Here is a 57,671-nt window from a genome sequence, read left to right as displayed (position 1 = left end):
ACTGCGGTTATCGATTACCCCGTCAACACCTTCGATATTTCCTATCATATCGTTGTTCAGAATTCCAATGATCTCCCAGTTATGCTCTTTTGCATATTCTGCCATTCCTTTTCCTCCGAATAATCCCTGTTCTTCCCCTGAAAGACCCAGATAAACTATGCTGTTCTCGAATTTATAGTTTGAAAGGACCCGTGCTGCTTCAATGGTTCCGGCCATTCCGCTGGCATTATCATTTGCACCCGGAGCATCTGAAGTATAATCTGTAGCGTCACTGGCCCGGGAATCAATATCACCGCTCATAATAATATACCTATTGGGATATTTTGTTCCTTTCTGAATCGCGACCACGTTCACCACCAGCGCTTTTTTTGGAACCCGATCTCCATCCTCTGGAGTCACAAGATTTTTTTGATAAAATACATCAAGGCAGTCATCACAGCCATCCGAAATCTCATCAAATTGTGATTTGATCAAGCGCCTCGCAGCACCTATTCCCCTGGTTTCTGAAATGGTATCGCTAAAGGTGTTCCTTGTTCCAAAGCCGGCAAGTTTTCTCACATCATGTTCAATACGGTCCGCCGAAATTTTTTCGATGATATCATACATTGTTGGATCAGTACATTGGGCAGGGGCCGATTTTGAAATAAAGAGGCTGAAAGCTATTAAAAGGTAAAGGTATTGTAAGTTAATCTTGATCATTAGACAGTTTATTTTAAAAGCTCTAAAGTACTTAAGATTCCTAAAAAAAGAAAAAGAAAAACCCCGGAGATTAACCCGGGGTTTAAAATAATAGAAGGGTAGCCTTTAACTAGCCTTCATCTCGTGTATTTCGGCTTTTGCCTCATTTACTTTTTCTTTTGATTTTGAATTAGTAAAATTAGCTTTTGTTTTTGCTTTCAGAGCTTCCATTTTATGATTTAGCGAATCGCTTAGATCATGAATACTTTTATTGGCACTATTGAAGTAATCGTCTCCTTTTTTCGTAATCGCTTTACGAGTATCTTTTCCCTTTTTTGGTGCATATAAAAGACCCAGAACTGCTCCTGCAACTGCTCCTGAAGCTAATCCTAATAATAATTTTCCTGATTTCATAGTATAATGTTTTATGGTTCGAATTATGTTCCGGTAAAATTAGTCAGAAAACCATCCTAAACCATACATAATCAGTTAATGTATGTTTAAACTTTAGCCGATAAATCCCAATAATTTTAACAGGTTTTATTTACAGGCTCTCCTTGAAGGAATTTAGTAAATCCCTTACTTTCGAAGTGCTTTCGACATAATAGCGCGCGCTGGTTTTTTTTATGCCAACTTTTACCGTATATGAGGTTTCAGGTAGTTCCCTGAACATGTATTCATCTGTCCAATCATCCCCAATGGCGAAAATGAAATCGTAATCCTCACCGACCAGTTTTTTATTACAGGCTTTTCCTTTATTTACACCGCTGCTTTTAATTTCAAGCACTTTGTTGCCTTCCAGTACGCTAAGGCCCCTATTGGAGATGAGTTCCTTTAGTGTATTACTCAGTTCATTTGCCCTGATCTCACCAAGTTCAGGATCGGCTTTTCGGTAATGCCAGGCGAGGGAATAGTTCTTTTCTTCAATAAAGGTACCCGGAGTTCGATCTACAAAATTTTCAATGACCGGTCTTACCGCGTCCATCCATTCACTTTTTACATTTTCTGAAAGTTCCCATTCTCCATCGATCTGTCTTGTCCAGACCCCATGTTCTGAAATTAGTTCAATCGGGATATCCTGCCACCAGCTGCCAAGGGTATTTTTATCTCTTCCGCTAATAAGAACCACATCGGTATTTTCCTGGGAATTGAGGTCCCTTATAAGTTCTTTTAATTCATCATCGGGTTTCGCATTTTCTGGTTTATCGGTGAAATTAACCAGCGTTCCGTCATAATCGATAAACAATATTCGTTTTTTAGATCGTTTAAACTGCTCCATGATCTCTTCAGAGATCTTTTGAGTGATGCGAATTGATTTGAATGCATCCCTGTTTTCCCGGGTAGCATGTAAAGCTTTCATAAAATCATTCGCCCACTTTTCAACACTATAGCGGCGTAATCTTTTTTGAAGCATTTTATTACGTTGTATCTGTTCTTCCTCAGGCATACCAAAGGCCGTACATAAGGCCTGGGCCACCTGTTCAAAATTATTAGGATTGATGATAAGAGCTTCATTCATTTCATGTGCAGCGCCGGCCATTTCACTCAAAATAAGTACCCCTGTATGATTGGTACGTGTTGCAATATATTCCTTGGCGACCAAATTCATCCCATCGCGGATAGGAGTAAGAAGGGCAATTCCGCAGGAGGTATAAAGATCAATTAGATTTTCAAAAGGCATGGAACGGTAGAAATACCAGATAGGCGTCCAGCTTACGGTTGAAAATTTTCCGTTAATCCTTCCCACCAATTCATCTACTTCTCTTTTGAGACGCCGATATTGTGGAACGTTTGACCTGGATGGAACTGCGAGCATCACCAGTCTTACTTTTTCAATAAATTCTGGATATTTATCCAGGAAATATTCAAAAGCGCGAATTCGCAAAGCTATTCCCTTAGTGTAATCAAGCCGATCTATACTCAGAATCAGTTTTGCGTCAGGGGTGGATTCAAGATGATGGTTCAGGCGGCGTTGCAGTTCAGATTGTTGATCTTCGGTATTTTTAAAATGATCGAGGGCAGCCTGTTCAAATTTTTTATAATCTATTCCCATAGGAAAAGAATCTACCTTCACAATCCTGTCAGGCAGGGTAATTTCATTAAAATCCACCTGGTATCGAAGGATACGGCTTACCGAACTTAAAAAATGACGTTCATAGTCATAGGTGTGAAAACCAATAAGATCTGCGCCAAGTACTCCTTCTAGAACTTCGTCCCTCCAGGGAAGCGTTCTAAAAACCTCGTATGATGGAAAAGGAATATGATTAAAGAAACCAATCACGGCTTCAGGAGCTTTTTCCCGCACCATATTTGGCACCAGTAAAAGCTGATAATCATGAACCCATATTACATCACCCTCTTCATAATATTTCAGGATTTCATCGGCATATTTCTGGTTCACCTGTTTATAGAATTTCCAGTAGGTATCATCGGCTTCAGTATATTCCATAAAATAGTGAAAAAGAGGCCAGACGGTACGATTACTAAAACCATAGTAAAAACCATCAATTTCATCAGAAGAAAGATTTACCGCTACACAATTCTCATCTTTTGCTTTTTTCTGTACTTCTCCTTTCAGTTTTTCGGGAATTTCTTCTTCGGTTAAACCAGGCCAGCCTATCCAGACACTGTCGCCATCTTTGTGAAAGGATTTCAGCCCAGTAGCCAATCCTCCAACACTTGGAGTAACCTCCAAATGGTCATTTTCAATAGAAATTTGTAGTGGTAATCGGTTGGAAATAATAATAGTTTTGCTCATAATTGTAGTAAATGCTGTTGTGGCGAACTCTTTTTTATTAAATTTCCGAAATTCATTTCACATAGCCATTCATTTAAAAGACTTTTAAGATATATGACTAATTTGGATTATGGTATCATCAGTAATTGTAGAAGCGCCGCCCTCGTTTCAAAATACGGATCTATTGACTGGTGCTGTATGCCTCAATATGATTCTTCGGCCATCTTTGCCAAACTTCTTGATGACGAAATTGGGGGCAGTTTTGAAATTAAGATCAGCGAAGACTATGATATAAAACAGGAATATCTGTGGGAAACGAATATTTTAAGTACGGTTTTTGACAATGGGACTGATTCCTTTCAGCTAATCGATTTTATGCCGCGCTATCCCAGAGAAGATGGTTCTTATTATGCCCCGCCCGATATCATAAGGTTTTTCAGATTAATTAAGGGAAAACCAAAATTCACCATTATCTACGACCCTAAACTGGAATATGCCAGGGAAAAAACCTATAATGAATATAAAGGGGACTACATTAAAAGTTTCACGCGCGAAGGGAAGTATGACTCGCTGTTTTTTTATTCCAGTTTTCATCTGAAGGATATTATTGACAGAAAAGAAGTTGAACTTACCGGAAATGCTTATTGTCTCGTTGGTTATCACGAAAAACTGGTAGAACAGAGCCTTGACAGATGTTATCTGAAATATCAGCGAACCAAGGTCTACTGGATGAACTGGAGCGATAAAACTACCCGCTACACCCATTATGGCAATGAGATCATGCGCAGTGCCCTTGTTTTAAAAGCCTTAAGTTATAAAAAAACAGGTGCGGTTCTTGCAGCGGCTACTACTTCATTGCCTGAAACATTAGGGGAGGAGCGCAACTGGGATTACCGTTTTTGCTGGATCAGGGATGCTTCTATGGTGATCAAAGTGATGGCGGGACTTGGCCATACCAAATCGGCAAAAGATTTTCTGCGCTTCATTATAGATATTATTCCCGATAAGGATGAAAAGATCCAGATCATGTACGGAATAAATAAGGAAAAGGAACTTACGGAACATATTCTTAGCCACTTAAAAGGATACCAAAATTCCAGGCCTGTCCGAACAGGTAATGCAGCTTATATCCAGAAGCAAAATGATATTTACGGAATTTTGATGGAAGTTATTTATCAACAATTCCTCATGTTCGAGACTTCTTTGGAAAATTCGGAACATCTATGGACTATTGTTCGCGGGATAGTTATGATTGTGGAAGAAAACTGGCAAAAACCAGATAAAGGTATCTGGGAGCTCCGTACTGATGAACGACATTTTGTGTTTTCTAAACTTTTATGCTGGGTCGCTATGGATCGAGCCATTAAAATAGGGGAGGTGTTGCGTATGGGAATCAATGACACTAAATGGAAAGCCGTACGTGAAGCGATTTACCGGGATATCTATGATAATGGCTGGAATGAGGAAAAACAGGCCTACACGCAGTATTATGGATCAAACGATCTCGATGCTTCTACCTTGCTGATGCAAACCTACGGATTTATTGAAGCAGATGATCCCAGGTTTGTTAGTACAGTGAAAGCAACTGAAAGGGAACTTTGCGAAGACGGCCTGATGTATCGTTATAAAAATCATGACGATTTTGGAAGACCTACTTCCTCTTTTACAATTTGCACTTTTTGGCTGATAGACAGCTTATATAAAATAGGAGAAAGAGAAAGAGCCAAAGAAATGTTTGAGAGACTGCTCTCCTATAGTAACCATTTGGGGCTTTTTAGTGAAGACATCGATTTTAAAACAAAAAGACTGCTGGGGAATTTCCCCCAAGCTTACTCTCATCTTGCCTTAATAGAAACGGCTGCTAATTTTAGTAAAGGAATCGCTACAGACACCATGCTGATGCAGGATTGATGATTTTATTCTTTTTTCTCCAGTGAAACCCTGGTTTTGGGTAAGGATTCCGGAAAATTCTCCTGGATAAAAACCAGAAGTTTCTCTCTTAAATATACACGCAGATCCCAGGCTGTGGGTGAATCCTTCGCGCTAACCAAAACACGTATTTCTACTGTTTTTTCGGTGGTATTGGTTACCTGCATCACATTCACGGCACCGTCCCAAAGATCGGTTGCTTCCAATAACCTGGTTTGTTCTTTTCTTATCTCATCAAAAGGAATCCGATAATCAACATAGATATAAACAGTTCCGAGAATATCGGCTGAAGTGCGCGTCCAGTTCTGGAAAGTCTTTTCGATAAAATAGGTGGTAGGAACTACCAGGCGGCGTTTATCCCATATTCGCACCACAACATAAGTGAGATTGATCTCCTCAATCCAACCCCATTCTCCTTCCACGATCACCACATCATCAAGCCGGATGGGTTGCGTAATAGCAATCTGGATCCCGGCCAGAAGGGTGGCAATAGCTTTCTGTGCGGCAAGTCCGATAATGATCCCTGCGATTCCGGCAGAAGTAAGCACACTCACACCAATAGACCTGATATTGTCAAAACTCATCAGGGAGATGCCCAAAGCAAGTACCACAATGATAAAAATGATGATATTTTCCAGGATGGTGTACTGCGTATACACTTTCCGGGCTTTTAAATTATTTGCTGTATCAACATCATATTTCCGGAGCATCTGATTTTTAAAAACCTTAAACGAAAAGATGAGAAACCAGGAGATACTAACCACAATACCAATTACGCTCAGATGTCCAACAACTTCTTTCGTGGTTTTAAAAATAAAAATATCGCCTATCACTGCTACCTGCGCAATTAGCGAAGCCAGGAAAATTAGAAGTGGAATTTTGATCCGATGGGCGAAATTCACCGGCAAAATATTTCGTGGATCTTTTCCTACTCGTTTTAAAATATAGAAAACAATAAAAAAAGTTACGACCAGAACGCCGGCTCCTATTAAAATATAATTTGTTACATTTTTCTCCAGTTGCAGATCCAAAATAAGCTACTTTTCCTTAAAGCTACTAAAATTGAGGCTTTTCAGACCTAAATCAACCGATATTTAAGGAATTTTAACCGAAAAGGATTTCGCGAAGGGAACTTTTATTGCAGAAATGGTTTAAATTTCGACTAAAATTAGGCTTGGTATTATGAGAAAATATATTTTGATTGAAGTTTTTCTTCTTTGGATCACTGTATCCTGTAATTCTCATAAGAAAATAATAAAAGAAGGTGCCATGCCGGTATTGATTTCTGAAGAATTTGATTTTACGGAAGGGCCGGCATCTGATGCAAAAGGGAATGTCTATTTTACCGATCAGCCGAATAATCAGATTTTAAAATGGTCTGCAGAAACCGGAAATATTTCTGTTTATATGGAAAATGCCGGTCGCGCCAATGGTTTGTATATTGATAGGAACGGAAATCTTCTTGCCGCCGCTGATGAGAAATCAGAATTATGGCAAATCGATCCTGATAAAAACGTGAAAGTCCTTGTTGATAATTTTCAGAATAAAAGACTTAACGGTCCAAACGACCTTTGGGTTGATTCCAGGGGAGGAATTTATTTTACCGATCCTTATTATCAGCGGGAATACTGGAAAAGGCAGAAGCCGGATATCGATCAGCAACGGGTTTACTATCTAACTCCGGATAAGAAGGAGGTAAAGATTGTTGCTGATGACCTGGTTAAGCCCAACGGGATTATTGGCTCCTGGCAGTATGGTGTCTTATATATTTCAGATATAGGAGCCGGGAAGACCTATTCTTATAAGATATCTGAAGATGGAAATCTTATCGACAAAAAACTATTTGCCCAAATGGGTTCTGACGGAATGACCATGGATCGTAAAGGCAATGTTTACCTTACCGGTGACGGCGTTACAGTTTTCAATAAAGAAGGAAAAAAGATAACATATATTCCTATAGATCGCGATTGGACCGCCAATGTGACTTTTGGAGGAAAAGATCACGACAAATTATTCATTACTGCTTCTGAAGTGGTTTATATTCTTGATATGAATGTAAAGGGTAATCGGTGGAATTAAAAAGCCCGAGAATCTTTGCTGGTCAGGCTGAATTTGAATTCAGGATGACGCAGGAGAAATTCTCAGGCTCTTTCTCAGTAAAACAGGATGTTCCTTAGAAACAATATTTATTTTCTGAAGTCAGTTTTTCTGCAATGGAATTACGAAGTTCCACCACATTAGGCTGATTCTGATATTTTGTAAAACGCTTCAGTCCCATAAGCATCATGCGCTGTTCGTCGCCTTCCGCAAAGGAAACAATCCCTTCTTTGGCTTTTATGGTAACAGTATCAACGGCATTGTAAAGATATAATTGAGCCATCTTTATTTGATATTTTTGATTTTCAATACCATATCTATTCGCGTTCTTTTCAGCTCTGAGAATAGCCGATTCGGCCATATAGGTTTCGATCAGAATATCGGCAGCGGCAAGCAATAATTGCTGATGTTCTTCAAGATCTGGCCCGAATTTCTGAACCGCGCTTCCGGCAACCATCAGAAAAACTTTTTTGAGTTTGGCGATCATCGCTTTTTCTTCTGAAAGCACATCTGCAAAATCGGGTTTTTCCATGGAAGGAATTCCGGTTAGTTCATCGGCGACTTTCATAGCGGGGCCAAGCAGATCAACATGACCTTTCATGGCTTTTTTCACGAGCATTCCTACCGAAAGCATACGGTTGATCTCGTTGGTTCCCTCATAGATCCGGGCGATACGCGCATCTCTCCAGGCAGATTCCATGGGAGTATCGGCAGAGAATCCCATCCCGCCGTAAATCTGGATACCCTGGTCGCTGCAATTCTGAATGTCTTCAGAACAGGCAACTTTCAAAATAGAACATTCAATGGCATATTCCTCAAAGCTTTTCAATTCAGCTTCTGAATAGGAACTTCCTTCCGAAAGCCTGATATCGATCCTGTCCTGGATATTTTTAGCCGCCCGGTAATTAGCCGATTCGCCAACCCAGGCTGAGGTTGCCATTTCAGCAAGTTTAGACTTAATAGCACCAAATTTCGCGATAGGAGTCTTAAACTGAACACGATCATTGGAATATTTCACGGCAAGATCGGTCACTCTTCTCTGCGCGTCGAGTGAAGCCACAGCCAGTTTGATCCGACCCACATTAAGCGCGTTCATTGCGATTTTGAAACCGTTTCCTCTTTCCGAAAGCATATTCTCAACCGGTACTTTGGTGTCATTAAAAAATACCTGACGGGTAGAGGAGGCGTGGATTCCCAGTTTTTTCTCTTCTTCGCCAAAAGTGATTCCGTTTTCTGGATCGTTTTCTACAATAAAACCGGTGATATATTTGTCATCTTCGATCCTCGCGAAAACGATGAACATATTGGCAAATCCGGCATTGGAGATCCACATTTTCTGTCCGCTGATGCTGTAATATTTACCATCTTTAGAAAGAACAGCCTTTGTTTTTCCTGAATTGGCGTCACTTCCCGCATCGGGCTCGGTAAGGCAATAAGCGCCGAACCATTCTCCGGTAGCCAGCTTCGGAATGTATTTCTTTTTTTGCTCCTCGGTTCCGTAAAGCAGGATCGGCATGGTACCAATTCCCGTATGCGCCCCAAAAGCGGTGGCAATCGAACCCGTGGCTCCAGAAATGTAATCACATACCAGCATGGTAGAGATAAAATCCATTCCCAGGCCATCATATTCTTCGGGAACGGTCACGCCAAGGAAGCCTAGTTCCCCGGCTTTTTTCATGATCTCTTCGGTAAGCTTGTAATTTTTCTTTTCAAACTCTTCTTTATTCGGCCAGATTTCGCGGTCAACAAACTCCTTCACGGAATCTTTCATCATTTTCTGTTCCTCAGAAAAGTCTTCCGGGGTAAATACATCATTGCAGTCGGTTTCTTTAACTAGAAATTGACCGCCGCGGAGAATATCTATCTTTGTTGATTGTTCAGTATTCATAATTTTTTGTATTTGTTTGGTTTAAGAAAAAAGAGAAGAGAGAAAAGACTAAAGCTTATTCTGAAAACCCATAGTCATTTTTTGAAATTCTGCGATCTTCTCTTCTAATCGGTTTAATTCTTCCTGATTGATATAATTTCGATGTTTTGCTACTAATATTTGTGTTCCCAATTCAAACGAAGAGCCCAGAGAAATATCCAGGAAATGCCTGAAGGATTTTTCAGTTCTTGAAGAACCTTCAGCGATATTACTTGGCATAGAAACAGAACATCTGCTAATTTGGCTACTTAGGTCATATTTTTCATGCGGTGGAAATTTCTGTAGAAGATCAGAAACTTCATTTGCTATTTCCAAACCTAATTTCCATATTTTCAGATTTTTGTAATTATGCCTTGCGCGTGCTGTCATTGTCTCTTTTCTTTACTCTTTTCTCTTTTTCCTTAGGAAAGAAACTCGTACACTCCTGCGGCTCCCTGCCCGGTTCCAACACACATGGTTACCATGGCGTATTTGTTTTTTAAGTTGCGTTTTCTCATTTCATCAAAGATCTGAACCGAGAGTTTTGCGCCGGTACAACCAAGCGGGTGGCCCATGGAAATTGCTCCTCCGTTCACATTTAGCCTGTCTTTGTCTAAACCTAATTCGCGGATCACGGCGAGTGATTGTGATGCGAAGGCCTCATTGAGCTCAATGAGTTCAAGATCATCCTGTTTGATTCCTGCCATTTTCACGGCTTCCGGAATCGCATAAACAGGACCGATTCCCATAATCCTTGGCTCAACGCCCACAGCTTTATAAGAAACCAGTCTTGCGATTGGCTCAACATTCAGCTCTTTTACCATTTCCTCGCTCATCACCATTACAAAAGCCGCTCCGTCGCTCATTTGCGAGGAATTACCGGCAGTCACGCTTCCGCCTTCTGCGAAAACCGGACGTAGTTTATGGAGAACCTCGAGAGAAGTGTCTTTACGCGGACCTTCATCTTTTGTTACCGTATAACTTCTAGTTTTCTTTTTTCCGTCATCAAAGTAGTTTTCATCGATTTTTATAGGCACGATCTGATCCTGAAAACGATCTTCAGCCTGGGCTTTTAATGCTTTTTGGTGAGAGCTGTAGGCAAATTCGTCCTGGTCTTCCCTGGAAACATTGTACTTCTTGGCCACAGCTTCTGCGGTGAGTCCCATGCCCCAATAATAATCTTCATGACCTTCTTTAGCCACTTCGTAATTCGGAACCGGTTTATAGCCTCCCATTGGGATATAGCTCATACTTTCTGCACCGCCGGCAATAATACAATCGGCCATTCCGGTTTGAATTTTAGCCGAAGCGATCGCGATGGTTTCGAGTCCTGATGCGCAATACCGGTTCACTGTCATCCCCGGAACTCTTACCGTATCCAATCCCATAAGGGAAATGAGGCGACCCACGTTAAGGCCCTGTTCGGCCTCGGGCATGGCGTTACCCACGATCACATCGTCGATCCTGTTTTTATCAAATTCGGGGAGTTTTCCCATCATATATTCAATGGTTTCCGCTGCGAGCTCGTCGGGACGTTTAAAGCGAAAAACACCTCTTGGAGCTTTTCCAACTGCGGTTCTGTATGCTTTGACTATATAGGCTGTTTTCATTTTGCAGTATTTAGTATTTAGTAATGAGTATTGAGATTAACATTACTTTAAAGTTTTTATTAAAGAGTAATTCATTTTCTGAATTTCTATGACTTCATCGAGAATAGGCTGAATCAATTCTCTTGAAGCAAGTTTCAATCGATGGGCTAATGTTAATTGAGTAAAAAGTTCATAAGATGAGCCAGCAGCCATGCTGAGGAAATTTCGAAATTCCCCTTTAGTATCACGACCGGCACCTTCAGCTATATTTGAAGCTATGGAAACAGCACTTCTTCTAATTTGATTTGTTAAGCCAAATTTTTCTTCAGAAGGAAAGTTAGCGCTTAGACTATAAATATCTTCGGCAACTTTCATTGCTTTACTCCAAACCTTTAAATCTTCTAATTTGTGCACGTTTGACTTATTACTCAATACTAACTACTAATTTCTAAGGGGTTTCCCTTTCTTCAGCATATGCTGAAGTCTTTCCAGCGTCTTTCTTTCTCCTGTAAGTGATAGGAAAGCTTCTCTTTCCAGGTCAAGTAGATATCGCTCGCTCACCATCTGGTTAGCCGAAAGATCTCCACCGGCCATTACATAAGCAAGTTTATTAGCGATCTTCTGGTCATGTTCTGAAATATAATTTCCAGCTTTCATCTGGTCGGTTCCTACCAGGAATGCTCCTAGAGCCTGTTTTCCAAGAACCTTAATATCGGTTCTTTCAATGGGTTTGGTATAACCGTTTTCTGCCATCAAAAGGGCCGTTTTCTTAGCAATAGCTAATTGACGATCGGGATTTACCACCACGATGTCTTTTCCTTTTTGAAGAATATTCAAATCGAAAGCTTCATAAGCTGAAGTTGAAACTTTAGCCATTCCGATGGCAAGGAAATGTTCACGTAACCTGTTCAGTTCAACATCGTCTTTCTGATAAGTATCCGAAGCTCTCACGGTCATCTCTTTGGTTCCACCACCGCCAGGAATAACTCCAACTCCAAATTCAACTAATCCTATATAGGTTTCAGCGGCAGCAACCACGCGGTCGGCATGCAGCGAAAGCTCACACCCGCCACCCAGGGTCATCGCATGAGGAGCAGCAACCGTTGGAATTGCGGAGTAGCGCATGCGCATCATGGTATCCTGAAAATATTTGATCGCCATATTGAGCTCATCATATTCCTGCTCAACCGCCATCATAAAGATCATTCCGATATTTGCGCCTACAGAGAAGTTTTTGCCATTGTTGGCAACCACCAGTCCCTGGTAGTCTTTTTCAGCCAAATCTATGGCTTTGTTCAGGCCGTCAAGAACATCTCCACCAATGGTGTTCATTTTGCTGCGGAATTCCACGTTTAATATTCCGTCTCCAAGATCTTCAACGACCACGCCACTATTCTTAAATACTTCTTTTGATTCCCGAATATTGTCGAGAATTATGAAGGCATCCTGCCCTGGAACTTTAACCTGTTTCTTCTGATCAATATCATAATAGAAGGTATTTCCTTCCTTAACTGTATAAAAACTTTCGTTTCCACTCTCAAGCATTTCATTAACCCAGGCGGCAGGCTCATAACTCTCTTTTTTCATCATTTCGACGCCCTTTTTAACGCCAATGGCGTCCCAGATCTGAAACGGGCCGTGTTCCCAACCAAAACCTGCTCTCATGGCATCATCGATCTTATAAAGTTCATCGGTAATTTCTGGGATTCGATTTGAAACGTAGGCGAATAAAGCAGAGAAACTTTTTCTATAGAAATCGCCTGCTTTGTCTTTTCCGTTTATCAGAACTTCAAAACGATCAGCCACATTGTCTATGGATTTTGTTTGTTCCAGAGTAGCGAAAGAAGCTTTTTTCTGATCGCGGTATTCCATAGAATCAAGGTCAAGGCTTTTGATCTCGCTGGAACCGTCGTCTTTTTTAATTTTCTTATAAAAGCCCTGGCCGGTTTTACTTCCATACCACTTATTTTCCACCATGGTATTGATGAAATCGGGTAGAGCGAAGAGGTCGTGAGCTTCATCTTTTGGAACGTTTTCATGAAGACCGTTAGCCACATGAACTAGTGTATCAAGTCCCACCACATCAACGGTTCGGAAGGTAGCCGATTTCTGCCGGCCTATTACCGGTCCTGTAAGTTTATCGACTTCTTCAATGGTCATTCCCATCTCTTTCACCTGGTGGAAAAGGCTCATAATGCTGAAAATCCCTATTCGGTTACCGATAAAAGCCGGAGTATCTTTGGCAATAACTGGTGTTTTTCCAAGGAATTTTTCACCATACATAAACAGAAAATCCAGTATTTCCTGGGAAGTTTCAGGGCCCGGTATGATCTCAAACAGCCTTAAATATCGTGGCGGATTGAAAAAATGGGTTCCGCAGAAATGTTTTTGGAAATCCTCACTTCGGCCTTCACTCATGAATTTTATGGGGATACCGGAAGTGTTAGAAGTTATTATTGTTCCTTTTTTGCGATATTTTTCAAGATTTTCAAAAACCTGTTTTTTAATGTCGAGACGTTCTACCACCACTTCTATGATCCAGTCTGCTTCTGAAACCTTTGAAATATCATCCTGTAGGTTGCCGGTTTTTATCCTGCTTGCGAAATCTTTGTGATAGATAGGCGAGGGCTTTGATTTTAAGGCATTCTGAAGCGAGTCGTTTACAATTCTGTTTCGAACAACTTCATCATCCAGACTCAGCCCCTTTTGTTTTTCCTTTTCGTTGAGTTCACGCGGAACAATATCCAGCAGAAGAACCTCCACCCCAATATTGGCGAAATGGCAGGCAATCCCGCTTCCCATAATTCCGGAACCGATTACTGCAACTTTGTTGATACGTCTTTTCATTATTAGGTTATACTATTTAATTCCTGTTATTTTTCCTTTATCTGAATTTCCTCGGTATAAATTTTCTTTTCATTTATAAGGCTCATAATAGAATTAGCGACCTTTATAAATGTTTCCATTTCTTTTTCTGAAACTGCTTCTTTAACTGCTTCGTCAAATCTTAAAACCACACGCCGCGAATAATCCCGCATTTCCCGGCCAAAATCGGTTAAGCAAATAAGTACACTACGTCCATCTTTAGGATTTTTCCTTCTGGTTATTAATCCCTTTTCTTCCATAGATTTTAATATTCTTGACAGACTTGTGGCTTCCATTCCCATTTTGGGACCCAGGGAGGTGGAAGGTGTGCCTTTTTCAGGATCTATACTTAAAAGCGCGAAACCAGTAGCCATAGTGCTACCCGCTTTACCTGCTTCCTCATTATACATTTTCGAGACTGCCATCCAGGTTGCCCGAAGTACATAATCAATCGTTTTTTCTTTCATCTCACTCATAGAAGTGAACCAAAGTTAGTAAAAAATATTATGCATGCATAATAAAATATGCTAAATAAATAGGGATTTTTTCCGGTAGAGAAGTGAGTATTAAAAATAAAAAACTCCCCTTAAAAAGAGGAGCTTATTTTCTATTATATTTTATTGTAATTAGTTACGGCCGTAGAGTTGTTCATAGAGTAGATGGTAACGATCTTTTATGTTTCGGCGTTTGAGTTTCATTGTAGGTGTTAAATGGTCGTCTTCGATGCTCCATACTTCAGGAGTTAGTTCGAAGGTTTTTACTCTTTCCCACTTTCCAAATTTCTCGTTGTAAAAATCAAGTTCTTCCTGGATTCTTTGTCGAACCAGTTTATTGGTCGCGATGGCTTTCATGCTGCCATCACCAAGATCGATATTCTTTCTCCTGGCCCAATCTTTAATAAATTCAAAGTTAGGCTGAATAAGGGCAGCCGGCATTTTTTCACCATCCCCAACCACCATGATCTGCTCGATAAAGCGGGATTGTTTCATGGTATTTTCAAGGATCTGCGGTGCCACATATTTTCCGCCGGAAGTCTTGAACATTTCCTTTTTACGGTCGGTGATCCTGAGAAATCCCTGGTTATCCAATTCACCTATATCTCCGGTATGAAAGTAACCCTGTTCATCTATAACCTGCCGGGTTTTCTCTTCATCCTTGTAATAACCTTTCATTAAATTCGGACCTTTTGTCAATATTTCCCCGTCTTCAGCTATTTTCACTTCAACATTTTCAAGTACTTTTCCTACTGTTCCAATTTTAAAACCGTGATTTCTTTCATCATTCACGGCTATGACTGGAGAGGTTTCGGTTAAACCATAGCCTTCCATTACCGGAATATTAGCAGCGGCAAATATTCTTGCCAGCCTTGGTTGTAAAGCTGCGCTTCCAGAGACAATAAGCTCGATATTCCCACCCAGGCCCTGCTGCCATTTTGAAAAAATGAGTTTTCTGGCAATTTTCAGGCGGAATTCATACCACCAGCCATTCGCCTCGTAGGGCTCGTAAATTTCTCCCAGGGAAAGAGCCCAGAAAAAAAGTTTTTTCTTTATTCCGGAAAGAGCAGAACCTTTCGCCACAATTTTTTCATACACTTTTTCCAGTAACCTTGGAACTGCGGTGATCACATTAGGCTTCACCTCATTAAGATTATCGCTTATCTTTTCAATCGATTCCGCGAAATAAACCGAAACCGAATAATACTGATACAGGTAAAGTATCATTCTCTCAAAGATGTGGCATACCGGCAAAAAGCTCAGGGCTACATAAGATCCTGTTTCAAAAGGAACACGGGAAGCGCTTCCCAGCACATTGCTCACAATGTTCTCATGAGAAAGCATAACTCCTTTAGGTTTCCCGGTTGTTCCCGAAGTATAAATAAGGGTAGCGAGATCTTCGCTCCTAACGCTTTTCTTTAATTTTTCAACCTCGTCCTGATTGCTTTTATCTTCACCACTTGTCAGGATCTCCTTCCAGTTTTTACAATTTTTGATCTCATTGAAGCTGAAAATTTCCTTCAACTGGGTATTTTCCTTGATTTTATTGACCTTTTCAAGCACTTCTTTATCTGAAACAAAACAATAGATCGCACCGCTGTGATTTAATACATATTCATATTCGTCTTCCGCGATGGTTGGATAAACGGGAACATTTTGAGCGCCAATTTGCAGAATGCCAATATCCATAATATTCCATTCCGTTCGGTTGGTAGAGGAGATCACAGCTATTTTATCATTAGGTTTTACTCCCAGCCTAAGAAGACCGCGACTCACAGCATTTGCCTGGTCGATATATTGTTGAGTGGAAATAGATTTCCATTCATTTCCGTATTTCGTGACAAGAGCTTTTTCCAAAGGAAAATTTTCAAGCTGATAATATGGAAAATCGAATAGTCTTTTTATTTCAGTCATGAATAATTCCGGATTTTACCGATATGCATTGCAAAATAGCAATTTAAGAATTCAATTAAATCCATTTTAATAAAAAAAGTTGGATTTAGTATTAATTCTTCAAAGAAGAATTCCTTGTTTTTCAGTTGCTTTAAAATTTAATTAAAAATTTATAAATAGGGTTAAATTGATTTTAAAGCCTTCAAAACATTGATAAATAGGTTTTTAGATTTTTAAATTTATATGGAATCAAAAAAACGTAATGCTATGAAGACTTTGAAAATTACTTTAATAATAATGATTGTGATTACATTTTTTGGATGTGGGCCCAGAGTTACAACTAAAAATCCTGCTAACACAAATCTTGAAAATTATGAAACCTTTGCTTTTTTACCCAATACGAATGCTAAGGTTGAAAATAAGGCATATAGCAAGGAAGATGTAAATTCGATGGTTATAAATGCTATTAGTGAAAATTTAAAAGAGGAAGGATATCGCCTTGATCGTAGTAAACCGGATCTTTTGGTACTGGTAAGCACCAAAACTGATGCTGAACTGGCTACCGATACCGATGCTATTTATGCCACTTATCCTTACACTACAGGCATTTCTACCGTAGCTCCATATTATGATCCTTATTATTATTATGGATATGCCGATTATTCTAATATAATTGGTTATAACTATGATGTTTATAATTATAAGCAGGGAACCCTCGTAATTAGGCTTGTTGACCGACAGACTAAAGAAACAGTCTGGAAAGGTGTTGCAAAAGATGCTATTTATAATGAAACCACCAAACGTGGAATCACTAAAATGGTGGATGATATTTTTGAAGAATTCCCTAAAAAATAATCCTAAAGAAATCATAAAAAAATGCGGGTTTTTAGCCCGCATTTTTTATTTATTGAAGTTAATTATTTGTTTTCCAGCCATTTCCGAGCGTTTTCAAAGGCTTCCAGCCATGGAGAAACTTCATCATTCCTGTTCTTTGGGTAATAAGCCCAGTTCCAGGGGAATGTTGAGCGCTCAAGGTGAGGCATCATAACAAGATGTCTTCCTGTATCATCTGTTAAAATAGCTGTATTGAAATGGGAACCATTGGGATTGGCAGGATATCCTTCATAGCCATATTTACCCACGATCTTATATTTTTCCTCTTCATAAGGAAAACTGAATTTACCTTCACCATGGGCCGCCCAGATTCCCAGTTTTGAACCTTCCAGCGAAGAAAGCATCACCGAGTTGTTTTTTTGAATTTCAACCGAAGTAAAGTTACATTCAAATTTATGCGATTCGTTATGCAGCATTTTCGGTTTTTGTTCATGATCGGGATTGATAAGTCCGAGTTCAATAAAGAGCTGACAACCGTTACAAACACCCAGCGATAAAGTATCTTTTCTGGCAAAGAAATCATCCAGGGCTTTTTTGGCTTTTTCATTATATAAAAATGCTCCGGCCCATCCTTTAGCGCTACCAAGCACATCTGAATTCGAGAATCCGCCTACTGCAGCAATAAACCGGATGTCTTCCAGAGTTTCGCGGCCTGAAATCAGGTCGGTCATATGTACGTCTTTTACATCGAAACCGGCGAGATGCATGGCTCTGGCCATTTCTCGTTCGCTATTCGATCCTTTTTCCCTAATAATTGCAGCTTTTATGCGGGTTTTGGAGGAGTCGATTTTTGGAAGTTTTCCTGTGAAATTTTCAGGAAATTTGAATTCCAGCGGTTGTTCCTTATAATTATGAAAACGCTCGGTAGCCTTATCTTTTCCGCTTTGTTTCTGATCAAGGAGAAAAGAGGTTTTATACCAGGTATCTCGAAGTTCGGGAATATTGAATTCATGAACTTCTGAATTGTTTTTAATTTTCAGGATTTTTCCTTCGGTAACTTTTCCTATTTTAAAATATTCGACCTGTTGTTCTTTCAGGAATTTTTCAGCTGAATCATTTTTAGCCTGGAAAACTATACCACAGTTCTCATTGAACAATAGCTTAACAGAGTCTTTTTCATCTAATTTGGAAAGATCATATTCCGCAGAAAGATTCGTATCGGCAAAGCACATTTCTAATAACGTAGTGATGAGACCGCCTGAAGCCACATCATGCCCGGCCAGGATCATATCTTTCCTGATCATTTCCTGAACAGTATTGAACGCATTGACAAATTTTTTGTCATCTTGAATCGTAGGAACTTCTTTTCCAATTTTATTCAAAACCTGCGCAAAAGAAGAGCCTCCCAATTTAAATTTATCCTGGGATAAATTGATGTAAAAAATATCGCCGCCATTTTTTTGCAAAACTGGTTCAACTGTTTTACTGATGTCATCGCAATGTCCGGCCGCTGAAATTATCACGGTCCCGGGAGAGATCACTTCACCGTCTTTATAACGTTGTTTCATGGAAAGGGAATCTTTCCCTGTAGGCACATTTATACCCAGGGAAATAGCAAATTCTGAAACAGCTTCCACGGCTTCATATAAACGCGCATCTTCGCCTTCATTATTACAGGGCCACATCCAGTTTGCAGAAAGGGAAGCAGATTTCAGTCCTTTTTCCAGGGGCGCCCAAACGATATTCGAAAGCGCTTCGGCAATGGAATTTCTGGAACCTGCCACCGGATCTACTAAAGCCGAAACAGGGGAGTGGCCAATTGAAGTTGCAACTCCAGAATTGCCTTTATAATCGAGAGCCATTACCCCCACATTGTTTAAAGGCAGCTGCAAAGGTCCGGCAGCCTGCTGTTTGGCAACACGACCTGAAACACAGCGGTCAACCTTATTGGTAAGCCAGTCTTTGCAGGCCACAGCTTCCAGCTGAAGCAATTGTTGAAGATACTCCTGAATCTTATCTGAAGAATAGCTTAAATCTTCATAATTTCTCTGAACAGTTCTGTCATTCATCACCGTTTTTGGAGAACTGCCAAACATATCTCCAAGTTCCAGATCCATTGGTTTTTTATGCGATTTGCTGCCTTCGAAGGTGAATCGGTGATCGCCGGTTACATCACCAACTTCATACATTGGGGATCTTTCGCGTTCTGCCACGCGTTTTAGTTTTGCTATCTCGGCTTCTCCTATCACAAGGCCCATGCGTTCCTGAGATTCGTTACCAATGATCTCTTTGGCAGAAAGTGTAGGATCACCCACAGGTAAGGCGTCAAGGTCTATTTTCCCGCCGGTTTCCTCTACTAGTTCACTGAGGCAGTTCAAATGTCCGCCTGCGCCGTGATCGTGAATGGAAACTACTGGATTTTCCTCACTCTCTACCATCCCTCGGATAGCGTTGGCGGCCCTTTTCTGCATTTCCGGATTGGACCGCTGAATGGCATTTAGTTCAATCCCGCTGCTGAATTTACCAGTATCGGCTGAAGAAACCGCAGCTCCTCCCATACCAATTCGGTAGTTTTCACCCCCCAGGATCACGATCTTATCTCCTTTTTTAGGAGTGTCTTTTTTCGCCTGATCGGCTTTGCCGTAACCAACTCCACCGGCAAGCATAATTACTTTATCGTATCCAAGCCTTCGCTCTTCTTCGGCATGTTCAAATGTGAAGACCGAACCGGCGATCAAAGGCTGCCCGAATTTATTTCCAAAATCGGAGGCTCCATTAGATGCCTTAATCAGAATATCCATAGGCGTTTGGTAGAGCCAGTCGCGTTCTTTCATTGCCTGCTCCCATTTCCTGTCTTTCTCAAGACGTGAATAAGAGGTCATATATACCGCCGTTCCGGCTAAAGGCAAAGAACCTTTTCCACCTGCCAGACGGTCGCGTATCTCTCCGCCACTACCGGTAGCCGCCCCGTTAAAAGGCTCTACAGTGGTTGGAAAATTATGGGTTTCGGCTTTAAGGGAGATCACTGAATCAAATTCGGTATTCTGATAATAATCAGGTACATCAGCCGATTTAGGTGCAAACTGTTCCAGTTTTGGCCCTTTTACAAAGGCCACATTATCGCGATAGGCCGAAACAATGTCATTCGGATTCACTTCAGAAGTCTTCCTGATCATTTTGAAGAGTGAAACAGGTTTCTCCTTACCATCAATAATAAAGGTTCCGTTGAAGATCTTGTGGCGGCAATGTTCTGAATTCACCTGCGAAAAACCAAAAACCTCAGAATCGGTGAGTTTTCTGCCTAATTTTTTGGAAAGGGAATCGAGATATTTAACCTCCTCGTCATTGAGGGCCAAACCTTCCTGAAGGTTATATTCGGTTATATTATCAATTTCCTTTATAGGTTCCGGGTTGATATGAATATCAAAAATATCCTGATCCAGTTTCTTGTATTTTTGAGAAAGCATGGGGTCATAATCTTCGAAATGCTCATCCACCCGCATAAATTCTTCAATGCGAATAATTCCGTGGATTCCCATATTTTGGGTGATCTCCACCGCATTGGTACTCCAGGGAGTGATCATGGCTGCACGCGGACCAACAAAAAAATCTGCCAGGGCAGATTTAAATATTTGTTGGGTATTTCCGAAAAGCCAGTTGAGTTTAGAAATTTCCTGAGCCGAAAGTTCTGAGTGGGTTTCCACCGCATAAACCTTCGTAAGTTGGTTTCCGAAGAAAAGGATCATCTAAGTGTTGTTTGGTTTATTTTAAAAGCACAAATTTAGGATTTTTTTATCGGTTGAAGTAAAAATTTTAATAAAGTAAAAATGTATCGGAAGTAGTTATTTCGTATCTTTTTAGAAGTAAAAATCCAATATGTTTTTATTCCAATTAAATATTTCCTCCATAGCAGGAATGTTACTGCTGTTCTTGGCTCAAACCTGTGCTGTAGGCGACATTGAGGGTTCGGGGGCAACAGAAATGATGCGTATAAATCATTATAAACAAACTGCTTTTGCCGAAAGCCCAGTTTTGGTTATGCTTGTTCAGAAAGGGAATGAAACAGGTGGGGAGGACTGGAAATATTTTTATGATGAAATAGAAGGATTTGACTATCAGCCAGGATACATATATGAGCTCCAGGTTCGAAAAAAGAAAGTTAACAATCCGCCTCAGGATGCGAGTTCTATAAAATATATACTGGTAAAGGTTATTTCTAAAAACGCTGTAGAAACTGATGAAGAATTTGATATTAACCTAAAATGGAACGGGACCAATTTCGTTATTGCAGAGGGCGACAATCGCTATTCTCTGCTTAATGAATATGATATCAATTGCCAAGATCTCTGCGATGAAATGACTGCTGATCTTGAAAATGATGAGGAAGTTATCGGCACATTTTTACATGATGCCGATAATTCGCTAAAACTGGTTGCTGTTAAATAAATGTGCCTTTACTTTTTTTCTAAAAGTGCCATATAAAATCCATCATACCCGCTATCGCTTGAAAGAATTTTTTCATCTTTAACCAGACGAAAATCTTTGCCATCTTCTGAATTTAAAAAGAATTCAACCTGTTTCTGGTTTTCCGATGGAAGAATGGAACAGGTAGCATAGACCATTTTCCCTCCTCTTTTCAACATTTTTGAATATTGCTGAAGAATTTCCTGCTGGGTCTGTCGAATATTGTCTAAAAATTCGGGCTGAAGTTTCCATTTGGCATCGGGATTTCTGCTGAGCACACCTAAACCGCTGCAGGGAGCATCGATCAATACGCGATCAGCCGAATTATACAATTTCTTGATGACCTTATTGTTTTCGATACTTCGGGTTTCAATATTATGAGCGCCCGCGCGTTTGGCGCGGCGTTTCAGTTCTTTTAATTTGTTGCCGTAAATATCAAGGGCGATGATTTGGCCCTTGTTTTCCATTAATGCAGCAAGATGAAGGGATTTTCCGCCTGCACCGGCGCAGGCATCAACAACCCGCATTCCGGGTTCCACTCCAGTGAATTCTGCAACCCTTTGAGAACTCGCATCCTGAACTTCAAATAAACCATCCTGGAAAGCTTTTGTTTTGAAAATATTTGCACGCTCTTTTAAAACAAGTGCATCAGGATAGTTTTTCAGGTTTTGGGTTTCAATTTCTTCTTTTTTAAGAATTTCAGATAATTGTTCAGGAGAGATTTTCAACCTGTTAGCCCTGATCACCACAGGAGCAAGTTCGTTTAAAGCATGAATTTCTTTTGTCCAGGTTTTCTCGCCCAGTTCTTTTTCACCAAGCAGGTCTAACCAATCAGGAATAGATTCCCTGAATTTCCTGATTTTACTAAGCTCATCAAATCTTCCTTTGATGCGCCTTTCGGGGGTGCCGGCAAATTGTGGCCAATCTGGTAGTTTTATTCCTCTAAGAACTGCCCAAACCGTAAACATCCGGAAAAGATCTTCGCGTTTAAAGGGAGCTTTTACATCGGCAATTTCGGCATAAAGTCTTTTCCATCTTACAATATCATAGGTTGTTTCGGCAATAAAACTGCGATCCCTTGCACCCCATCTTTTATCTCTTTTGAGGGTTTTTTCAATCACCTTATCGGCATAATTTCCTTCGTTGAAAATTTCCGAAAGAGCATCTACAGTAGCAAAAACGAGGTTACGGTGTAATCGCATAAAATAATTTTAGGGCAGCAAAGTTACGTTTTTTTGAAGGTGATTCCTTTATATTTGAAGTAAATTCAACGTATGAAAAAATTAATCTACCTTCTGGTTTTTATTGTTTTTGCCTGCAAGAATTCTTCGGAAGAAAAAGAAGTAACCAAAGAACAATCCGAGCGAAATTCATTTAAAAAGGTAGAAGTTCAAACAATCTTAGAAACAGATTCTCTAAGCATACGTGCTATTGAGATCATAGGTAATAACCTTGTTTTTGCGGCAAACCATGGCACCTACGGCTTATATAACTCACAAAGGGATACGGTAAAAACAAGCACTCAAACATTCCAGGACTCATTACCCGAATTTCGTGCGGTGGCAAGTACGGGAACAGATTTTTTCATGTTGAGTGCCGGAAATCCGGCCCTGCTTTATAAAACGGGCGACAATGGGCAGATGCAACTGGTTTATAAAGAAGTGGGAGAAAAGGTATTTTATGATGCCATGGCTTTTTGGAATAATAAGGAAGGAATTGCCATGGGAGATCCCACCGATGACTGTATTTCTATTATTATAACTCGAAATGGAGGTAATAGCTGGCAAAAATTAGACTGCTCCCAATTGCCTGAAGCGGCAGAAGGGGAGGCTGCTTTCGCAGCGAGCAATTCGAATATTGCCATTCAGGGGGATGAAACCTGGATACTCACCGGAGGGAAAAAATCAAGAGTCCTCTATTCGCCAGATAAAGGTAAAAACTGGAAGTTATTTGAAACGCCGCTTATCCAGGGTGAAGCCACTACCGGAGGTTATAGCATGGATTTCTACGATGAGAATCGCGGAATTATCATAGGCGGTGATTATACAAATCCAGAGGCAAATGAAGCAAATAAGGCTATGACAAGTGATGGCGGAAAAACCTGGAAACTGGTTGCAAAAGGGCAGGAGCCGGGATACAAAAGCAGTGTTAGATATGTGCCAGATTCTGATGCTAAAGAAATCGTAGCCGTTGGTTTTTCAGGAATCGATTATTCTCACGATGGCGGAGTGACCTGGAAAAAACTTTCAGATGAAGGTTTTTACACCATCAGGTTTTTAAATGATTCCACAGCCTATGCAGCAGGCAGGGGAAGAATGGCAAAATTAAATTTTCATTAAAAGAAAATAACCCGACAAATTCAAATTTGCCGGGCTATCAACTAATTACTAACTAACCAAAAAACTAAAACATGAATAGCAAACTACTCACTGCTGTTGTTATTTTTACCGCCTTTTTTTGAGCGGTATTCTTTAAAAAGTTTACGATGAAACTCATCTTCAAGTTTATATATTTTCAGAATTTCCTTAGCCGACATAAATTCCCTAAGGTCTTTGAATAGCTGCTTTTTAATTCGATATTCTTCATTTTCTACGGAAAGGAATTCTGATAAATACTCATTTGCCTGATTTTCATTGAGACACTCCACATTAATATCGGCATGTTCCCGTTTGAAAAGTTCACCCCGTTCCTTTTCATACTTATTATAAATGGGCCAGAATTTTTCAGCAACTTTATCGCTAAAATTCATTTCCTGGGTAAAAAAGGCAACTTTAAGAGCCTTTATTCTTTCCCAGTGGGCTTCCCGGTCGGGATCCTCCTGAGCAAAAGAAAGATTGGTAAGACCAACGAAAACCGAAATAAAAAGAATTACTTTTTTCATAATTATTGAATTATATCAGATGGATCATCAACATTTTCTTCAAGATAATCAATTACAGCATCAGAACTGACATTTTCAAAATCTGAATCATCCACTAATTTTCCATTTTCAAGAAAATAATTCGAAAATTCAGAAGCATCCATCTCTATATAGCCCATTTCATAACCTTCCACGATATAATCTTCTATGGTTGCGATTTCAAGATCGTCCCAGGTTATTTGATTTGTGGCAGAATTTCTGTCAAATGGGGAAAACCACATAAGAACAAAGATCGCTGCTACAGCGGCCGCGTAGTACAAATTCTCCTTTTTGAAAAGCGAAATAAGCCTGCCTTTGGAATTTTGCCTGGCTAAAATACGGTCTTCGAGATTTTCAAAATATCCATCAGGAGCTTTGAAGCCCGAATTCACTGAAGGTAATTCCGCAGAATTTTCCTCAGTAATTCTCAGCATAAGCTTGTCTTCAAGTTCCTCGAAATAATTATCTGGAACTTTAAAGCCTGATTTTTGCGGATATTTAGATTTATTAGTACTCATTTGGTTATTGGACAATAAATTTTCCTGATGGTTTAATTTGATTTTAAAAATTCTTCAATTTTTTTTGCTGCTATATGATAAGAGGCTTTTAAAGCTCCTTCACTGGTATTCAATATCTCAGCCATTTCCCGGTATTTTAATTCTTCAAAATATTTCATATTGAAAACCTGTTGTTGCTTATCGGGAAGTGTGGCAATGGCACGCTGTAATTTTAACTGAATTTCCTCTCCTTCAAAATACACATCACTTTCCAGGTTATCTAATATTTGATTTTGAAGTTCTTCGGAAGAGATCTTCTGGCGCCTGGCTTTTTTATTCAGAAAGGTAATAGACTCGTTGGTGGCAATACGATACATCCAACTGTAGAGCTTACTGTCTCCTTTAAATTGTTTGATATTCCTGAAAATTTTCAAAAAAGTATTTTGAAGAATATCATCGGTATCATCATGATCTTTTACAATATTCCTGATATGCCAGTACATGCGTTCCTTATATAATTCTATAAGTTCCCGGAACGCTTCCTGGCAGGTAGCATCGTCCTGCAGGCGACTTACAAAAAGATCTTCGGGATTCTTCACAATTAAAGACGGTGTATTAGGGAAGTAAAGTTATGGGAAAACTTAAAATACAGAAAACAAAGCTTTATAAAATAAAAAAGAAGTAAATTCCTACAAACATGATTATTTAGGCCGATTAAAAGCAAATAAATATGGTATAAAGCATTTTTTTCTTGTTTTATTGGAAATTTCCTTTATCTTTACGGTAATAATATGATTTGATCTTTTTTTGCCCCAAAAAAATTGAAAGAATCACTTTATTTCCACCAGCCCCAAAGTGGAAATAATTGAGATAAAAATGGATGATATAAACCTACTATCATCCATTTTTTATTTTATATAAGTGAGTTAATCGAACGATTGCATTTCCACCAGCTTTCGGTAAGTCCCGTTCCGGGCGATAAGTTCCTGGTGTTTTCCCTGTTCCACGATCTCGCCACGCTGCATCACCACAATATTATCGGCATTCTGTATAGTAGATAAACGATGTGCTATGACTACCGAAGTTCGATTTTTCATCATATTTTCCAGTGCCTTTTGTACCAGCTTTTCACTTTCGGTGTCCAGGGCAGAAGTAGCTTCATCAAGGATCATGATTGGCGGATTTTTCAAAACAGCACGGGCAATAGATATGCGCTGTTTTTGGCCGCCACTCAATTTATTACCGCTATCGCCAATGTTCGTTTCAAGTTGTTGAGGTAAGTCTTTAACAAATTCCCAGGCATTGGCAATTTTTAAGGCTTCGATAATTTCCTCATCGCTCGCCTCATCTTTTCCCAGTCCAACATTATTGCGAATAGTGTCATTGAAAAGAATAGAATCCTGAGTTACCAGTCCCATTAAATTACGTAGGGAAGCTTTTTTTATTTTGCGAATATCGAGGTCATCAATTTTAATACTTCCGCTATCAATATCATAAAACCGGGTTATTAAATTTGCAATGGTCGATTTCCCGGAACCCGACTGCCCAACCAGAGCAAGGGTTTTCCCTTTGGGGATTTTTACACTGAAATTCTTTAATACCTTCTCTTTTTCATAGCTGAAATCAATATTCTCAATACTGATCTCTTTATCGAAATTATTTTTTTCAACCGCATCAGGCGCGTCGGTTAAATTGGAAGGAGTTTCCAAGATATGAAGAATCCGCTCAGCGGCGGCATTTCCTTTTTTTACACTATAGGAAGCCTTTGAAATTTGTTTTGCCGGAGTTAGAATATTATAAGCCAGGCCAAGGAAGGTAATAAAGGTCGCAGCTCCGAGAGAATTTTCCACAAGCACCATATTCCCGCCGTACCAAAGTATGATAACAATTACAAAAATACCCAGGAACTCACTAGTTGGAGAAGCCAGGTTTTGCCGGTGAAGCAAAGAATTAAGAATATTATGTAATCTTTGGGTGGATTGCTGAAATCGCATATAGAATTTCCCTTCGGCATTAAATCCTTTAACGATTTTAAGGCTGGAAAGGGTTTCTTCCACAAGGCTTAAAAAATGACCATTTTCAACCTGTGCGAGGTTAGATTGTTTTTTCAGTTGTTTTCCTATTAAAGAAATCAGAAAACCGGAAATTGGCAGGAAAACAAGTACAAAAAGCGTAAGCTTCGTGCTCATCCAAAGCATTGCGATCAAGGTAAATATTATGGTGAGCGGTTCCCTAACCATTAATTCAAGAATTGAAAGGAAAGAAGTTTGTACTTCATTCACGTCAGCAGTGATCCTTGAAATGGTATCTCCTTTTCTTTTTTCTGAAAAATAAGAAATAGGCAATTCCATGATCTTTTTATACATGGCATCCCTTAAGTCTCTCAAAACTCCATTCTGAAGGTATACCAAAAAGAAAGAAGATAGATAACCGAACAGGTTTTTCAGAAAAAACAGAAGCACTACAAGTCCGCAAATAAAAATTAATGCGGAAAGTTCATTTTCATTTACCCTTTGAGTAACATAAAAATTGAAATAGTCAACGGCAAAATCTTTTACGTGTGCAATTCCGTCCCAGACCGGTTTTTCATTTACTCTTTCGGTTTTATCAAAAAGGACTTTTATTACGGGAATTAAAGCGATAAAAGACAAGGTGCTAAAAATCGCGTAAAGAATATTACAAATAATATTTAGTATCGCGTAAATCCTGTACGGTTTCGCGAACTGGAGTATTTTTCGAAAATAGGTCATTTAAATTTCTCTTAGCCCAGATTGAGCTCTTTCCTGATGCGGCTGATCTTTTTAGCTAATTCCTGATCTTTTTTATCATAATTCTCTACCGAATCGAGGCTTGTGTTCACGCTGATATAAAATTTGATCTTAGGCTCGGTTCCACTGGGCCTGGCAGCGATTTTTGTACCTCCTTCAGTATAATAAATAAGAACATTGGATTTTGGAATATCTATATCACTTTCGGAATTATCCCTTAAATTTTTCGATTTTGAAGATTTGTAATCTTCCACACGAATTACTTTTTCCCCGTCAACTTCGCTCCATGGGTTCTCCCTTAGATCGATAAGCATTTGTTTGATCTCCTTTTCACCTTCAATTCCTTTTTTCACAAGGGAAATAAGTTCCTCTTTGTAAAGTCCGTATTTTGTATAGAGTTCGAGAAGTTTGTTGTAAAGGGAATTTCCTTCAGCTTTCATCGAGGCAGCGATTTCGCAGGCGAGAAGGGTAGAGGTTACCGCGTCTTTGTCCCTTACAAAATCACCAACCATATAGCCGAAGCTTTCTTCGCCACCACCAATGAAATCAAGTGCCGGGTGATCTTTAATAAGTTTGGCGATCCATTTAAATCCGGTTAGCACCTCCATATATTTTACGCCATAATCTTCCACGAGTTTTTGAAGCATGGGAGTGGATACTATGGTGGATGCCATAAATTCTTTCCCTTTGATTTTTCCCTGTTTTTTCCATTGTTCCAGTAGGAACCAGGTCATAATTAGCATGGTCTGGTTTCCATTCAATAAAACCATTTCTCCCTTGTTATTGCGCACAGCTACCCCAAGACGGTCACAATCAGGATCGGTGCCGATCACGATATCTGCCTTTTTCTTTTCGGCGAGTTCCAGCGCCATTTTTAGAGCAGCTGGTTCTTCGGGATTCGGTGATTTTACCGTGGGGAAATTACCATTTGGCTCTTTTTGCTCTTCGACCAGATTTACATTGGTAAAACCGGCTTTTTCCAACACTTCCGGCACCATGGTGATCGAAGTTCCGTGGAGCGAAGTAAAAACGATTTTTATATTTTTCCGGGCTTCAGCAGAAGTATCAAAACTGCCGTTTTTCACAGAAGCTTCGGCAAATGCTATATCAACTTCAGTATCTATTTTTTGGATCAATTCAGAATTTGCGTTAAAATTAATCGCTTCGTATTCTAAATTGTTAATTGTTTCAACCAGTTCTTCATCCTGAGGCGGAACGAGCTGGCCTCCATCTTCCCAATAAACTTTGTAACCGTTATATTCTGGCGGATTATGGCTGGCGGTAAGAACAATTCCACACTGACAGTGGAGTTTCCTCACCGCGAAAGAAAGTTCGGGAGTTGGCCTTAATTCTGAAAAAAGAAAAACTTTTATACCATTCGCTGAAAAAACATCGGCAACCACTTTGGCCAGAGATTGGCTGTTATTTCGGCAATCGTAGGCGATAGCTACTTTAAGATCTTTACCGGGAAAAGATTTTTTCAGATAATCTGATAATCCCTGGGTGTTCTTACCAAGCGTATATTTATTGATGCGGTTTGTGCCAACGCCCATAACTCCACGCATACCACCGGTACCAAATTCGGCATTTTTATAAAAACTTTCTTCCAGTTCTTTTGGATCTTCTTCGATAAGTCTGTTGACTTCTTTTTTAGTATCAGCATCAAAGGCATCGGTGAGCCATCTTTTGGCTTTTTGAAGAATTTCTGGTTTAACTGTCGCCATATTTTTTCTTTTTTCTAATTAGCAAAAATAAGGATTATCTGCGAAAGGACTTATAAATTAGGGGTGGTTTTCTGAATACGATAGCGTTCTTTATCCCGCTTTGAACGCAGGATCAACTCCCCGAGAAAACCGGCAAGAAAGAATTGCGTACCAATAATCATCACCGTGAGCGAAATATAAAACCAGGGATTCAGAGCCACAAGTGTATTTGGGAGACCGTGATAGAGTTTATAAAGTTTCCAAAATCCTATCCAGGCAGCAGCAAAAAATCCGATTATAAACATAAGAACTCCAAGTGATCCAAAAAGGTGCATGGGTCTGCGGCCAAATTTTGATAAAAACCAGATACTAATAAGATCCAGAAATCCGTAAATAAAACGGTTCATGCCGAATTTGGTTTTTCCGTATTTTCTAGCCTGGTGTTTTACTTCCTTTTCGGTAATATTTAAATAGCCGGCATTTTTTGCCAGCACCGGGATATAGCGGTGCATTTCACCATAAACATCAATATTCTTGATGACTTCCCTGCGGTAAGCTTTTAAACCGCAGTTGAAATCGTGAAGTTTCACACCGGAAGTTTTTCGGGCTGCAGCATTAAAGATCCTGGATGGAATATTCTTGGTAAGCACATTATCATATCTTTTTTTCTTCCAGCCGGACACGAGTTGATAACCCTGTTCTGCTACCATTTTATACAGATCGGGAATTTCATCAGGATTATCCTGGAGATCGGCGTCCATGGTAATTATTACATCGCCTTCAGCTTTAAGAAAACCGGCGTGCAGCGCCTGTGATTTTCCGTAGTTACGGTTAAATCTAATGCCTTTTACATTTGTATCAAGGTCAGCCAGGGCTTCGATAGTTTGCCATGAATTATCGGTGCTTCCGTCGTCAATGAAAATGATCTCATAAGAAAATGAATTGGATCGCAAAACCTTTGCGATCCAATTATATAATTCGGTTAAAGATTGTTCTTCGTTAAGTAGCGGTATTACAATCGAAATTTGCATTTTTATAGATTCGTCTTTTCTTTTTCTCTAAAGATCAATGCGACTATGAGTCCAATAACGGCAAAAAATGCTAGCTGGTATGCATAACCTTTAAGTTGATTTCCAATACCGTAGTTGCTATTTTCCTGCATTGCCAACATTTGTTTATTGATCTCACTTTCTGGTGCGCCAAAACCTTCCATCATTTTTCTTGCCGATTCCATGGTAAGCCTGGTGATTTCCTGCGCTGCATCTGGATCTATGAAATTGAATAATATTATAGAAAACAGGAGACTTATAAAACTTCCGATGAAAACCGTAAGAAAATATACCCCGAAAGCACTTTTAAAGCCAAACAGGGTAGAGCTAGCTTTTTTTGCTTTACTTACCGCGAAACTTGACATTGTGATAATAAAAATAAGCATCATCACGCCGAACCACCATTTGGTTAAAAGGGCCAGGCTAAATACATAAGCTAAAACGGTAATGAGCACCAGCGATATCCCCAGGTACACTCCGAAGGCTGTTGCTATCTTTTTTGAAGAATTTTCCATGTTTGAAAGAAGATTGGTTATTGTAGCAGTTAGTATTCAAAGATAATAAAACGTTACAAGCTAATTCTATTTAAAAGTTTTTACTTTTGTATTTGCAGAACAGGATTTATTGATTAAATTTGCACCTCGAAAAATTATAAAGATCAAAGCGATGAAGCAGGGAATCCATCCGGAAAATTATAGACTTGTAGCTTTTAAAGATATGTCTAATGAAGACGTATTCATTACAAAGTCTACAGCCAAGACAAAAGAAACTATTGAAGTTGACGGAACAGAATACCCGTTGGTAAAACTGGAAATTTCCAGAACTTCTCACCCTTATTATACAGGTCAGACAAAACTTGTTGACAGTGCGGGTAGAATTGATAAATTCAAGAACAAGTACGCGAAATTCAAGAAAAAGTAATTTTTCTACGCGAAAATATATAAGGAGCCGCTGTAAAGCGGCTTTTTTTATTCTTAATTATTTCTGAATCCCTTTTTAGTTAATCAGGAACTTTTAATTTTGGGCTAAAATTTCAAGGTAAATGAATTATATTCTCTTTGACGGCGAAGCGAGAAATAATCTTCTTCCCTTTACTTTTACTAGACCTGTGGCTGACCTCAGGTTGGGAATTCTAAGTATCAGGGGAAAATGGGAAAAATGGTTACAGGCAAAAACATCTACTAAAACTGAAGAATACCTTAGCCATAAATGGCCTTTAAAGCTGGAATCTCAGAATATCTTTATCAATGCTTCTGTTTTTCCTGAAGAAAAGCTTGTTGAAAGGATAAATTCGCTAAAAACCGGCCAAAAACTTGTGGCAGGAGAAGTTTTAATCGCTTTTTCTCAAAAATCAGAAGAAGATATTTCTAATTATCAGGAAATAAAATTCGAAGGTGAAATTCTGCAAATTTCGAATACCTGGGATATTTTCTCTAAAAATGGAGAAGAAATAGAGCGTGATTTTGAGCTGCTGACGAAAGGGCGGGAATCTCAAGCTGTAGATCCTTCCAATTTTATTAAAAATAAAGAGCAGATTTTTATCGAGGAAGGTGCCAGCGTGGAAAACTGTTCATTAAATGCTTCTTCGGGGCCTATTTATATAGGGAAAAATGCTAACATTATGGAAGGCTCGCTTATTCGCGGACCTTTTGCGCTTGGTGAAGGTGCTATAGTTAAATTAGGAGCCAAAATTTATGGTCCCACTACCGTTGGCCCCTATTGTAAAGCCGGCGGAGAGATCAATAATTCGGTTCTTTTTGAAAATTCGAATAAAGGCCACGAAGGTTTCCTGGGAAATTCTGTACTGGGCGAATGGTGCAACATAGGCGCCGATACGAATACTTCAAATTTGAAGAATAACTATGCCGAAGTAAGATTATGGAACTATAATACCGAAAATTTCGCAAAAACCGGCCTTCAATTCTGCGGATTGATGATGGGAGACCATAGTAAATGCGCGATCAATACCATGTTTAATACAGGCACAGTGGCAGGAGTTAGTGCTAATATATTTGGAAGCGGTTTCCCACGAAATTTTATTCCCAGTTTCAGTTGGGGTGGAAGCAAGGGAACTTCTGTTTATGATCTGAAAAAAGTCTTTGAAACCGCTGAAATTGTAATGGGCAGAAGAGGTATTCCCCTTAATGATGAGGACAAAGAGATCCTTCGAAATGTTTTTGAGCTTACTGCTAAATATCGGCGGTAATTTTCAGGAAAGGAGGAAATAAAGTAAAATCCCGATCAAAAGGAATAAAATCGCAGTGGTAGCCAAAACCCTGTAATGCTTTTTTTTGTGTTCCCGAAGTATGTTTTGCCTGAAAAGTTCCAGATCATCATCGGTTAAACGGCTTCTTCTAAATACCCAACCTTCAGATACTGAACTTTTATGCCTCGAAGTATTATAATTGCTTTGAGAACGGAAATCTGATTTTCTTTGGACAACGTTGCCGCCTGTACTTTCGAAACTCATCCAGTTGTAGCTGAGATTGTAATTAAAAATACACCAATTTTTCAAAAAAACAACCTGATTTAATATTTTTTGGCTCCCCGGTTTTCATGATATTTTAGCAAACCATTTTTAGTTGGTATCTTTGCTGCCCTGAATTTCAGAAAAGAATAAAAAGTTTTTATGGAAACTAAAAAAGTAGCATTCTTCACCCTGGGTTGTAAACTGAACTTTTCGGAGACCTCAACCATTGCGCGTTCTTTTGAAAATGAAGGTTTCGAGCGCGTGGGATTTCATGAGAAAGCAGATATTTATGTGATCAATACCTGTTCTGTTACCGAGAATGCCGATAAACGGTTTAAGACCATTGTAAAGCAAGCCCAAAAGGTAAATGAAGATGCTTTTTTAGTGGCTGTAGGTTGTTATGCCCAGTTAAAACCCGAAGAACTTGCTGAAGTTGATGGTGTTGACCTGGTTTTGGGTGCGACCGAGAAATTCAAAATTACCGATTATCTGAATGATCTTTCTAAAAACGAAATGGGTGAGGTTCATTCCTGCGAGATCGATGAAGCCGATTTTTATGTTGGGTCCTATTCAATTGGCGACCGTACAAGGGCTTTTTTAAAAGTTCAGGATGGATGTGATTACAAATGCACCTATTGCACTATTCCGCTGGCGAGAGGGATTTCCCGCAGCGACAAACTTCAAAATGTTCTTGATAATGCTTCAGAGATTTCTGAAAAAGGAATTAAAGAAATTGTTCTTACAGGAGTGAATATTGGTGATTACGGAAAAGGTGAATTTGGCAATAAAAAGCATGAACATACTTTTTTAGATCTTGTAAAAGCCCTGGATGAAGTTGAAGGCATCGAGCGTTTGCGTATTTCTTCAATAGAACCGAATCTTCTTAAAAATGAAACCATAGAATTTGTTGCGAGAAGTAAGACTTTTGTGCCACATTTTCATATTCCGCTGCAAAGTGGAAGTGATGAAATCCTGAAAAAGATGCGCCGTCGCTATATGAGCGATCTTTATGTAGATCGCGTGAATCACATTAGGGAAGTGATGCCGGACGCTTGCATCGGGGTTGATGTGATCGTAGGTTTTCCGGGAGAAACTGATGAACATTTTCTTCAAACCTATAATTTTCTGAATGAGTTAGACATCTCTTATCTTCATGTTTTTACTTATTCTGAAAGAGATAATACCCCGGCCGCTGAAATGAGTGGGGCAGTGCCTCTTAAGGTGCGGAAAAAAAGAAGTAAGATGCTGCGTGGACTATCTGTTAAAAAAAGAAGAGCCTTTTATGAAAAGCAGTTAGGAAGCGAAAGAAAAGTACTTTTTGAAGGTGAAAATAAAGACGGCTACATTCATGGTTTTACTGAAAATTATGTAAAAGTAAAAGCTCCGTGGAATCCGCATTTGGTGAACACGATCCATAATATTAAATTAACTGAAATAGACGAAGACGGCCTTGTAAGATTTGAAGAGCTCGAAAAAGCCGTTGCTGTTTAAATATTTATTCCCACAGGAAGCAGGTCTTTGTATTTCCTGCGATTTTTGCGTATAAATCCGGCAATTTCAGGGCTTGTGGGAACTACTCTTGTATTTCTTTCCTTGATTTCGGCAAGAACGGCTTTGATAAAATCTTCCTGTCGATCCTCGGTGTTTTCTGGCATTCTCAATTTTGTGAGAAATATTTTTCGCTCCTGTTGCGAATATTCAATTACTGCCAGTTCATCGTTAATTCGAGTTTCAAATTGCCTAAGAAACTCATTGTCTGTAATTACTAATTCTTCATCGCTCATACCTGATATATTAATTCATAGGCACTTCAATTAAAAGAACCTTTGACTGATTTTTAAACATTATGGAAAAACTTTCCGTTGCCTTGATCCCGATAGCATCGCGTTTTCTCAGTACTGAATTGTCAATTTCAGCTTCACCTTCTATCAAAAATACGTAAACTCCGTGGCTTTTATCCTTTAATTCGTATTCAATTTTCCTGCCAGACTCAAATTCGCCTAAATGTAAATATGCATTTTGGTTGATCCAGAGGGCATTCTCGGCCTCGTCATTTTTGGGAGTGACGATATTGATAAGTTCATTTTTCTTGAGAAGGGAGGAATAATCTTTCTGGCCATAACGAGGTTGCAGTCCATTTTTTTCCGGAAAAATCCATATTTGAAGCATATTTAATTCCTCTTTTGAAGGATTGAATTCACTATGCTCCACTCCGGTTCCCGCACTCATTACCTGGACTTCGCCAGCTTTAATCACCTTTGTATTATCCATGGAATCTTTATGCCTGATCTCTCCTTTTAGAGGAATGGAGATAATTTCCATATTTTCGTGAGGGTGAGTTCCAAAGCCCATTCCGCCTTGCACAAAATCATCGTTAAGAACGCGTAACAAACCGAACTGGACTTTGCCCGGATCGAAATAATTGGCAAAACTGAAGGAATAGTTGGCTTTCAGCCATCCGTAATTAGCAGTACCACGGGAGCTGGCAGGGTGTAAAACTTTATCCATTTTTGTGGCTTAGTAAATTTGAAAGTAGCGTATTAAGCAGTAATTTTGATCTATAAATTTACGATTTTATGCGAGGATTTACTGTTATTTACATGTTAAAATGAAACAGGAATCTCAGCGTATACCCGTATATTTCATGCCAGGAATGGCCGCCGATCCATCGATCTTTGATAATATTAAATTGCCACGAAATAAGTTTGAGGTGATACGACTGGAATGGCAAATTCCCGATCCCGACGAGAGTCTTCAGCATTATGCAGGAAGGATGCTCGGTTTTATAAAACATGAAAATCCTGTGCTGATTGGTGTTTCGTTTGGCGGGGTAATTGTGCAGGAAATAGGAAAGCTTATTGATTTTAAGAGGTTGATCATTATTTCCAGTGTAAAATGCAGAGATGAATTGCCTCCCAGGATGAAATTTGCAGCAAAAACAGGAATTTTCAGAATATTACCAACAAGCCTGGCAAACCATGTGGGCCATTTAGAAAAACTGGCTTTCAGCGATTTTTTAAAAAAAAGAGCAAGGCTTTATAAACAGTATATTGGGGTTACCAATAAGCAGTATTTAGATTGGGCAATAAAAAACATGGTAAAATGGGATTGCGAAAAGCCCGATAAAAGGGTGATCCATATTCATGGAGATAAAGATGAAGTTTTTCCTATTAAATATATCAAAGACGCGATCATTGTTAAAGAAGGCACCCATATTATGATTGTAAACCGCTTTCGCTGGTTTAATGAACATTTGCCAGAACTTATAATTTCTGGAAAACTTAAGAAAAAGAAAATTTATAATAACCTAACATAAAGAGCCATGAAGATATTGAAGAAAATAATGATTGGAGCAGGAGTGCTGGTTGTGTGTGCGGTAAGTATCAATGCTGTGCAACAGGATTCCTCTGGAGGTTCTGAAGCTTCAGTTAAAAGTAGCAGACAACCTGAAAAAAGTGTGGCCAATAATTACAGGATTGTCGCCCTTCCCGTACCTAAAAACCTTGATTTTGCCGGAGAAAATGTTCCCATGGATGATCCTGATGTTTATGAACGTATGGACCGTGAGTTACTCGTGAACACCTACTGGCAGTCAAATGCATTGTTATTGATGAAAAGAGCCAGTAAATTTTTTCCTATAATTGAGCCTATTCTTAAAGAAGAAGGAGTGCCAGATGACCTAAAATACCTTGCTGTTATAGAAAGCGGATTGACCCAGGCGGTATCACCAGCAAGAGCGGTTGGTTTCTGGCAGTTGCTGGAAGGAACAGGAAAAGATTATGGCCTCGAAATAAATGATAATGTTGATGAACGTTATAATATTGAAAAAGCTACCCGTGCAGCTGCTCAGTATCTAAAAAAGGCAAAAGAGCGATTTGGATCCTGGACCCTGGCAGCCGCTTCATATAATGCCGGGCAGTATGGTATTGATAAGCAACTTGAACGGCAAAAAGTAGATGATTATTACGATTTGCTGCTTGGAGAAGAGACCGGAAGGTATATATTCAGGTTATTGGCCTTAAAGGAAATAATGAATCATCCTAAAAAATACGGATTTGTCTTTGACAAAGAAGATCTTTATCAGCCAATTCCAACCTTTGAGGTAAAGGTGGATACGGTAGTTAAAGATTTTCCAGATTTTGCCAGTCAGTTTGGGATCAATTATAAAACACTGAAAATCCATAACCCCTGGTTGAGGGATGATCATCTCAACAATGCCTCCCGAAAAACCTATTTTATTAAGATACCCGAAAAAGGTTATTATCCGGCACTGGATTAGTCCTCAAGGGAAACGTTCTCGGCGTATTCAGTATAAGTTTTAATAAGATCGTTGTTGATCGAAGTTTCCATCGCCATATAATTCTGGGTAAAGGCTGTTTCTTCATCGGTTTGCATACCTGGAAAAATACTGCGACGAATTCCGGTAATTTCTTTATTACCAGAAAGAAGGAAACAGGTGGGAAGACCTAAAGAATGTTTTAATTGCTTGATCACATAAGGACTGGTATTGGCCGATTCATCAACATAAACCACGTGGATGGCAGAATCAAATTGCTTTGCCATTTCTTTTGCTTTAGTATGAGTGTCCCAGTACAGCACTACAAAATCAATCTTATCTTTTAATTCACTGGCAAGTTTGTTCAGCGCCGGAATTTCCCCCTTTCCCGGAATACACCAGGAGGCGTAAGTAATTAGAAATACAGGTTTCTTATAATCGTAAAGGTGAACTTCTTTTTTCTTTAGATCATAGAACCCGAAGTTATCCATATAAGATCCTTCCAGAAAATTAGAAGTTAGGGAATCAAAAAGTTTTTTAGCTTTTTCATAATCGCGGAAGCGATAAGCAAGATCGGCTTTTCTATTATAATCTGCGAGATGTTCTGAGAGAATTTGAGAGAAGTATACCTTGTCCCTGGGGGTTTCCTGTGAAAAGAGGTGGGGACCGATAAGTATTAAAACAAAGAGTAAAACTCTCTTCATGCAACTTTTTGAGGGGCTGTTACCCTGCAAAAGTACTTTAGCTTTCCGTTGCCCGAAAAATTATTCGTTTAACTACCTGTATTTTAGTTAAAATGTAGTTTTTGAAAGAAAAAAGGATAAAACAGTTCTAGATTTTCTTCATTTGTTCCTTCATCATCCTTATCTGGTCATTCATCATTCCATGCTTATCAAGTTTTTTAGCTTCATTGAGGAGCATAGTAGCCTCTCTTTTTCTTCTTTTTGTCATGGCGATACCCGCAAGGTTTAATTTGGCCATGGCGAGATCATGATCCATTGAGAGACCAAGACGAATGGCGCGTTTAAAGAATTTTTCGGCCTGGGTAATATTCGTTTGGGAAACCATAAGACCGTGAAGATACCAGTAATATCCCTGTTGTTTTTTGGTAAGTGCTTTTTCGGGATCTTTGATTTTATCCAGCCATTTTTTGGCCCCCTCAAAATCCTGTTTTCTTAAACGAAGAAACGCCAGTAATATCATTTCGTTTTTAAAATAGAGAAAGATAAAGATTCCGGAAAGGAGTATAAGAGATATCCCATTTCCTATATGGCCTTCAACAAATTGCCATACCGCCCAAACTATTATAAGGCCGGCAATTACTAATTTGATATTTTTATTGAACATTTCTATGTCGTTTTTCAGGCCGCAAAGGTAATAAAAACAATTAAAAATATTTTATGTTTAGTATTTGGAGTAGATAAAAAGCTTTGTATATTTGCACGCAGTTTTAAAGACAGGAAAAACCGAATTTACAGAAGATAAAAGATATTTAAAATGAAAAGAACGTTTCAGCCATCCAAGAGGAAAAGAAAAAACAAGCACGGATTTCGCGAGCGTATGTCTAGTGCTAACGGAAGAAAAGTCCTTGCACGTAGAAGAGCAAAAGGTAGAAAAAAATTATCTGTATCTTCTGAAAACAGACACAAGCACTAATGAATCACGAGTTTCAAAATAAATAAAGGTGTTACTTTTTCAGTAACGCCTTTTTTTATATCCAATCGCTTCTTATTTTTAACGTCAACTCAACTTTAAAGCATGCCTAAAAACAAAGATCTCAAATGCGTTCTCATCATAGGTTCCGGACCCATTATAATTGGCCAGGCCTGTGAATTCGATTATTCTGGTACACAATCTCTGCGATCTCTAAGAGAAGATGGTATTAAAACCATCCTTATAAATTCAAATCCGGCCACGATCATGACCGACCCTTCTATGGCTGATCATGTGTATTTAAAGCCGCTTACGACTAAATCGCTTGTTGAAATTTTAAAGGAGCATCCTGAAATTGATGCTGTTTTACCAACAATGGGTGGGCAAACAGCTTTGAATTTATGTATTGAGGCAGACGAAAAAGGAATATGGAATGACTTTGGGGTAAAACTTATTGGTGTTGATATCGACGCTATCAATATCACCGAAGACCGGGAGCAGTTTAAACAATTAATGGGAAAGATCGGGATTCCGGTGGCACCCGCTAAAACGGTAACTTCTTATTTACAGGGAAAAGAAGTTGCTCAGGAATTTGGTTTTCCGCTGGTAATTCGGGCTTCTTTTACCCTTGGGGGAAGTGGCGCCTCTTTTGTTCACCATCCTGAAGATTTTGATGAAATGCTTTCCTATGGCCTGGAAGCTTCTCCAATCCACGAGGTACTTATAGACAAAGCGCTGTTGGGCTGGAAGGAATACGAACTGGAATTGCTTCGGGATAAGAATGATAATGTGGTGATTATCTGTACCATTGAAAATATGGATCCCATGGGAATCCATACCGGGGATTCCATTACGGTAGCTCCGGCAATGACATTGAGCGATACCGCCTATCAGCGAATGAGGGATATGGCAATTAGAATGATGCGCAGCATCGGTGATTTTGCCGGTGGTTGTAATGTTCAGTTCGCGGTGAGCCCGGATGAAAAAGAAGATATTTATGCAATTGAGATCAATCCACGGGTATCAAGATCTTCGGCCCTGGCCTCTAAAGCAACAGGTTATCCTATCGCTAAAATCGCTACCAAACTGGCATTGGGATACCATCTGGATGAACTGGAAAACCAGATAACTAAATCAACTTCCGCTTTATTTGAACCATCTCTCGATTATGTGATCGTGAAAATTCCGCGATGGAATTTTGATAAATTTGAAGGAGCCACCAGAACTCTGGGACTTACCATGAAATCTGTTGGAGAGGTGATGGGTATTGGTCGTTCATTCCAGGAAGCGCTGCATAAAGCCACGCAATCTCTTGAAATTAAAAGAAATGGCCTTGGCGCCGACGGCAAAGGCTATACCAACTACGACCAGATCATTGATAAACTTACAAATCCCAGCTGGGATCGCGTTTTTGTTCTTTACGATGCGATTCAAATGGGAATTCCGTTGAGCAGGATTCATGAGATCACGAAAATAGATATGTGGTTTCTGCGCCAGTATGAAGAATTATACGCCCTGGAACAGGAAATTTCAAAATTCGATATCGATTCCCTTCCAAAAGAATTAATGCTGGAAGCCAAACAAAAAGGTTTCGCCGACAGGCAAATTGCTCACATGCTTGAATGTCTCGAAAGTGAAGTTTATAAGAAGCGCGAGGAGTTAGGAGTGAAGAGAATTTATAAACTGGTGGACACCTGTGCCGCAGAATTCAAGGCTGAAACTCCCTATTATTATTCAACTTTTGAAGATCAAATTCGCAATAAAGACGGAGAGGTTTACGTGGCGAATGAGAGTGTGGTGACTGACAGGAAGAAAATTGTTGTTCTTGGCTCGGGACCAAATAGAATAGGGCAGGGAATAGAATTTGACTACAGTTGCGTGCATGGTGTGCTGGCTGCTTCAGAATGTGGTTATGAAACCATTATGATCAATTGTAACCCTGAAACCGTTTCAACCGATTTTGATGTCGCCGATAAACTTTATTTCGAACCGGTTTTCTGGGAACATATCTACGACATTATTCAGCATGAAAAACCAGAAGGAGTGATCGTTCAGTTGGGCGGGCAAACGGCCCTTAAACTTGCTGAAAAGCTCGATCGCTACGGAATAAAAATTATGGGAACGAGCTTTAAAGCGCTTGATCTTGCTGAAGACCGCGGAAGCTTCTCAACCCTGCTTCAGAAAAATAATATTCCATATCCCGATTTCGGAACTGCAGAAACTGCTGATGAAGCCCTCGCCCTTGCCGATGAGCTTGACTTTCCTATTCTTGTGAGGCCTTCTTATGTTTTAGGTGGACAGGGAATGAAAATTGTGATCAACAAAGAAGATCTTGAGGCAACGGTGATCGATCTTCTAAGAAAAATTCCAAATAATAAATTATTGCTTGACCATTATCTTGATGGGGCTATTGAAGCCGAAGCAGATGCGATTTGTGATGGCGAAGATGTTTATATCATCGGAATAATGGAACATATTGAGCCCTGCGGGATCCATTCAGGTGATTCTAATGCTCTTTTACCTCCTTTCAATCTTGGAGATTTGGTGATCCAGCAGATAAAAGATCATACAAGGAAGATCGCCCTGGCGCTGAATACAGTAGGACTTATAAATATTCAGTTCGCGATAAAAGATGACAAGGTCTATATTATTGAAGCAAATCCAAGGGCTTCCAGAACTGTTCCTTTCATCGCGAAAGCTTACAAGGAGCCTTATGTGAACTATGCGACCAAGATCATGCTGGGAAAAAACAAATTGAAAGATTTCAAATTTGAGCCTAAATTAGATGGTTATGCGATCAAGCAACCAGTATTCTCTTTCAATAAATTTCATAAGGTGAACAAACAGCTTGGTCCTGAAATGAAAAGTACAGGGGAAAGTATTTTGTTTATTGATAATCTTAGAGATGACGAGTTTTATGATCTGTATGCCAGAAGAAAGATGTACCTAAGCAAATAAATTAAGGTTAATGTTTATATAAACGGACAGCGGGGCTGTCCGTTTTTCGTTAATTTCAATTCAAATTATCAGGGATGAAAGATGTAATCTTGTTGATAGGCGGCATTTACGGAACGCTTGCGGTGATTTTAGGAGCTTTCGGTGCCCACGCCCTCAGAAGATCTTTTAACGACGATCAGTTGCGCAGTTTTGAAACCGGTGTTCGATACCAGATGTATCATGCGATAATGATCATTATTTGCGGAATCGTATTTCCTTTTCTGGACACAGGCCAGACCATCGCCGCGTGGTGTTTTATAATTGGAATTTTTCTTTTTTCTTTCAGTATTTACCTGCTTACATGGCTCTCTTCAAGAGGAAAAAGTATGAAAGTTTTAGGGCCTGTTACGCCACTGGGAGGGCTTCTTCTTATTGCCGGCTGGATATTATTTTCAATTGAAATTATCCAGATTGCCCCTTATTTAACTCCCTGATTCTTCTTTTTGTTTTGCATATTTTTCAGCAAACCATGCAATAAGTATTAACTGAGTGGAATGATAAAGCATAACTGGTAGCAATAACAATCCTGAATTCGCGGCATTTCCGAAGATCACTTTCACCATTACCGAACCATGAACCAGTGACTTTTTTGTTCCGCAGAATTGGGCAGTGATCTTTTCATCTCTTTTTAGACCGAACTGTCTGGAAACAAATGCGAGGCCAAAGAATACTACAAAGAATAAAATCATTAATAAAACGATCATTTTTATAAGACCTTCCAGCTGAATACGGTCAAAAAGATTTGAAGTAAAAGAAGTGCTGAAGCTGGAATAGATGATCAATAAAATAGTTCCCTTGTCGAACAGGCCAAGTTTTTTGCTGTGTTTCCTTGCCCATTTTCCGAAGTATCGCTGGAGAAAAATTCCTATTAATAAGGGTAAGATTATATGAAGGAATAATTTCCATAAAACAGTCGCGAAATCAAAGTCAGCTGTTTTGCCTAATATGGCTCCAAGCCATAGCGGAGTGGCGAAAATCCCAATAATTCCTGAAAGGCTGGCGTTAAAAATAGCAGCAGGAATGTTTCCTTTAGCAATAGAAACCATAACTACCGAAGAAGATACCGTTGAGGGTAGCGTTCCCAGGAAAAACAAGGCAATCCAGAGATCAGATCCTGTTCCTTTGTCAAAAACAGGAATGCAGGCGAGGCATAGCAACGGGAAAATGATAAAAGTGGTAATGTGAATGATGAAATGAACTTTATAATTCTTTAAACCGCTTTTAAATTCAGATGGGGCGAGTTTAAGGCCATAGAAAAAGAAGATTAACCCGATCCCGATGTCGATAATCGTTTTAAGAGGGAGTATTTGGGTCCCTTCCGGGAAAAAATAAGCGATCCCGATGCTTGCAAAAATGGCAATTATAAAAGCGTTCGCCTTCAAGACCCCGTTTGAATTTGAACTTTTTGATCTTCCAGAATGTGAAGATATTCTTCTTTGGTAAAATCGGTTTCATGAAATTCTTCATTTTTACTCAATTTCACCTTTCTGCGCTCAATACTTTTTACAAATCGCCTGATGTCATTATCATTTTTCAGAATTAGGCCCGGAATATCAACCGATTTTCCCTTGGCATCCTTCGCAACCATTGTAAAATATGAAGAATTGCAATGTTTTTTTGCTCCGGTTTGTATGTTTTCGGCTTCCACTCGAATCCCTATAACCATAGAGCTATGGCCGGTATAGTTCACCGAGGCTTTCATGGTGACCAGTTCTCCTATTTCAATAGGTTTTAAAAAATCAACCGTATCAACGCTTGCTGTCACGCAGTACGCGCCGGAATGTTTAGAAGCACAGGCAAAAGCTATCTGGTCTAATAGTGATAACACATAGCCACCGTGAATTTTTCCGTTGAAATTAGAATGGGAGGGAAGCATGAGTTCTGAAATCGTCACCCGGCTTTCTCCCACAGTTTTATATTTTTTTTGCATAATTACTTGCTAAAATGCGGACTCTGAATTTTCTCCACGTCTTTAATAAAATATTTGGTATCACCCCAGAAAAAGAATGTAGAAAACCGCTCCACATAGGTTAAACGCACATATCCGCCTTCATATTCTTTCAATTTTTTTACAACCTCCTCATTGCCTTTCATTACCGAAAACTGAAAGATCTGGGCTCCGCTGATTCCCTGGCTTATTTCACCTTCCCATGTTTTAGAAATCACTCCTTTTCTACTGAACTTGATCAGTTCACCGCTTCTTGTTCCTTCGCTGTAAGGCACAAAATAAATAAACGCATAGCTGAAAAGCCAGATCACCAGAATTCCGCCGAGTATGTAAAAAAGTATCTTTTTCATTAAGTGTTTTTATAAACCAGGTTCAGGAATTCTTCAAATTTTGAAGGCTCCAGCCACCGGATTACTATTACAAGGTTATTTTTTTGATCAACCACAATGAAATTTCCGCCAAACCCGGCTGCATAAAAGACGTCCTGTCCCAAATTTTTCATGCTTGCATCCTTATTTAGCCACCACATATAGCCATAATCAGGATTTGCTGAGGAAGATTGCACGGCCTGATGAATCAGTTCGGAAGAGAGCAGCTGCTCATTCTTCCATTTCATAAACAGAAGTCCGAACCTGGCCATATCTTTAGTGCTGATAAACATTCCGCCTCCGGAATGTCCACCGCCGCTAACCGATTGCATTTTAAGTCCGTCAATGGTCGTCCAGGAGTTTTCATACCCATACCATCTCCAGGTAGTTGAAGCGCCTATGGGATCCATAATGTTCTTTTTCAGGATCTTCGGAAGCGGTTCTCGAAAAACATTTAGTAATGAGTAAGCTAAAACGTTCACCCGAACATCATTATATTTAAAATAAGTACCGGGTTCATGAAGTTCCCGGGAACGCCACTGATCGATATTCTGATCCTGAGGCGGACGATCTGCCCAGTCAAAAGAATCCCATAGCTCCCCACTCCAATCTGAATTTTGCTGAAGCAGATGTTCCCAGGTTATTTTGCTGTTATGTGGCCCATCAAAGGTGCCGTCCCAAAGATAATTTTCTACTTTATCATCAAAACTGTCTATAAGATCTTCCTGTTTGGCAATTAGGGCAGTTGTAGAAAGAAAGCTCTTAGTGACGCTAAATGTCATGTCCACCCTCTCAATATCACCCCATTTTGCTACAATATATCCATTTTTAAGAATGACGCCTGCAGGACCACCTCTTCTTTTGGTGGGTCCAAGCAGTTTGTGGTAAGGTTCACTCTGGAAACCTTTTAATATCGCCTGGCGCAGGTCACGGGATTCGGAATATTCATTCTTTTTTGCAAATTCTACCGCTTCATTAAAGTCAAGGTGATAATTTGAAGCCTGTTTTTCCTGCCACTCACCATTTGGAGGGAAATAAACTTCCTGAGCATTTAAAGTAAATGCAATGAAAAATAGCAGGTTTATTAGAATGTAATTTTTTTTCATCGAAGGTCTAAAGTTTTGTTTTCGGTTTCTTCGTCTTCTTCTTCATCTTCATCAATTTCAGCTCGTTTTAAAAGGTTTTTATCTAAATGTTTACTGGCTGTTGCTCCCAGTTTTTTAAGTTTTTCAACCCGACTAACTAAATTACCTCTGCCAGTAGAAATTTTCTTCATAGCCCCTTCATAGGTATTCTGAACGGTCCCGATCTGTTTTCCAATTTTAATAAGATCTTCAGTAAAATTTGTAAAAGTATCATATAACCTTCCTGCTTGAGTTGCTATTTCAATGGCGTTCTGCTTTTGTTTTTCGTTTTGCCACATGCTGTCAATTGTTTTTAAAACAGCTAATAGAGTAGTAGGGGTTACAATTATGATATTTTTCTGAAATGCTTCGTTATAGAGGTTAGGATGTTCGTTCGAAGCCACGGCAAAAGCGGCTTCTATAGGTATGAAAAGCAGTACAAAATCTGGACTTTCCATCTGGTAAAGGGAATGGTAATTCTTGTTGCTGAGTTCACTAATGCGATTCCTAACCGAAATCAGATGATTTTTAAGATGCTTTTTCTTTTCATCTTCCTCAGTTTCATTACAATATCTTTCATAGGCATTTAGGGAAACTTTTGAGTCAACTACCATCTTTTTGTCACCCGGAAGATGTATGATCACATCGGGCATGACACGTTTTCCTTCTTCTGTATTAAAACTTTGCTGAACGAAATATTCGCTGTCTTTCTGGAGTCCGCTTCTTTCCAGTACACGTTCCAGCACCATTTCGCCCCAATTTCCCTGCATTTTGGTGTCGCCTTTCAGAGCTTTGGTAAGATTATTCGCTTCTTCACTGATCTTGACATTCTGCTCATTCAGGAATTTCAGTTTTTCGCCAAGTTCAGCGTGCCTTTTTATAGATTCGGTGTTTGTCAAGTTCACTTTCTCTTCAAAATCCTTTATTTTCTTCTGAAGCGGATCCAGGATGTTTTCAATATTCTGTTTATTAAGACTGGTGAATTTCTCCGATTTTTGATCAAGGATCTTGTTGGCCAGATTTTCGAATTCTTTAGTGAACTTCTCCTGGAGTTTTTCAACTTCAGCTTTCTGCTCTTCATTTCTTTCCTGAAGGTTATTGAATTCGGAAATTTTTCTGGTTAACTGCACGTTGAGATTGTCCTTTTCGCGACGTAATTCTTCTAAAGTGGTTTCAATTTTTTCAATCTGGGCTTTAGATTCTTTCTTGGCTTCTTCCAGTTCTTTTTTATGATTATCTAAATCATTAATAGATTGACGTTTAAGTTCTTCTATATGAAGTGAAAGTTGATTGTTTTTTTCTTCCAGCCTTCCGGTTTCTCCTTTAGATTTTAAGCCGGAAATTAATCTTCCAAGATAAATTCCAACACCTAAGGCAATGAGAAAAATAATTAGAAACAAAAGATAGTCATTCATGAAATAGGAGGTTTTCTCAAATATACTTAATTAACAACTTTAAGAAAGAAGTGCGCGTAAAATTTGATAACAAGCTTACTGAATTTTAAAAGTTGAAGACAGGTCGTCAAATTTTATCAGGTTCCCGGGAAAGAGACCTTTAAAAGTTTCCGATTTTACAAGCTCTGAGGGAGTTCCTGAAATAGCTTTGCCATCTTTAATGATGATAAGCCGGTCACACAGCTGAACGGCCAGATTGATCTCGTGGGAAGCGAAAATTATTGCTTTTCCTGTTTCTTTGCTGAGCCTTTGAAGCAATTTCAGAACATAAGCCTTATGGTAAAGATCAAGGTGATTTGTTGGCTCATCGAGAATAATAAGCGGCGTATCCTGTGCCAGTGCACGAGCTATTAGTACTTTTTGAAACTGTCCGTCACTTAATTCATGGCATTTCTTGTTTTTAACGGCTTCTATATCTACCAGTTTCATGGCTTCCAAAATCTTTTTTAGGTCATTTTGGGTAAGCCTTCCAATCCAATTAGTATATGGTTGTCTTCCCAGGGCGATCAATTCAAATACCTTCAGGTTTTTAGATAGAAACTGTTCAGTTAGAACCAGACTTACCATTCTTGCAAGATCTTCATGCTGAATAAAATTCAATTCCTTTTCATCTATAAAAACTTTTCCTTCAACTGGTTGTAAGATCCCACTTAAAGTTTTTAATAAAGTAGATTTTCCCGCGCCATTCACTCCGATTACAGCTACCAGTTCTCCTTCGCTTATCTCAAGACCAATACCGGAAGCAACCAGGATATCTTCCTTTTTCCGCTGGTAACCAATGCTGAGATCTTCAGTTTTCAGAACGATATTTGAAGTATTTCTTTTCATTTAAAAATTGAATCGCCTTTTTCTTACCAGTAGCCAGATTACAACCGGCGCGCCGATTATAGAAGTTATAGCATTGATCGGTAAACTTACTTCACTTCCTGGTAACTGAGCCACCGTATCGCATAGTAACATTAAAATAGCACCTCCAAAAATAACGGCCGGTACCAGGGTGATATGATTTGAAGATGGAATTACCTGACGGATAAGATGGGGTACGGCCAGGCCTATGAAGGCAATTGGGCCTGCAAAGGCTGTGATACTTCCGGCGAGAAGACTTGTGGCAATAATTATTAAAAATCTGTTTTTTCTGATGTTCGTTCCCAGACTTCTGGCGTATTGTTCGCCTAAGAGCAATGAATTAAGATTTTTAATGCTTCCTATGGAAATTAATATTCCTGCTAACCAGAAAATGCTTAAAATTCCCACCTCGCTCCAGCCTAGATTTCCAAGGCTTCCATACGACCAGAAAACATATTGCTGCAGGTTGGACGCGGGGCTGAAATAAGCCAGAACGCTTACTATAGCTGCAGTGAGACTTGCGAACATGAGTCCGATTATCAATATTGCCATTGTATCCCTCAACCTAACGGAGGCCAAGATCACCGCGAAAAGAACCAGTAAACTTCCCAGACTTGAGGCAATGACGAGGCTCCAGCTTGAGAGGAAAATGGCTGCAAAAGAAGCGCCAAAGACCGAAGCACCCATAAAAACAAGGGCCACGCCTAAACTTGCGCCGCTGCTAAGACCAAGTACATACGGGCCAGCCAGAGGATTTCGGAAAAGCGTTTGCATAAGGAGGCCGCTAACCGCCAGGCCCGACCCTGTTATTACGGCGGTCATGGCCTTTGGAAGTCGATAGTTCAGAATAATATATCTCCAGGTATCTTTTTCTACATGCATTCCCAGTAACGACGCAATTACTTCTTTCAAAGGAATACTTACCGAACCAAGACTTATATTAAAAAGAGCTGTAAAAACCACTGCTATAAAAAGGAAAATCAAGGCCAGAATATATTTTCTCTGATTTAGCATTATTGAAGTGGTTTATAGAAAACAGGTTCGTAATTTTCTAAAAGTTTCGGGTGAAAAATGGAAATCAGGTCTTTTAGTACCAGATCGGGTCTTTGAGGGCCGAGTTCATAAAACAGGATTCCGCCGGTTTCTCCCTTTGAAAGACTTACGCTATATACGTTTTTATCGCGCACAGCTTTGAATTGCTGATAGTGTGGAGATTGATCCAGAAGTTGCTCGTAAGAAGTAAATTGTCCGGAACTAATCCAGAAATCGGCATCTTCGGCTTTGTTCAGTACACTTTCAAAAGACAATGATAGACTCCCGTTTCCTTTTGTTTCAGAATAAAGATAATTAGCATTGGCATCTTTAAAGAACTGAGCCTGCCAGGAATTTCCGTAAGGCATATACCACTGGTCTTTGAACATGGAACCTGTAATTACCGTGGGTCTGTTTGTTGAAGTTGCAGCGACTTCCCGGGCTTTTAAATAATCTTTCTTAATAGTATTGAAAATTTCAGCAGCTTTTTTCTCTTTTCCGAACAAAGCGCCAAAAAATTTGATCCATTCAGCTTTTCCCAGCGGGGACTGTTCGGTCCAATCACCGTTATAAATAACCGGAATTCCTGTTTTTTTGACAGTCACCAGAGCTTTGTTAGCTCCGTTTATAGCAAAGCCTACCACCAGGTCGGGATTGGTATTTATTAGAACCTCGGTATTTAAATTTTCGTTCTGGCCGAGTTCGGCGATCTTCCCTTCAGAAATGAGTTTTCTTGTTTTTGTTGAAGAAACATAATTAAGGCCGGGAAATCCTACCAGGCTGGATTCTTCATTTAAAGCTTCAAGTGCCGGAATGTGTGTGGTTGAAGTCACCACAATACTTTCTACAGGAACCTGAATTTTTTCATCATACTCTATATTTTCAGGAATTTCGGCATTCTCGTCAGCTAAAAGATAGGTGAGAGGTTTTTCTGCTTCCGGCCAGGGGGTTTTGACTTTCAGGATACTGTAACCTTCAAATTTTTCTATACTAAAACCTTCAGCATTTTCAATATTTACCTTTTTTCCTTCAGCTTTGAGTGCATGATTAGCAGATTTCTGATCCTTGCAGGAGCAAATAATGGCAATAAAAAAGATAAAGTATAATTTTTTCAATTTTCCCGGTTTAGGAATTCAAAAGTAAGATTATTTAAATTTTTCAACTTAAGAACAAACTTATTTGTTTAATTTCGCATTGAAATTTTGGTTTGATGCCGATTTATTTCTGCATCGATTAAAAGGGAATCAGGGGAAGTACGATTTGCTAATTTGGAAATCCGAATTTTTAAACTTTAGTTTTTTAAAGAATATTTCGTAATTCTAACTTCTAATTTCATACTTCAAAAGCCTGAGCTGTTCCCGCAACTGTAAGCTTTGTCCGCCTTTAGGCGGATGGCTGCAATAATTCTTCATACCACTGTTCGCTTAGACGAATGGGAAGGTGAATTGCAGTACGCGAGCCAGGAGACCTGCCCGAGTTTCACCAATAACGAATGACTTTCGGGATAAAGGTCTGCGGCTTATGAACAGAAACAACTTTTTCTTTATTATTTTTTTTGGTGCTGTAAGTTTTCTTTCGGCACAGACCAACTCGGTTCAATGGCTGGACGAGGTGCGTTTAAGCGATGTTAAGCTGAAGCAATTCTCTGAAGGACAGTTCACAAAAAAAATGCAAGATTCGGTTATTGACCGGCAGGAGCCATTGCTCACTTCTCTTTTAAAATTCAATTCTCCTTTCTTTTTTCGTGAAAATGGCTATGGAATGGTTTCCTCAGCCTCGGTTCGTGGAACGGGTGCTGCGCAGACAGCCGTGGTCTGGAATGGCATTAATATCAATTCCCAGTTTACCGGACAAACTGATTTTAATACCGTAAATACCTATGTTTATGACGAAATAAGCCTTCGCCCCGGTGGAGGAAGCGTGATTTATGGAAGCGGAGCCATTGGCGGAAGTATTCATTTGAATAATGAACTGAATTTTTCAGGAAATACTGAAAATAGAATTCGTGCAGGTTTTGGCAGTTTTGATACCTACCAGGCTGGATGGGCAGGTAAATTCTCTACCGATAACACCAGTGTTAACATTAACATAAGTGGCATAAGTTCTGAAAATGATTATAAATACAAAGGCACCGGGAACAAAAATCAAAATGGAGATTTCTCCAACATATCATTAAATGCGGCCTTGGGGCAATGGCTCGGGGAAAAAAATCTGCTAAAATTTTATTCAAATTATTTCCGGGGAGATCGCGGTTTTTCAGGAAGCCTACAACTTACTTCCAATAGTAAATATGAAGACAGGAATGCGAAAAATCTGCTCGAATGGAAATCTTTTTTGGGAAATTTCACCAGCAGTTTAAAACTGGCGTGGCTTGATGAAGAATTCAAATATTATGAAAATCGTAATTCTGCAAATTTCAGTTTCGGAAAAGCGAAAACGGGGATCATAAAATACGATCTGAAATATGAATTTTCAGGAAATAAAAAGCTGGAACTAATAACTGATTATACCGGGATTAATGGAGAAGGATCTGGAATTACAGATGCAAACCGAAAAACTACCGGATTTTCCCTGTTGTGGAACCAGAGGCTTGAAAAACTCGGTTATAAGTTGAGTTTGAGGCAGGAAATTGGAGATCTATATAATTCTCCATTGTTATTTTCAGCCGGAGGAAATTACCAATTCAGTGAATTTTATTCTTTGAGGGGGAATTTTTCGCGGAATTTCAGAATACCAACTTTTAATGATCTTTTCTGGCAGTCGGGAGGAAATCCTGATTTAAAACCGGAAACTTCCTTGCAGGCAGAAATTGGCAATGATTTCAGATTTGAAAATTTTGAGCTTAATTTCAATACCTATTATATCGATCTTCAAAATCTTATTCGATGGGTTCCCGATGATTCCGGAGTCTGGAAACCTGTAAATACCGCCAATGCTCATAATTTAGGCATGGAATTCTTCGCAAAATGGTTCTATGATTTTAGCAAAAATAGCCGTTTGGAATTAAATTCCATTTATTCCTATACCAGAGCAATCGATGAAGCAACCGGTAAACAACTTATTTATACACCTTACCATAAAGTCACTTTTTCCGGAGCTTATCAATGGAAGAATTTTGAAATATGGTACAACAGCCTGTACAACGGGAAGATCTACACTTCTTCAGATAATAAATATGAGCTGCCGGGATATTTTCTAAGTGATTTGGGGGTTTCCTACCGAATTTCAAAAGTACCGGCATTAAAACTTCAATTTCAGGTACAGAACCTTTTTGACAAAAATTATCAGAATATGCCTTCCAGGCCAATGCCGGGCAGGTCTTTTAAATCAAGCCTAACCTTAAAATTTTAGAAAATGAACCTTAAAAAAATTTCGCTATTATTAATTTCGATATTCTTCCTTTCCTCCTGTGAAAAAGAGGAGCCTGTTCCCGCAGAGCCTGTGGAAATGGGATACCGAAACGGATTAATTATTCTTAATGAGGGGAATTTTGGTTCTGCAAATGCATCGGTTAGTTTTCTTAACGAAAACACCAATGAAACAGAAAAACAGTTATTTCAGAATGTAAATGGAAGTCCGTTAGGCGATACCGCCCAAAGTATGGCATTTTATGAGGATCTTGCGATTATAGTACTCAATGTTTCCAATAAAATTGAAATCGTAAATAGGGAGACTTTTCAAAGTGTTGCCAGCATTACTACAAATGTTAGCAATCCGCGTTATGCTTTAGTCGAAAACGGCGAATTATATGTATCGAACTGGGGTGACGGGATGGATCCTGCCGATGATTTTATTGCGGTTTTTGATATTAGTAATTACAGTTTTAAAGAAAAAATTGAAGTTTCAGAAGGCCCTGAACAAATGAAAGTTGCCAATAATTCATTATATGTGGCCCATATTGGCGGATTTTCTTACAGTGATAAAATAAGTGTTATTGACCTGGCATCTAAAATTGTCAAAAAGCAAATAGAGGTAGGTTTTAGGCCCAATTCTATGGTCGTTGATGGCGATAAGTTATGGGTACTTTCCTCTGGCAAATCTGATTATCCTGATCCTGCTGAGGAGACCTCGGGCAGCCTTGCATCGATCGATTTAAATACCGGGGAAGTAATTTCAAAACTGGATTTTTCAGGGAATGCTCACCCCGATCATCTTGTAATTTACAATAACAATTTATTTTATACTATTGGAAAATCGGTTTTTAAATTCGAACCTGCCGGGACGCTTTCTGATACACCTGTTTTTATTGCTGAGGAAGCTGCTATTCTCTATGGTTTCAGTATAAAAGATAATAAAGCCTATATCGCCTCGCCTAACGCCGATTATACAGGAGACGGGAATCTTTATATTTATGATCTTTCAGATGGTAGCCTTTTAGATCAGTATTCAACCGGAATAAACCCGAATTCGGTGTATTTTAATTAATCAAAAAACCCTGCGTAAGGGCAGGGTTTTTAGTTAAAAAAATTTTTAGCCTCTATTCCTCAAGAGATAATTTCGGGTGTAAACCATCCACATACATTTTACCAAAAGTGGGCGATTGGGCGTTGCTTTCACTAATAGTAGGTAGTTTCCTGTAACTCTTATTTGTATCCCTTTGTAATCTGCTTCGAGAAGTATTTCCGGAAATCAAACCTAAGGCCGTATTGAGCAAAGGTTCATTTTCATCTCCAAGGATACCATAAGTGAAAATAGATTCATATTGCGCTTCATCCGGGATCAAACCTTCTGGGTAAGCTTCTCCGTTTGCATTGGTGTTGCTAGAAACCAGCGGCTGCAAGGCATACTTATGGTCGGGATTTAAATTACCACTGTTCTTCTGAAAATTAGGAGCTTTGGTATCGTATAAAGTAATAGATGCCTGAAATTTTCCGCCTGTGGTATCGCCAACCTTGATGACATCCATATAAGGTGAAAGGCCATTAATAAGAACTTCACTGGCAGAATACGTAGATCCTGAAGTTATAACATAGAGTTTATTCAAATTAAGGCTGTTTATAGGTTGAGCAGGAAAATCGGAATTATTATCATATTCATAGATTTGATCATCAAATTTGGTAATAAGTGATTCTGCTCCAAACTGTTCGGTGAAAGCCTGAGTTATATAGCTATTGTATTTTTCTTTTAGAAATACTTTCCCTTTTAGCTGTCCATTGATCATACTTCCCAAATCAACTGCAGAAGTCAATCGGCCACCAGTATTATATCGTAAGTCCAGAATGAGATCAGAAATCCCTTTAGTTTTAAAATCAGCGAAAACGTCATTTAATTCATCATCATAATTATGGACAAAGTTATTGTACATAAGGTATCCTACCTTTTTGCCGTTAAGGTCAAAGGTTTTGGCAATATAAACCGGATTCTCAATAACCGTTGTTTTAGTGATATCAATTTCTTTATTGACATCACCAACCGTACCCTGGCTTAAATCATTAAAACCATAGGTTAGAGATAAAGTGGTATAAAGTAATGTCCTGTAATTATCAACGGTTAATTTTTGCCCGTCCACCTCAGTGAACAACATTCCTCGTTTTATTCCTGCTAAATCAGCTGGTGAACCTGGAACAACATACCTAACTAATCCGGCAATCTCTGAACAACCACTACATAATCTCGCCAAGCCAAAATTCATTCCGCTTGATTGGGAAATTCCAGCAAATTCATTTTCAAGTTCTGTATAATCATCTACTATCCAGCTAAACCTATCTATATTGGGATAGTCATAGAGAAGACCATCATAAAAAAGATCTTCCGGGGTGTCCCAGGTAGAAAGCCAGGTGTTAAGTTCGGTTTGATTCGCAAAATAATCATCCTGTAATACTTCTTTATCGTCCTGGAAAAGATACCAGACATTCATTGCTTTCCATTCAAAATCTTTTATTTCAAGATCTATATTATCTGTAGGTTTTTCTCCTGATAGCTCCGCATTTGGATCTACGGGATTATCATTCATATCTTCTTTGGAGCAGGAGGTAAATAAAAATCCTGTCAAAAAAAAGAGGAGTAAAAATTGGGTCTTTTTCATATTCATTTAATCGTTAATATATTTTTATTGAAATCTGTCAAAAATAGGTACATATATATAATTTAAAAATAAATTGTAACAAAACTGTAACGTATTCGTCGTAAGATTGAGAAGGTATTACAAAACCAACCACTCAAAATGAAAGAAACAGCCTTCCTTAAAATAATTGATCCGGTGAAGGACAAAATGTATCGCCTGGCACTTCGCATGCTTACCTCAAAGGAGGCTGCCGAAGACGCAACTCAGGAAGTTATTCTAAAACTCTGGAGCCGGAAGGAAAATATCAAGCATTATGCCAATACGGAAGCTTTTGCAATGACAGTTACAAAAAATTATTGTTTGGACCAGCTGAAACTCAAACAAAACAACCATTTGCGAATTGTTCATCAAAATTATGACAGCAATACGTCCCTTCAAAAGGAAGTGGAATTAAATGACGAAATGGAGTGGTTATCGAAAATTGTGGATGGATTACCTGAGCAGCAGAAAATGATCTTTCAATTAAGAGATGTGGAACAATACGACTATGAAGAAATTGCCGAAATCATGGAAATGAATCCTACCGCTATTCGCGTGGCACTTTCAAGAGCACGAAAAACAATTAGAGAAAGTCTTATAAAAAAACATAATTATGGAATCAGGTAAAATAGAAAAGCTCATTGAGAAATATGAGGAAGGGCAGACTTCCCTGGCTGAAGAAAATATCCTCAGGGAGTATTTTAAAAACGAGGTTCCTGCTCATTTAAGCCCTTATAAATTAATGTTTGCCTTTGCCGAAAAGCAACGGGAAAATAAAATGGAGGAGAAAGCCCCTCAGGTTGGTCAAAAAAGTTACAGGTTCACCTGGGCTTCGGTCGCGGCGGTTCTCATTATTGCGCTTGGAGTATTTTTCTTCTTCCAAAATAGTTCTTCCTCTTTAAATCAAAATGACCTGGGAACCATTACCGATGAAGAACTGGCACTTCAGAAAACAAAAGAAACCTTACAGATGGTTTCTCAGATCATGAATGAAGGATCTGCAGACCTTGTATATCTAAAAGAATTCAATAAAACAACAAATAAAATAATCAAAATAGACTAAAATCAGAAATCATGAATAGATTAGTAATTACACTCCTGTTAAGCCTGCTGCCTATCTTGTCGCAGTCTCAGAATTTTGAAAAATACGAAGACATGAAAGAGGTAGATGCCATGGTGATGACCAGCAAAATGTTTAAGATGCTGGCGAAAGTTGACCTTAGCGATAATGATCCTGAAGCTCGCGCTTACATGAAACTCATAGAAAATTTGGATAGGATCCAAATCTATAAAACTTCAGATTCAAAGGTGCAGAATCAAATGGCCAGTGACGTAAAATCTTATCTTCAGAAAAACTCTATGGATGAGCTTATGCGGGTTAGTGAAGATGGAAAAAACATCAAATTTTATTCAATTCCCGGAAAAAACGATAATTATGTGAAAGAGCTGTTTATGTATCTGCAGGGTACAGACAATGATAAGCCTATGACGGTAATACTCAGTATTACAGGCGAGATAGATCTTTCTCAATTGTCTAAACTAACCTCCGACCTTAAAGTGCCTGGTGCCGAAGAATTGAAAAATGTCAATAAAAAATCTTAATTATGAAAAACATAAACATCCTATTAGTGCTGCTTTTTGTCGGGGTACTTATATCCTGTGAGAATGAAAAGTCATTACAGAAATTTTACGTCGAAAATCAGGAAGATTCAGATTTTCTGGCCCTTGATATTCCTACCAGTATGTTTGCGAATATGGATTCCCTGGATGAGGAGCAGAAATCTACTTTAAATTCAGTAAAAAAGATCAATTTACTGGCCCTTAAAGCCAATACCGATCACGAGAAATTTGAAGAAGAAAAAGCCCAGCTAAATGATATTTTTAAGGATGAAAAATACCAGCTTTTAATGAAATATGGCGGAGGTAATAAAAAAGCCGCACTTTATTTTACTGGCGAAGAAGATGCCATTGATGAGCTTATTGTTTACGGCTATGATGATGAAAAGGGATTAGGTGTTGCCCGTGTTTTAGGCGAGAATATGGATCCGGAAAAGATCATGAAGTTCATGAAATCCCTTGACGGAAATGATATAAATATAGAAGGAATTAAAAATATTGGGGAGATCATAAATTCTGCGAAGAAAAGTGATGATTCTCTTCAAGGTGATCACGAAACCAGCCAAACTCTTTCAGATTCTATATAAATTCAGATTAATTAGTTGAAAAAGAGGCTGTTTAGAAGAAATTTTAAACAGCCTCTTTAATTTTCTATACTCCGGTGTAATTCTGCGGATTTATTTGTCTTAATTCTTGCTTTATTTTTTCTGAAACCTCCAGTTGATCAATAAATTCTGAAATGCTTTCGCGGGTAATTTTAGTATTCGTCCTGGTAAGGCCTTTCAATGCTTCATAAGGATTTTTGAAGCCTTCTCTTCTTAAAATAGTCTGAATGGCCTCAGCTACTACCGCCCAGTTATTTTCAAGATCGGCATTAAGTTTTTCTTTATTCAGCAATAATTTATTCAATCCTTTTAAGGTAGAATTAAAAGCAATAATGGTATGTCCCAAAGGAACACCAATATTTCTTAACACCGTGCTGTCAGTAAGATCGCGCTGTAATCGGCTAACCGGAAGTTTTGCTGATAAATGTTCAAAAATAGCGTTGGCAATACCTAAATTTCCCTCGCTGTTCTCAAAATCAATCGGATTGACTTTATGAGGCATGGCTGATGATCCAATTTCCCCTTTCTTGATCTTTTGCTTGAAATAATCCATTGAAATATAGGTCCAGATATCCCGATCCAGATCAATAAAAATATTATTGATACGTTTCAAGCCATCAAAAAGAGCCGCGAGATGATCGTAATGTTCAATTTGGGTGGTAGGGAAGGAGTGATGTAACCCAAGGCTTTTTTCTACAAAATTCTTCCCAAATTGTTGCCAGTCCATATCGGGATAGGCCACTTTATGAGCGTTGTAATTACCTGTGGCCCCTCCAAATTTTGCAGCGTGCGGAACCTGGTGCAATAGTTTTAACTGTTGTTCCAGCCTTTCCACA

54 protein-coding genes and 1 riboswitch (2 of these 55 cut by a window edge) are annotated in these 57,671 nt (G+C 39.1%); of the genes, 19 read left to right on the top strand and 35 right to left on the bottom strand.

Translation table 11 applies throughout. The features are described from left to right. The 3 genes from C7S20_RS16315 to C7S20_RS16305 form a co-directional block, all read right to left on the bottom strand. Positions 1-699: the 5' portion of a M28 family metallopeptidase gene (locus C7S20_RS16315; protein ID WP_107013472.1), read on the bottom strand. Its footprint begins 660 nt before the window's first position; 699 of the gene's 1,359 nt are visible here — the first part of the coding sequence; the start codon lies at positions 697-699; the stop codon falls past the left edge of the window. 105 nt (positions 700-804) lie between these two features. Then, positions 805-1,092 carry a YtxH domain-containing protein gene (locus C7S20_RS16310; RefSeq protein WP_107013471.1) on the bottom strand — a complete coding sequence of 96 codons (288 nt, stop codon included), beginning with the start codon at positions 1,090-1,092 and terminating at the stop codon, positions 805-807. A gap of 130 nt (positions 1,093-1,222) precedes the next feature. Beyond that, complete coding sequence (locus C7S20_RS16305) at positions 1,223-3,436, bottom strand: bifunctional alpha,alpha-trehalose-phosphate synthase (UDP-forming)/trehalose-phosphatase (protein WP_107013470.1); 2,214 nt, start codon at positions 3,434-3,436, stop codon at positions 1,223-1,225. Positions 3,437-3,529: 93 nt separating this feature from the next. Here C7S20_RS16305 and C7S20_RS16300 point away from each other — a divergent pair, with 93 nt between their 5' ends. Then, complete coding sequence (locus C7S20_RS16300) at positions 3,530-5,326, top strand: glycoside hydrolase family 15 protein (RefSeq protein ID WP_107013469.1); 1,797 nt, start codon at positions 3,530-3,532, stop codon at positions 5,324-5,326. A 5-nt stretch (positions 5,327-5,331) separates the two neighbouring features. Here C7S20_RS16300 and C7S20_RS16295 read toward each other — a convergent pair whose 3' ends face one another. Continuing rightward, on the bottom strand, positions 5,332-6,375 hold the full coding sequence (locus tag C7S20_RS16295; protein WP_341476508.1) for a mechanosensitive ion channel family protein: 1,044 nt from the start codon (positions 6,373-6,375) through the stop codon (positions 5,332-5,334). A gap of 151 nt (positions 6,376-6,526) precedes the next feature. Between C7S20_RS16295 and C7S20_RS16290 the strand changes: the two genes are divergently transcribed. Next, complete coding sequence (locus C7S20_RS16290) at positions 6,527-7,423, top strand: SMP-30/gluconolactonase/LRE family protein (RefSeq protein WP_107013468.1); 897 nt, start codon at positions 6,527-6,529, stop codon at positions 7,421-7,423. A 94-nt stretch (positions 7,424-7,517) separates the two neighbouring features. Here the strand turns inward: C7S20_RS16290 and C7S20_RS16285 are convergent, their stop codons facing one another. The 7 genes from C7S20_RS16285 to C7S20_RS16255 form a co-directional block, all read right to left on the bottom strand. After that, complete coding sequence (locus tag C7S20_RS16285) at positions 7,518-9,329, bottom strand: acyl-CoA dehydrogenase family protein (protein WP_107013467.1); 1,812 nt, start codon at positions 9,327-9,329, stop codon at positions 7,518-7,520. A 48-nt stretch (positions 9,330-9,377) separates the two neighbouring features. Then, positions 9,378-9,737: a four helix bundle protein gene (locus C7S20_RS16280; RefSeq protein WP_107013466.1), complete on the bottom strand. Its 360-nt coding sequence runs from the start codon at positions 9,735-9,737 to the stop codon at positions 9,378-9,380. Between the two features lie 32 nt (positions 9,738-9,769). Next, positions 9,770-10,957: an acetyl-CoA C-acyltransferase gene (locus C7S20_RS16275; RefSeq protein WP_107013465.1), complete on the bottom strand. Its 1,188-nt coding sequence runs from the start codon at positions 10,955-10,957 to the stop codon at positions 9,770-9,772. A 42-nt stretch (positions 10,958-10,999) separates the two neighbouring features. After that, positions 11,000-11,350, bottom strand: a complete 351-nt coding sequence (locus tag C7S20_RS16270; protein ID WP_107013464.1) for a four helix bundle protein — start codon at positions 11,348-11,350, stop codon at positions 11,000-11,002. A gap of 27 nt (positions 11,351-11,377) precedes the next feature. Then, positions 11,378-13,783, bottom strand: coding sequence for a 3-hydroxyacyl-CoA dehydrogenase/enoyl-CoA hydratase family protein (locus C7S20_RS16265; protein ID WP_107013463.1), 2,406 nt, complete (start codon positions 13,781-13,783; stop codon positions 11,378-11,380). A gap of 26 nt (positions 13,784-13,809) precedes the next feature. Continuing rightward, positions 13,810-14,268, bottom strand: a complete 459-nt coding sequence (locus C7S20_RS16260; RefSeq protein ID WP_107014277.1) for a MarR family winged helix-turn-helix transcriptional regulator — start codon at positions 14,266-14,268, stop codon at positions 13,810-13,812. Positions 14,269-14,427: 159 nt separating this feature from the next. Then, positions 14,428-16,209 carry an AMP-dependent synthetase/ligase gene (locus C7S20_RS16255; RefSeq protein ID WP_107013462.1) on the bottom strand — a complete coding sequence of 594 codons (1,782 nt, stop codon included), beginning with the start codon at positions 16,207-16,209 and terminating at the stop codon, positions 14,428-14,430. Positions 16,210-16,455: 246 nt separating this feature from the next. Here C7S20_RS16255 and C7S20_RS16250 point away from each other — a divergent pair, with 246 nt between their 5' ends. Beyond that, entirely contained in the window at positions 16,456-17,043 is a 588-nt protein-coding gene (locus C7S20_RS16250; protein ID WP_159039962.1) for a DUF4136 domain-containing protein, read from the top strand. A 62-nt stretch (positions 17,044-17,105) separates the two neighbouring features. Here the strand turns inward: C7S20_RS16250 and purL are convergent, their stop codons facing one another. Continuing rightward, positions 17,106-20,768: a phosphoribosylformylglycinamidine synthase gene (gene purL, locus C7S20_RS16245; protein WP_107013460.1), complete on the bottom strand. Its 3,663-nt coding sequence runs from the start codon at positions 20,766-20,768 to the stop codon at positions 17,106-17,108. Positions 20,769-20,898: 130 nt separating this feature from the next. On the opposite strand from purL, the gene C7S20_RS16240 reads away from it, so the two are divergent. Further along, positions 20,899-21,468 (top strand): DUF4377 domain-containing protein, encoded by a 570-nt coding sequence (locus tag C7S20_RS16240; RefSeq protein ID WP_227009036.1) that lies wholly within the window; start codon positions 20,899-20,901, stop codon positions 21,466-21,468. A gap of 8 nt (positions 21,469-21,476) precedes the next feature. Here C7S20_RS16240 and C7S20_RS16235 read toward each other — a convergent pair whose 3' ends face one another. Beyond that, positions 21,477-22,688 (bottom strand): RsmB/NOP family class I SAM-dependent RNA methyltransferase, encoded by a 1,212-nt coding sequence (locus tag C7S20_RS16235; RefSeq protein WP_107013459.1) that lies wholly within the window; start codon positions 22,686-22,688, stop codon positions 21,477-21,479. Between the two features lie 72 nt (positions 22,689-22,760). Here C7S20_RS16235 and C7S20_RS16230 point away from each other — a divergent pair, with 72 nt between their 5' ends. Then, the gene (locus C7S20_RS16230; RefSeq protein ID WP_107013458.1) at positions 22,761-23,825 is read left to right on the top strand and encodes a WD40/YVTN/BNR-like repeat-containing protein; all 1,065 of its coding nucleotides are present in this window, start codon (positions 22,761-22,763) and stop codon (positions 23,823-23,825) included. Between the two features lie 83 nt (positions 23,826-23,908). Here C7S20_RS16230 and C7S20_RS16225 read toward each other — a convergent pair whose 3' ends face one another. The 7 genes from C7S20_RS16225 to C7S20_RS16195 form a co-directional block, all read right to left on the bottom strand. After that, the gene (locus C7S20_RS16225) at positions 23,909-24,367 is read right to left on the bottom strand and encodes an isoprenoid biosynthesis enzyme family protein (protein WP_107013457.1); all 459 of its coding nucleotides are present in this window, start codon (positions 24,365-24,367) and stop codon (positions 23,909-23,911) included. Between the two features lie 2 nt (positions 24,368-24,369). Continuing rightward, positions 24,370-24,903 carry a hypothetical protein gene (locus tag C7S20_RS16220; protein ID WP_107013456.1) on the bottom strand — a complete coding sequence of 178 codons (534 nt, stop codon included), beginning with the start codon at positions 24,901-24,903 and terminating at the stop codon, positions 24,370-24,372. A gap of 32 nt (positions 24,904-24,935) precedes the next feature. Further along, complete coding sequence (locus C7S20_RS16215; protein WP_107013455.1) at positions 24,936-25,481, bottom strand: RNA polymerase sigma factor; 546 nt, start codon at positions 25,479-25,481, stop codon at positions 24,936-24,938. 327 nt (positions 25,482-25,808) lie between these two features. Beyond that, a complete protein-coding gene (locus tag C7S20_RS16210; RefSeq protein ID WP_107013454.1) occupies positions 25,809-27,632 on the bottom strand; it encodes an ABC transporter ATP-binding protein in 1,824 nt (607 codons plus the stop codon). A gap of 11 nt (positions 27,633-27,643) precedes the next feature. Then, on the bottom strand, positions 27,644-29,374 hold the full coding sequence (locus tag C7S20_RS16205) for a phospho-sugar mutase (RefSeq protein WP_107013453.1): 1,731 nt from the start codon (positions 29,372-29,374) through the stop codon (positions 27,644-27,646). A 50-nt stretch (positions 29,375-29,424) separates the two neighbouring features. After that, a complete protein-coding gene (locus C7S20_RS16200) occupies positions 29,425-30,384 on the bottom strand; it encodes a glycosyltransferase family 2 protein (protein ID WP_107013452.1) in 960 nt (319 codons plus the stop codon). A gap of 2 nt (positions 30,385-30,386) precedes the next feature. After that, a complete protein-coding gene (locus tag C7S20_RS16195) occupies positions 30,387-30,917 on the bottom strand; it encodes a DUF4199 domain-containing protein (RefSeq protein WP_107013451.1) in 531 nt (176 codons plus the stop codon). A 151-nt stretch (positions 30,918-31,068) separates the two neighbouring features. On the opposite strand from C7S20_RS16195, the gene C7S20_RS16190 reads away from it, so the two are divergent. Together C7S20_RS16190 and C7S20_RS16185 are read left to right on the top strand one after the other, a co-directional pair. After that, positions 31,069-31,323: a type B 50S ribosomal protein L31 gene (locus C7S20_RS16190; protein ID WP_072552382.1), complete on the top strand. Its 255-nt coding sequence runs from the start codon at positions 31,069-31,071 to the stop codon at positions 31,321-31,323. A 121-nt stretch (positions 31,324-31,444) separates the two neighbouring features. Then, positions 31,445-32,608 carry a GlmU family protein gene (locus C7S20_RS16185; protein ID WP_107013450.1) on the top strand — a complete coding sequence of 388 codons (1,164 nt, stop codon included), beginning with the start codon at positions 31,445-31,447 and terminating at the stop codon, positions 32,606-32,608. A 3-nt stretch (positions 32,609-32,611) separates the two neighbouring features. Here C7S20_RS16185 and C7S20_RS16180 read toward each other — a convergent pair whose 3' ends face one another. Next, a complete protein-coding gene (locus C7S20_RS16180) occupies positions 32,612-32,917 on the bottom strand; it encodes a hypothetical protein (RefSeq protein ID WP_159039961.1) in 306 nt (101 codons plus the stop codon). 114 nt (positions 32,918-33,031) lie between these two features. Here C7S20_RS16180 and mtaB point away from each other — a divergent pair, with 114 nt between their 5' ends. Further along, positions 33,032-34,363 (top strand): tRNA (N(6)-L-threonylcarbamoyladenosine(37)-C(2))-methylthiotransferase MtaB, encoded by a 1,332-nt coding sequence (mtaB, locus tag C7S20_RS16175; protein WP_107013448.1) that lies wholly within the window; start codon positions 33,032-33,034, stop codon positions 34,361-34,363. On the opposite strand, the gene C7S20_RS16170 is transcribed toward mtaB, so the two are convergent. Beyond that, positions 34,360-34,656 carry an N-acetyltransferase gene (locus C7S20_RS16170; RefSeq protein WP_107013447.1) on the bottom strand — a complete coding sequence of 99 codons (297 nt, stop codon included), beginning with the start codon at positions 34,654-34,656 and terminating at the stop codon, positions 34,360-34,362. The genes mtaB and C7S20_RS16170 overlap by 4 nt on opposite strands. A 10-nt stretch (positions 34,657-34,666) precedes the next feature. Next, positions 34,667-35,380, bottom strand: a complete 714-nt coding sequence (locus C7S20_RS16165) for a pirin family protein (protein ID WP_107013446.1) — start codon at positions 35,378-35,380, stop codon at positions 34,667-34,669. Positions 35,381-35,480: 100 nt separating this feature from the next. On the opposite strand from C7S20_RS16165, the gene C7S20_RS16160 reads away from it, so the two are divergent. Together C7S20_RS16160 and C7S20_RS16155 are read left to right on the top strand one after the other, a co-directional pair. Continuing rightward, complete coding sequence (locus C7S20_RS16160; RefSeq protein ID WP_107013445.1) at positions 35,481-36,188, top strand: alpha/beta fold hydrolase; 708 nt, start codon at positions 35,481-35,483, stop codon at positions 36,186-36,188. Positions 36,189-36,194: 6 nt separating this feature from the next. After that, a complete protein-coding gene (locus C7S20_RS16155) occupies positions 36,195-37,151 on the top strand; it encodes a lytic transglycosylase domain-containing protein (RefSeq protein WP_107013444.1) in 957 nt (318 codons plus the stop codon). Here C7S20_RS16155 and C7S20_RS16150 read toward each other — a convergent pair. Together C7S20_RS16150 and C7S20_RS16145 are read right to left on the bottom strand one after the other, a co-directional pair. Further along, positions 37,148-37,852: a TlpA family protein disulfide reductase gene (locus C7S20_RS16150; protein WP_107013443.1), complete on the bottom strand. Its 705-nt coding sequence runs from the start codon at positions 37,850-37,852 to the stop codon at positions 37,148-37,150. The two genes, C7S20_RS16155 and C7S20_RS16150, sit on opposite strands and share 4 nt — an antisense overlap. 127 nt (positions 37,853-37,979) lie before the next feature. Then, positions 37,980-38,495, bottom strand: coding sequence for a tetratricopeptide repeat protein (locus C7S20_RS16145; protein WP_107013442.1), 516 nt, complete (start codon positions 38,493-38,495; stop codon positions 37,980-37,982). A gap of 150 nt (positions 38,496-38,645) precedes the next feature. Here C7S20_RS16145 and rpmH point away from each other — a divergent pair, with 150 nt between their 5' ends. From rpmH to C7S20_RS16130, 3 genes are all read left to right on the top strand, one after another. After that, a complete protein-coding gene (rpmH, locus tag C7S20_RS16140) occupies positions 38,646-38,804 on the top strand; it encodes a 50S ribosomal protein L34 (protein ID WP_083645310.1) in 159 nt (52 codons plus the stop codon). 102 nt (positions 38,805-38,906) lie between these two features. After that, a complete protein-coding gene (gene carB, locus C7S20_RS16135; protein ID WP_107013441.1) occupies positions 38,907-41,759 on the top strand; it encodes a carbamoyl-phosphate synthase large subunit in 2,853 nt (950 codons plus the stop codon). A 74-nt stretch (positions 41,760-41,833) separates the two neighbouring features. Beyond that, positions 41,834-42,232, top strand: a complete 399-nt coding sequence (locus C7S20_RS16130) for a DUF423 domain-containing protein (protein WP_107013440.1) — start codon at positions 41,834-41,836, stop codon at positions 42,230-42,232. Here C7S20_RS16130 and C7S20_RS16125 read toward each other — a convergent pair. From C7S20_RS16125 to C7S20_RS16090, 8 genes are all read right to left on the bottom strand, one after another. After that, on the bottom strand, positions 42,221-43,180 hold the full coding sequence (locus C7S20_RS16125) for a bile acid:sodium symporter family protein (RefSeq protein WP_107013439.1): 960 nt from the start codon (positions 43,178-43,180) through the stop codon (positions 42,221-42,223). The genes C7S20_RS16130 and C7S20_RS16125 overlap by 12 nt on opposite strands. Beyond that, positions 43,177-43,728: an acyl-CoA thioesterase gene (locus C7S20_RS16120; protein ID WP_107013438.1), complete on the bottom strand. Its 552-nt coding sequence runs from the start codon at positions 43,726-43,728 to the stop codon at positions 43,177-43,179. Before C7S20_RS16120 ends, C7S20_RS16125 begins: the two co-directional genes overlap by 4 nt. Positions 43,729-43,730: 2 nt before the next feature. After that, positions 43,731-44,096: a 6-phosphogluconate dehydrogenase gene (locus tag C7S20_RS16115; RefSeq protein WP_107013437.1), complete on the bottom strand. Its 366-nt coding sequence runs from the start codon at positions 44,094-44,096 to the stop codon at positions 43,731-43,733. After that, complete coding sequence (locus C7S20_RS16110; protein ID WP_107013436.1) at positions 44,096-45,220, bottom strand: serine hydrolase domain-containing protein; 1,125 nt, start codon at positions 45,218-45,220, stop codon at positions 44,096-44,098. Before C7S20_RS16110 ends, C7S20_RS16115 begins: the two co-directional genes overlap by 1 nt. Then, on the bottom strand, positions 45,217-46,653 hold the full coding sequence (locus C7S20_RS16105) for a DNA recombination protein RmuC (protein WP_107013435.1): 1,437 nt from the start codon (positions 46,651-46,653) through the stop codon (positions 45,217-45,219). The genes C7S20_RS16110 and C7S20_RS16105 overlap by 4 nt, the downstream gene beginning before the upstream one ends. A gap of 75 nt (positions 46,654-46,728) precedes the next feature. Beyond that, complete coding sequence (locus tag C7S20_RS16100; protein WP_107013434.1) at positions 46,729-47,520, bottom strand: ABC transporter ATP-binding protein; 792 nt, start codon at positions 47,518-47,520, stop codon at positions 46,729-46,731. Next, positions 47,521-48,552: an iron ABC transporter permease gene (locus tag C7S20_RS16095; protein WP_107013433.1), complete on the bottom strand. Its 1,032-nt coding sequence runs from the start codon at positions 48,550-48,552 to the stop codon at positions 47,521-47,523. Continuing rightward, on the bottom strand, positions 48,552-49,685 hold the full coding sequence (locus tag C7S20_RS16090) for an ABC transporter substrate-binding protein (RefSeq protein WP_107013432.1): 1,134 nt from the start codon (positions 49,683-49,685) through the stop codon (positions 48,552-48,554). The genes C7S20_RS16095 and C7S20_RS16090 overlap by 1 nt, the downstream gene beginning before the upstream one ends. Before the next feature lie 71 nt (positions 49,686-49,756). Continuing rightward, positions 49,757-50,060: riboswitch (cobalamin riboswitch) on the top strand. Positions 50,061-50,091: 31 nt separating this feature from the next. On the opposite strand from C7S20_RS16090, the gene C7S20_RS16085 reads away from it, so the two are divergent. Beyond that, positions 50,092-51,921: a TonB-dependent receptor gene (locus tag C7S20_RS16085; protein WP_107013431.1), complete on the top strand. Its 1,830-nt coding sequence runs from the start codon at positions 50,092-50,094 to the stop codon at positions 51,919-51,921. A gap of 3 nt (positions 51,922-51,924) precedes the next feature. Continuing rightward, positions 51,925-52,995: a YncE family protein gene (locus C7S20_RS16080; protein ID WP_107013430.1), complete on the top strand. Its 1,071-nt coding sequence runs from the start codon at positions 51,925-51,927 to the stop codon at positions 52,993-52,995. 52 nt (positions 52,996-53,047) lie between these two features. Here C7S20_RS16080 and C7S20_RS16075 read toward each other — a convergent pair whose 3' ends face one another. After that, a complete protein-coding gene (locus C7S20_RS16075) occupies positions 53,048-54,595 on the bottom strand; it encodes a S41 family peptidase (protein ID WP_159039960.1) in 1,548 nt (515 codons plus the stop codon). 138 nt (positions 54,596-54,733) lie between these two features. On the opposite strand from C7S20_RS16075, the gene C7S20_RS16070 reads away from it, so the two are divergent. From C7S20_RS16070 to C7S20_RS16055, 4 genes are read left to right on the top strand one after another with little or no spacing between them, the layout of a single operon-like run. Then, the gene (locus C7S20_RS16070) at positions 54,734-55,240 is read left to right on the top strand and encodes an RNA polymerase sigma factor (protein WP_107013428.1); all 507 of its coding nucleotides are present in this window, start codon (positions 54,734-54,736) and stop codon (positions 55,238-55,240) included. Beyond that, positions 55,227-55,676, top strand: a complete 450-nt coding sequence (locus tag C7S20_RS16065; RefSeq protein WP_107013427.1) for a hypothetical protein — start codon at positions 55,227-55,229, stop codon at positions 55,674-55,676. The genes C7S20_RS16070 and C7S20_RS16065 overlap by 14 nt, the downstream gene beginning before the upstream one ends. Before the next feature lie 11 nt (positions 55,677-55,687). After that, positions 55,688-56,215 carry a DUF4252 domain-containing protein gene (locus C7S20_RS16060; protein ID WP_107013426.1) on the top strand — a complete coding sequence of 176 codons (528 nt, stop codon included), beginning with the start codon at positions 55,688-55,690 and terminating at the stop codon, positions 56,213-56,215. Positions 56,216-56,217: 2 nt separating this feature from the next. Further along, positions 56,218-56,817, top strand: a complete 600-nt coding sequence (locus tag C7S20_RS16055) for a DUF4252 domain-containing protein (RefSeq protein ID WP_107013425.1) — start codon at positions 56,218-56,220, stop codon at positions 56,815-56,817. A 64-nt stretch (positions 56,818-56,881) separates the two neighbouring features. On the opposite strand, the gene purB is transcribed toward C7S20_RS16055, so the two are convergent. Then, on the bottom strand, positions 56,882-57,671 hold the 3' portion of the coding sequence (gene purB, locus C7S20_RS16050) for an adenylosuccinate lyase (protein WP_107013424.1). 548 nt of this gene lie beyond the right edge of the window; only the last 790 of its 1,338 coding nucleotides appear in the window; its start codon lies off the right edge, out of view — the gene reads right to left on this strand; its stop codon occupies positions 56,882-56,884.

Origin of the sequence: Christiangramia fulva, from assembly GCF_003024155.1 — a bacterium.
GTDB lineage: Bacteria > Bacteroidota > Bacteroidia > Flavobacteriales > Flavobacteriaceae > Christiangramia > Christiangramia fulva.
The sequence above is the reverse complement of the archived record's forward strand: the minus strand, read 5'-3'. Positions and strand labels throughout refer to the sequence as shown.

What these genes read in the sequence shown, in the direction of transcription:
- C7S20_RS16310 (WP_107013471.1), bottom strand. Translation starts at nt 1,092, where the DNA reads ATGAAATCAGGAAAATTATTATTAGGATTAGCTTCAGGAGCAGTTGCA.
- C7S20_RS16305 (WP_107013470.1), bottom strand. Translation starts at nt 3,436, where the DNA reads ATGAGCAAAACTATTATTATTTCCAACCGATTACCACTACAAATTTCT.
- C7S20_RS16300 (WP_107013469.1), top strand. Translation starts at nt 3,530, where the DNA reads ATGACTAATTTGGATTATGGTATCATCAGTAATTGTAGAAGCGCCGCC.
- C7S20_RS16290 (WP_107013468.1), top strand. Translation starts at nt 6,527, where the DNA reads ATGAGAAAATATATTTTGATTGAAGTTTTTCTTCTTTGGATCACTGTA.
- C7S20_RS16285 (WP_107013467.1), bottom strand. Translation starts at nt 9,329, where the DNA reads ATGAATACTGAACAATCAACAAAGATAGATATTCTCCGCGGCGGTCAA.
- C7S20_RS16280 (WP_107013466.1), bottom strand. Translation starts at nt 9,737, where the DNA reads ATGACAGCACGCGCAAGGCATAATTACAAAAATCTGAAAATATGGAAA.
- C7S20_RS16275 (WP_107013465.1), bottom strand. Translation starts at nt 10,957, where the DNA reads ATGAAAACAGCCTATATAGTCAAAGCATACAGAACCGCAGTTGGAAAA.
- C7S20_RS16265 (WP_107013463.1), bottom strand. Translation starts at nt 13,783, where the DNA reads ATGAAAAGACGTATCAACAAAGTTGCAGTAATCGGTTCCGGAATTATG.
- C7S20_RS16260 (WP_107014277.1), bottom strand. Translation starts at nt 14,268, where the DNA reads ATGAAAGAAAAAACGATTGATTATGTACTTCGGGCAACCTGGATGGCA.
- C7S20_RS16255 (WP_107013462.1), bottom strand. Translation starts at nt 16,209, where the DNA reads ATGACTGAAATAAAAAGACTATTCGATTTTCCATATTATCAGCTTGAA.
- C7S20_RS16250 (WP_159039962.1), top strand. Translation starts at nt 16,456, where the DNA reads ATGAAGACTTTGAAAATTACTTTAATAATAATGATTGTGATTACATTT.
- purL (WP_107013460.1), bottom strand. Translation starts at nt 20,768, where the DNA reads ATGATCCTTTTCTTCGGAAACCAACTTACGAAGGTTTATGCGGTGGAA.
- C7S20_RS16240 (WP_227009036.1), top strand. Translation starts at nt 20,899, where the DNA reads ATGTTTTTATTCCAATTAAATATTTCCTCCATAGCAGGAATGTTACTG.
- C7S20_RS16235 (WP_107013459.1), bottom strand. Translation starts at nt 22,688, where the DNA reads ATGCGATTACACCGTAACCTCGTTTTTGCTACTGTAGATGCTCTTTCG.
- C7S20_RS16230 (WP_107013458.1), top strand. Translation starts at nt 22,761, where the DNA reads ATGAAAAAATTAATCTACCTTCTGGTTTTTATTGTTTTTGCCTGCAAG.
- C7S20_RS16225 (WP_107013457.1), bottom strand. Translation starts at nt 24,367, where the DNA reads ATGAAAAAAGTAATTCTTTTTATTTCGGTTTTCGTTGGTCTTACCAAT.
- C7S20_RS16220 (WP_107013456.1), bottom strand. Translation starts at nt 24,903, where the DNA reads ATGAGTACTAATAAATCTAAATATCCGCAAAAATCAGGCTTTAAAGTT.
- C7S20_RS16210 (WP_107013454.1), bottom strand. Translation starts at nt 27,632, where the DNA reads ATGACCTATTTTCGAAAAATACTCCAGTTCGCGAAACCGTACAGGATT.
- C7S20_RS16205 (WP_107013453.1), bottom strand. Translation starts at nt 29,374, where the DNA reads ATGGCGACAGTTAAACCAGAAATTCTTCAAAAAGCCAAAAGATGGCTC.
- C7S20_RS16200 (WP_107013452.1), bottom strand. Translation starts at nt 30,384, where the DNA reads ATGCAAATTTCGATTGTAATACCGCTACTTAACGAAGAACAATCTTTA.
- C7S20_RS16195 (WP_107013451.1), bottom strand. Translation starts at nt 30,917, where the DNA reads ATGGAAAATTCTTCAAAAAAGATAGCAACAGCCTTCGGAGTGTACCTG.
- C7S20_RS16190 (WP_072552382.1), top strand. Translation starts at nt 31,069, where the DNA reads ATGAAGCAGGGAATCCATCCGGAAAATTATAGACTTGTAGCTTTTAAA.
- C7S20_RS16185 (WP_107013450.1), top strand. Translation starts at nt 31,445, where the DNA reads ATGAATTATATTCTCTTTGACGGCGAAGCGAGAAATAATCTTCTTCCC.
- mtaB (WP_107013448.1), top strand. Translation starts at nt 33,032, where the DNA reads ATGGAAACTAAAAAAGTAGCATTCTTCACCCTGGGTTGTAAACTGAAC.
- C7S20_RS16170 (WP_107013447.1), bottom strand. Translation starts at nt 34,656, where the DNA reads ATGAGCGATGAAGAATTAGTAATTACAGACAATGAGTTTCTTAGGCAA.
- C7S20_RS16165 (WP_107013446.1), bottom strand. Translation starts at nt 35,380, where the DNA reads ATGGATAAAGTTTTACACCCTGCCAGCTCCCGTGGTACTGCTAATTAC.
- C7S20_RS16160 (WP_107013445.1), top strand. Translation starts at nt 35,481, where the DNA reads ATGAAACAGGAATCTCAGCGTATACCCGTATATTTCATGCCAGGAATG.
- C7S20_RS16155 (WP_107013444.1), top strand. Translation starts at nt 36,195, where the DNA reads ATGAAGATATTGAAGAAAATAATGATTGGAGCAGGAGTGCTGGTTGTG.
- C7S20_RS16150 (WP_107013443.1), bottom strand. Translation starts at nt 37,852, where the DNA reads ATGAAGAGAGTTTTACTCTTTGTTTTAATACTTATCGGTCCCCACCTC.
- C7S20_RS16145 (WP_107013442.1), bottom strand. Translation starts at nt 38,495, where the DNA reads ATGTTCAATAAAAATATCAAATTAGTAATTGCCGGCCTTATAATAGTT.
- rpmH (WP_083645310.1), top strand. Translation starts at nt 38,646, where the DNA reads ATGAAAAGAACGTTTCAGCCATCCAAGAGGAAAAGAAAAAACAAGCAC.
- carB (WP_107013441.1), top strand. Translation starts at nt 38,907, where the DNA reads ATGCCTAAAAACAAAGATCTCAAATGCGTTCTCATCATAGGTTCCGGA.
- C7S20_RS16130 (WP_107013440.1), top strand. Translation starts at nt 41,834, where the DNA reads ATGAAAGATGTAATCTTGTTGATAGGCGGCATTTACGGAACGCTTGCG.
- C7S20_RS16120 (WP_107013438.1), bottom strand. Translation starts at nt 43,728, where the DNA reads ATGCAAAAAAAATATAAAACTGTGGGAGAAAGCCGGGTGACGATTTCA.
- C7S20_RS16115 (WP_107013437.1), bottom strand. Translation starts at nt 44,096, where the DNA reads ATGAAAAAGATACTTTTTTACATACTCGGCGGAATTCTGGTGATCTGG.
- C7S20_RS16110 (WP_107013436.1), bottom strand. Translation starts at nt 45,220, where the DNA reads ATGAAAAAAAATTACATTCTAATAAACCTGCTATTTTTCATTGCATTT.
- C7S20_RS16105 (WP_107013435.1), bottom strand. Translation starts at nt 46,653, where the DNA reads ATGAATGACTATCTTTTGTTTCTAATTATTTTTCTCATTGCCTTAGGT.
- C7S20_RS16100 (WP_107013434.1), bottom strand. Translation starts at nt 47,520, where the DNA reads ATGAAAAGAAATACTTCAAATATCGTTCTGAAAACTGAAGATCTCAGC.
- C7S20_RS16095 (WP_107013433.1), bottom strand. Translation starts at nt 48,552, where the DNA reads ATGCTAAATCAGAGAAAATATATTCTGGCCTTGATTTTCCTTTTTATA.
- C7S20_RS16085 (WP_107013431.1), top strand. Translation starts at nt 50,092, where the DNA reads ATGAACAGAAACAACTTTTTCTTTATTATTTTTTTTGGTGCTGTAAGT.
- C7S20_RS16080 (WP_107013430.1), top strand. Translation starts at nt 51,925, where the DNA reads ATGAACCTTAAAAAAATTTCGCTATTATTAATTTCGATATTCTTCCTT.
- C7S20_RS16075 (WP_159039960.1), bottom strand. Translation starts at nt 54,595, where the DNA reads ATGAAAAAGACCCAATTTTTACTCCTCTTTTTTTTGACAGGATTTTTA.
- C7S20_RS16070 (WP_107013428.1), top strand. Translation starts at nt 54,734, where the DNA reads ATGAAAGAAACAGCCTTCCTTAAAATAATTGATCCGGTGAAGGACAAA.
- C7S20_RS16065 (WP_107013427.1), top strand. Translation starts at nt 55,227, where the DNA reads ATGGAATCAGGTAAAATAGAAAAGCTCATTGAGAAATATGAGGAAGGG.
- C7S20_RS16060 (WP_107013426.1), top strand. Translation starts at nt 55,688, where the DNA reads ATGAATAGATTAGTAATTACACTCCTGTTAAGCCTGCTGCCTATCTTG.
- C7S20_RS16055 (WP_107013425.1), top strand. Translation starts at nt 56,218, where the DNA reads ATGAAAAACATAAACATCCTATTAGTGCTGCTTTTTGTCGGGGTACTT.